General features: G+C 75.5%; 10 protein-coding genes. 6 read left to right on the top strand and 4 right to left on the bottom strand.

Annotated features, from left to right (window positions below; genetic code table 11):
• On the bottom strand, positions 1-357 hold a 357-nt coding region (locus AB0G14_RS27160; protein ID WP_357702081.1), incomplete at its 3' end, for a hypothetical protein.
• 1,167 nt (positions 358-1,524) lie between these two features.
• On the opposite strand from AB0G14_RS27160, the gene AB0G14_RS27155 reads away from it, so the two are divergent.
• Positions 1,525-2,781: an ATP-grasp domain-containing protein gene (locus AB0G14_RS27155; protein ID WP_357702079.1), complete on the top strand. Its 1,257-nt coding sequence runs from the start codon at positions 1,525-1,527 to the stop codon at positions 2,779-2,781.
• Positions 2,782-3,182: 401 nt separating this feature from the next.
• Here AB0G14_RS27155 and AB0G14_RS27150 read toward each other — a convergent pair whose 3' ends face one another.
• On the bottom strand, positions 3,183-4,223 hold the full coding sequence (locus AB0G14_RS27150) for a 3-dehydroquinate synthase family protein (RefSeq protein ID WP_357702077.1): 1,041 nt from the start codon (positions 4,221-4,223) through the stop codon (positions 3,183-3,185).
• The gene (locus tag AB0G14_RS27145; protein WP_357702075.1) at positions 4,204-5,043 is read right to left on the bottom strand and encodes a hypothetical protein; all 840 of its coding nucleotides are present in this window, start codon (positions 5,041-5,043) and stop codon (positions 4,204-4,206) included. The genes AB0G14_RS27150 and AB0G14_RS27145 overlap by 20 nt, the downstream gene beginning before the upstream one ends.
• A 226-nt stretch (positions 5,044-5,269) precedes the next feature.
• Here AB0G14_RS27145 and AB0G14_RS27140 point away from each other — a divergent pair, with 226 nt between their 5' ends.
• The 3 genes from AB0G14_RS27140 (at position 5,270) to AB0G14_RS27130 (ending at position 22,736) form a co-directional block, all read left to right on the top strand.
• Positions 5,270-20,167, top strand: coding sequence for an SDR family NAD(P)-dependent oxidoreductase (locus tag AB0G14_RS27140; RefSeq protein WP_357702072.1), 14,898 nt, complete (start codon positions 5,270-5,272; stop codon positions 20,165-20,167).
• Between the two features lie 79 nt (positions 20,168-20,246).
• Positions 20,247-21,818 (top strand): bifunctional 3-(3-hydroxy-phenyl)propionate/3-hydroxycinnamic acid hydroxylase, encoded by a 1,572-nt coding sequence (locus AB0G14_RS27135; protein ID WP_357702070.1) that lies wholly within the window; start codon positions 20,247-20,249, stop codon positions 21,816-21,818.
• A gap of 30 nt (positions 21,819-21,848) precedes the next feature.
• The gene (locus AB0G14_RS27130) at positions 21,849-22,736 is read left to right on the top strand and encodes a methyltransferase domain-containing protein (RefSeq protein ID WP_357702067.1); all 888 of its coding nucleotides are present in this window, start codon (positions 21,849-21,851) and stop codon (positions 22,734-22,736) included.
• A gap of 71 nt (positions 22,737-22,807) precedes the next feature.
• Here the strand turns inward: AB0G14_RS27130 and AB0G14_RS27125 are convergent, their stop codons facing one another.
• Complete coding sequence (locus AB0G14_RS27125; RefSeq protein ID WP_357702065.1) at positions 22,808-23,569, bottom strand: alpha/beta fold hydrolase; 762 nt, start codon at positions 23,567-23,569, stop codon at positions 22,808-22,810.
• Positions 23,570-23,859: 290 nt separating this feature from the next.
• On the opposite strand from AB0G14_RS27125, the gene AB0G14_RS27120 reads away from it, so the two are divergent.
• Both AB0G14_RS27120 and AB0G14_RS27115 read left to right on the top strand, forming a co-directional pair.
• Positions 23,860-29,433: a type I polyketide synthase gene (locus AB0G14_RS27120; protein ID WP_357702063.1), complete on the top strand. Its 5,574-nt coding sequence runs from the start codon at positions 23,860-23,862 to the stop codon at positions 29,431-29,433.
• 44 nt (positions 29,434-29,477) lie between these two features.
• Positions 29,478-42,747 (top strand): type I polyketide synthase (locus AB0G14_RS27115; RefSeq protein ID WP_357702061.1); only part of this gene is annotated, 13,270 nt, incomplete at its 3' end.

Raw genomic sequence — 42,747 nt, 5'->3', positions numbered from 1 at the left:
CACCGGACCCACCAGGCCGGCGTCGACCGCGACCGGCCCGGCCGCCAACGCCGCACCCACCCGCGACACCAACACCCCGAAACCCGGATCACCCGTAACGTCCACCCGCAACACACCACCCGACGGCAGCCCCACCGCCACCTCGCCCTGGGCCGTCCACCGCGCCAGAACCGCCACAAGCCCCGCCACCACCACCTCACCGGCCGCCCCGACAGGCAACGACGAGGACAGCGCCCGAAACACCGACGCCGCCCGAGCCGGCCACACCGCCGGCCGACGCAGATCACCCACCAGCTCCAGGGCCTCGGCGTCCACCGCACCGGCCACGGCGTGAGCACGCTCGAACCCGACAGACATGAGCTTGAACCTCCGATTGAAAGGGGTGACCGGAACACACCTGGCCGGAGCGGCCGGTCAGCCGATGTGCCGTACGCCGGACGGCATGGTGTGACATGCAGGTGCGGGGCGGCGTGGGATGCCGGTACCGGTCACGGGGACGCCCCAGCCGCGTTCCCGTCGGCGCGCATCCCGCCGTACCACAGTTGATTCGCGGCTCGTGGGGACGGTTCGGCGGCCGTACTGGCTTTGCCGGCCCGTCGTGGCCCCGGTGCCGCCCGTCGGGCGGATCCCGACCGGCACGGCATCCGGGCCGGTCCGCGTGCCGGACGGCCGGAGGTGTGGCCGTCGCGTGGGAACAGCCGTGCGATCAGCGCGTGGCCACTGCCCGGATCCCGGACCGTGACCACGTCGCCGTTCGGCGGGAGCACGTCGGTGTCCGATCCGGTCACCCGCGCCTCCCGTCCATCAGGGCGCCGCGCACCCACGATCGTCCCCCATTCGTTGCGGTGAAAGGGGACGACGAACCAATGGGGCCCGACCCTACGAAGCCCTGTGGAGGGGAGTACACCCCTAGAGCTACGTCCCGTCGACCCCTAGTGCCTCGGCCGGAGATCGCGGCCGGGGTTGGCCGGGGCCCGTTCCGGGTGATGGCCGGCATCGGCACGGGTGCGGTGTCGGTGCCGTCGAGTCGGCCATTTGAGCTGGTCAGTGTGCATCAGTCGTGGTTTGTCGGCGGAATTGTCCGCCGTAACGTCCGTCCACCGTGGATCGTCGATGCCGCCCGGAACGGTTGGTTTGCGATCGTCCGGTTGCGACTGCTCATGATCCCGTGGTCCTTCCGAATGCAGCTATTCGGTCAGCCCGCGGACGAGGGTCCCGCTCGGAGCATCGGCGACTCCGGCGGCGAAAAGGGCAGTCCGTGCTCGGCTGACCGGCCCATCCCGGGGCAATGAGAACTGACTATGCTTTCTCGATCATGACCCAGTCGGTGACTGGCATTTCAGACACCGCCTGATGGTGTGCACCTCGCCAACGCAGCGCTGACCACAAGCCAGTCCGCTACCTGGCCGGGGCCAGCCTGATACCCGTCCGGCCGGTGCACGCGGCACGCCCGACTCTCGTGGCCGAGCGGCCTCACCCCGACCCGGGAGCCCACAACGTCCACGTCCTCCGCTGTTCGTGGTCGTGGCGCACCCGGAATTCGTGCCACCCCGAGGCCCCGCGTGGGCCGGCATGTCAGGAGATTCCATGGATGCGCCTATCCAGGTACAGGTGTTCGCTCCGGATGGAGTGTTGCTGGCCCGGCCACCGGATCCGGTGGCGACCGCCGGCAGCCGCTATCTCGCCGGCGCGGGCTCCGCCCTGTACAACGGCCTGGACATGATCACCGGACTTCACCTGACGCTGCCGCAGCAGGCGGCGGTCATCTGCAGCAGCGGATCGAGTGCGGAGAAGTCGCTGCGCCTGCTCAGTCGGTGTGGTCTCAAGACGCCGACTGATCTGCGCGAATTCCGCTCCGGCGCGCAGGCGATGCAGCTCGCCCGGGAAGCCGCCGATCGGGGCGAAGTGCTGGAGTTCCAATTCCCGCCGCACGATCCACAGCTCCGGGAGGCACGAGCCCGGGTGTCGCCGGATCTGCTGGCCCGCCTCAACAACAAGACCGTGCTGGAAACACTGATCGCACCGGAATACCTGCCCCGTCGCCAGGTCGCCACCCCCGCCGAGGTGCGACGGATCGTGCAGCAGGACCGCCGACCGGCCGTCGTGAAACCGGCCGGTGTCGAGGTGTACAGCGGAATCGCCATCTTCACCAGGCGGTTGCAGGACCGGTTGAACCGGTCACTGTTCAACCAGCTGGAACAGGTGAGCGATCGGTGGATCGTCGAGGAGGAGGTGCCCTTCCGGACGATCTGGGGACTCCAGTTCGGCGTGACGGAAAGCGGATCGGTGCATTACTTCGGTGCGTCCGTACACCTGCCGCAGCCCACCTCGACATGGGTCGGTTGTGTGATGGACGACGACGACCAGCCGCCGGCGGAACTCGTCGAAGCGCTGACGGTAGGGGTCCGGAAGGCCAGCGCGCTCGGATACCGGGGATACTGCGCGTTCGACGCCGGCATCAGCCGGGACGGCCAACTGCGGGTCATCGACCCGAACTTCCGGGTCAGCGGAGCCACCGCATCCGTGCTGCACCGCAGCTCGCTGCTGGGTCAGCACCCGTGCGCCATGACCACGTTCTTCTCGCTCGCGCCCGGTGTCGACGCCGAGCCGATTCTCGCCCCGTTCATCGATCGCGGGCAACTGGTCGTGTTCATGCACCACGACCCGGCGGAGACGGACAACGGCCCGCAGCCGGCGACCATCGTCGGCATGGTCGGCGCCTCGGACCGGTACGCCTGCGGAGTGCTGGTCGCGCAGATCCAGCGGGCGCTGGGCAGTTGACGCGTCACCCCCGGGCTGTGCAGGCGGCCCGGGGGCACCGTCACCCACCCTGTGACCCGGTACGACCGGCCGTTCTGGGCTTGGCGCGCCATGCTGCTCTCCCAGGGCGCCGCAGCCGGCGGCTGGCCGAGTGATGTCCGGGGCACGGATGCAAGAGCCACCTGTACGACCTGGAATCCGCAACCGGGTCACCCTGACGGCCCGGATGGAGGAATGGGTGCCGGCTCGCCGCCCTCGACGATGCTTCTCGGCGCCGCGCCAGGGCCGTTGGTTCGACTGGCCTTCGTGCCAGGGCCGAACCCGTGCTGTTCGCCTCAGGGCGCGACGCAGATGTGTACGCCATCGGCGATCTGCTGGTCTTGCGCCGCTATCGGCACCGTGGGGCTGCGGTCGGTAGGCCGTCACATGCCGGTGAAGGCGGCGCGGACGGCGGGCTCGGGGACGTCGGCGACCAGCTCGGGGCCGGCCGACCCGTCCAGCACGAACGACAGGCCGGACGTGGCCTTCTTGTCCCGCCGCATCAGCGCGAGCAACTCGTCGTGGTCGACGCCGGCGGGCAGGGTCGTGTCCAGGCCGTAGTCCGCCACCACGTCCCGGTGCTCGGCCACCCGGGCGGGTGGGATGCGGCCGAGGACGCCGGCCAACCGGCCCGCGAAGACCGTGCCGACGCCGACCGCCTCGCCGTGTCGCAGCCGGAAGTCGGTGGCCCGCTCCAGCGCGTGCCCCAGCGTGTGTCCGTAGTTGAGGATGTGCCGCAGCCCGGAGTCGCGTTCGTCGGCGGCCACCACCGACGCCTTGAGCGCGACGCAGGCGGCGATCTGCTCCGCCACGGGCCGGTCGCGCAGCTCGCCGGCGCCGATGAAGTGCGCCCGGGCGATCTCCCCGTACCCGTTGCGCCACTCCCGCTCCGGCAGCGTGCCCAGGTGCTCGGTGTCGCAGAGCACCGCCCGGGGCTGCCAGTACACCCCGACGAGGTTCTTGCCCTCCGGCAGGTTGACCGCCGTCTTCCCGCCGACGCTGGCGTCCACCTGGGCGAGCAGCGAGGTCGGCAGGTGGATCACCGCGACACCCCGGTGGTAGAGCCCGGCGGCCAGCCCGACCACGTCCGTGGTGGTGCCGCCGCCGCAGGAGACCACCGCGTCGGCGCGAGTCAGCCCGAAGTCGGCGAACGCCCGGCAGAGCTGCTCCACCGTGGCCAGATTCTTGTCGTGCTCGCCGTCGCGGGCCGGCACCACCCGGTGCGGCACCCCCGGGTCGGGGGTCCACTCCGGCGGTCGGGCCGAGACCACCACGACCCGCCGCGCGCCGATCCGCGCCACCTCCGCCGGCAGCCGGTGACGCACGCCGGGGCCGATCAGTATCGGGTACGCGCGCTCGCCGAGCGCCACCTCGATCCGGGCCGGGTCGGCGGGGGCGGGACGGTCAGGCGCGGACGCGTGCATGCGGTTGCTGTCTCCTCTGCTGCGGGACGGGGGCCGGTGCGGGGGCGGCGGGGCGGTCGCGGACCATCGACAGGCGCAGCGCCAACGCTGCCAGCGAGTCGACGTCCGGCCCGATGCCCCAGCGTTCGTGGGTGAGTTGCGCGTGGTGCGCCAGCAGGAAGCCGCGCGGCGCTGCCGGGTGCTCCCGGCCGACGACGTGGGCCACCCGGTCCAGGTAGAGCTGCCACGCGACGGCGATCTCCCCGCCCAGCGGCAGGTCCCCGGCCGCCAGGACGATCTTCTCCGCCTCGGCGTCCGCCTGCGCGGCCAGGTCCCGCCGTTGCGCCCCGGTGAGCCGCTGGCTGCGGTCCTGCCAGTGCAGGAAGAGGAACGCCAGCCGGTCGGCCGCCGGCACCAGCCCGGTCAGGTGTCGCAGGTGCGCCACGGCCAGCGGCAGTTCGACACCGGCCAGCCAGGGGGCGTCCCCGCCGAGCAGGGTCAGGGCCAGGTCGCTGCCGGCGGACGCGAGCGGGCCGCCCCGGGCGGCGTCCCGCACCGTGTCCGGGGCCGGGGCGAAGGACACCCGCGGGTCGTACGCGAGCAGCCGCGCCCGGGCCGCGTCGAGCGCGGCCGGGGCGGCGTGGAAGCCGAGGCTGAGCCACCGCCCGGTGGACGTGTCAAGCAGGTCGAAGAACCAGTCCGTGCCCGGGTCGGCGCGGCGGGCGGCGGTGACGAGGTCGGTGAGGACCGTGCCGACCAGCTCGGGCACCCGCGCGTCCGGGCGTCCGTCGGCCGGCACGGCCAGGCGGGCGAACAACCAGCAGCGTTCCAACGACGGCACCTCGGCTGACGGGGCGGGTGGAGCACGGGGCTCGACGGCCTGCGGGGATCGCCCCATCATCGGCCTGCGGCGCGTCCCGCCATCGGATCGGCGGCCGGATCTGGGGACGACTTAGGGGGTGACAGGGGTAGGTTGCCGGCCGGGCGCTGGGAAGACTTGGGCCGTTACGGCGAGCGAGTCCAGGCCGCGGACGAGGGAGTCTCGCCGACGGACGGAATGTGGTGACATGCTGCGGAGCGACCTGATCCAGCCGTTGCCCGACCTGCTCGCGGCCCACGCCGCCAGGTTCGGCGACAAGGTCGCGTTCCGCGACGACCGCAGGGCGGTCGGGTACGCCGACCTCTACGTGCGGACCCGCCGACTGGCCGGGCACCTCGCGGCGTCGGGCGTCGGGCGGGGCGACCGGGTGGCCTTCTGCCTCGGCAACCGGGTGGAGACGGTGGAGACCTGGCTGGCCGTCACGCGGGCGGCGGCAGTCGGCGTACCGCTGAACCCGCGCAGCACGGACGCGGAGCTGGCCCACCTGCTGGACGACTCCGGCGCGGTGCTGGTGGTCACCGACCCGGAACACCTCGACCAGGTGCTGCGGCTGCGCGCCGAGCGGCCGGGTCTGCGGGTGGTGGTCACCGGCGACGGCCCGGTGCCCGCCGGGGTCACCGCCTGGAACGCGCTGGTCGACACCGAGCCCGGTGTGGCCGCCCGCGACGACCTGGGCCTCGACGAGGTCGCCTGGATGCTCTACACCTCCGGCACCACCGGCCGGCCCAAGGGCGTGCTCTCCACCCAGCGCACCTGCCTCTGGTCGGTCGCCTCCTGCTACGTGCCGATCCCCGGGCTCACCGCCGCCGACCGGGTGGTCTGGCCGCTCCCGCTGTTCCACAGCCTCTCCCACATCGGGTGCGTGCTCAGCGTGACCGCGGTCGGCGCCACGGCCCGGCTCGTCGACGGCTTCTCCGCCGACGACGTGCTGCGCGCGGTCGACGAGGACGAGGCCACGGTGCTGGCCGGCGTGCCGGCCATGTACCACCACCTGGTCACCGCCGCCCGGGAGACCGGCTTCCGCGCCCCGGCCCTGCGGGTCTGCCTGGTCGGCGGGGCGATCACCACCGGCGCGCTGCGGCGGGCGTTCGAGGAGGTCTTCGACGCGCCGCTGCTCGACGCGTACGGCAGCACGGAGACCTGCGGGTCGATCGCCGTCACCCGGCCGGACCGGCCCCGCGTCGAGGGCTCCTGCGGGCTCGCGGTGCCGGGCGTCGACGTGCGCCTGGTCAGCCCGCAGACCGGCCTGGACGTGCCGACCGGCGCCGAGGGCGAGGTCTGGGTGCGCGGGCCGAGCCTCATGCTCGGCTACCACGGCCTGCCGGAACTCACCGCCGCCGCGCTGCGCGACGGCTGGTACCGCACCGGCGACCTGGCCCGGCGCGACGCCGACGGCAACATCTTCGTCACCGGGCGGCACCAGGAGCTGATCATCCGGGGCGGCGAGAAGATCCATCCCGCCGAGGTGGAGGAGGCGCTGCGCGCGGTGCCCGGCGTCGCCGACGTGGCGGTGACCGGCCGGCCGCACGACCTGCTCGGTGAGGTGCCGGTGGCGTTCGTGGTGCCCGGGCCGGAGGGGTTCGACCCGCGGGCCGGGTACGCGGCCTGCCGGGAGAGGCTCTCCTACCACAAGGTCCCCGAGGAGCTGTACGAGATCGCGCGGGTGCCCCGCACCGCCTCCGGCAAGGTCACCCGCCGGCTGCTGCTCGACCGGCCGGCCCGGCTGCGCGCCGTCAACGGCAGCCACCACGAGACGCTGAGCCGGCTCGCCTGGCAACCGCTGGACCTGACCGCCGTACCGCCGGTCGAGGCGCCCGTGCCGACGGCGGCCCTGGCCGCCGCCGCCCCGGCCCGCCGCTGGGCGGTCGTCGGGCCCGCCGGCGCGGCACTGGTGGAGGCGCTGCGCGCGGCGTCGACGGGGGACAGGTTCCGGTCCCACCCGGACCTCGCCGCCCTGCGCGGGGCCCCGGACGTACCCGACGTGACGGTGCTGGCGGTCGACCCGGCCGACGCCGTTCCGGCGGACCTCGCCGACCGGCTGCGCGGCTGGCTCGACGACGACCGCTTCGCCGGCACCCGGCTGGTGCTGCTGACCGCCGGGCCTGGCGACGCCACCTCGGCGTCCGCCGAGACCGGCGAATCCGTCGACGCGGCCAGCACGACCGCCGGGACCGACCCGGCGGCGGGCGCGGTACAGGCCCTCGGGCGCTGCCTCCAGGCCGCGCACCCGGACCGGATCGTGCTGGTCGACCACGACGCCGACGCGGCCTCGATCGCCCTGCTGCCCGCCGCGGTGGACGCCGGCGCCGCGCAGGTCGCCCTCCGCGCCGGGACCGCCCGGCACGCGGTCCTCGCGCCCGCCCCCGCGACCATGCCGGCGCGGCCGACCGCGGTGGTCGACCCGGCCCACCCGGCCGTGGTCACCGGTGCCGACGGGCCGACCGGCGCGGCGCTGGCCCGACACCTCGTCGCCGCGTACGGCGTCCGTCGGCTGCGGCTGCCGCACACGGGTGCCACCGCTGCGCCCGCGCTGGCCGACCTGGCCGCCGAGCTCACCGCCGCCGGCGCCGAGGCTGTCGCGCTGCCCGCCGACCGGGCGGGCGACGAGCCGGCCGGGGCGGTCTTCCTCTGCCCGTCCGAGGGCGACCTGGCTGACGACGACGCCGTCGACCGGCTGCTCGGCCTCGCCGGGACGCTGGACGCCGCCGCCCGGCACCCGGCCGCCGCGTTCACCGTCCTGGCCCCGTCCGCGCTGCTGTTGGGCGCCGCCGACCGGGAGCGGGCGGCGTCGGCCGTCGGCGCCCTGCACGCCCTGGCCGCCCGCCGCCGGGCCGCCGGCCTTCCGGCCCGGCTCGTCGGCACGACCGCGCGCGCCGACCGGGAGCCGCCCACGCCGGCCACGGCCGGGGAGGCGACCGGCGACCTGCCGGCGGAGGTGCGCGCCGACCTCGCCGCGTTCGACGTGGCCCACGACGGCGACGAGCTGGTGCTGCTCGCCCGCCCGGCGGGCCACGCCGACGCCGCGCACCCCGCCTGGCGTACGCCCGTCGGGGCCGACCGCGACGCCGCCGACGACCGGGAGGCGGCCGAGCTGCGTCGCCGGCTGGCCGGGCTGACCACCGCCGAGGGCGACCGGATCCTGCTCGACCTGGTCCGCGCCGCCACCGCCGAGGTGGCCAACCTGCCCGGGCCGGCCGCGGTCCGCCCGGGCCGGGCCTTCAAGGAACTCGGCTTCACGTCGGTCAGCGCGGTCGCCCTGCGCGACCGGCTGGCCCGGGCCACCGGGGTACGGCTCTCCGCTACGGCCGCGTTCGACCAGCCCAGCCCGGACGCCCTCGCCCGGCACCTCGCCGCCCGGCTGCGCGGCGCCACCCCGGAGCCCGGCGCGGTGCCCGACCGGCCCGCGCCGGCGTCCACCGTGGACGACCTGGTGGTCGTCGTCGCCATGGCCTGCCGGCTCCCCGGCGGCGTCAGCTCCCCCGAGGAGCTGTGGGAGCTGGTCGACCAGGGCCGGGAGGGGCTCACGGAGTTCCCCGCCGACCGGGGCTGGGATCTGGCGCACCTGTTCTCCGACGACCCCGACCGCCCGGGCACCTCGTACGTCCGGGTGGGCGGTTTCCTCACCGACGCCGCCGACTTCGACGCCACCCTCTTCGCGATCAGCCCCCGCGAGGCGCTGGCCATGGACCCGCAGCAGCGGCTGCTGCTGGAGACGTCCTGGGAGCTGTTCGAGCGGGCCGGCATCGACCCGACCTCGCTGCGCGGCAGCGCCACCGGCGTCTTCACCGGCGTGATGCACCACGACTACGCCGCGAACCTGCGCCAGGCGCCGCCCGGCACCGAGGGCTACCTCGGCGTCGGCACTGCCGGCAGCGTCGTCTCCGGCCGGGTCGCGTACGCGCTGGGGCTGGAGGGGCCGGCGGTCACCGTCGACACGGCGTGCTCGTCGTCGCTGGTGGCGCTGCACCTGGCCGCCCAGGCGCTGCGCGCCGGGGACTGCTCCCTCGCGGTGGCCGGCGGCGTGGCCGTGATGGGCACCCCGCAGGCGTTCGTCGAGTTCAGCCGGCAGCGTGGGCTCGCCCCGGACGGCCGGTGCAAGGCGTTCGCCGAGGGCGCCGACGGTACCGGCTGGTCCGAGGGCGTCGCCGTGCTGCTGCTGGAACGGCTCTCCGACGCCCGCCGGCGCGGGCACCCCGTCCTCGCCGTGCTGCGCGGCTCGGCCGTCAACCAGGACGGCGCGTCCAACGGGCTCACCGCCCCCAACGGCCCCGCCCAGGAGCGGGTCATCCGCCGGGCGCTGGCCGTCGCCGGCCTCGCCGCCGCCGACGTGGACGTCGTCGAGGCGCACGGCACGGGCACCCGGCTCGGCGACCCGATCGAGGCGCAGGCGCTGCTCGCCACGTACGGCGCGGGCCGCGGCGACGCCGAGCCGCTGCGGCTGGGCTCGCTGAAGTCCAACCTCGGTCACACCCAGGCCGCCGCCGGCGCCGCCGGGGTGATCAAGATGGTGCTCGCCATGCGGCACGGGACGATGCCCCGCACCCTGCACGTGGACGCCCCGACGTCCGAGGTGGACTGGTCCGCCGGCGCGGTCGAGGTGCTCACCGAGGCCCGCCCGTGGCCCGACGTGCGGCGGCCCCGCCGGGCCGGCGTCTCGTCGTTCGGGATCAGCGGCACCAACGCCCACGTCATCGTCGAGGCCCCCACCGCCGACCCGGCGACCGACGGGCCGCAGCCGCGGACCGAGCCCACCGACGGCCGGCGGACGCCCGTGCCGTGGCTGCTCGCCGCCGCCTCCGGCGAGGCGCTGCGGGACCAGGCGGCCCGCCTGCTGACCTGGCTCGACGGGCCCGGGGCGGACGCCGACCCGGCCGATGTCGGGCACGCGCTCGCCACCACCCGTGCCGCCCTGGAGCACCGGGCGGTCGTGCTGGCCGGTGATCCAGCCGCCGTCCGCGCCGGGCTGACCGCGTTGACCCGGGGCGAGCCGGACCCGGACGTCCCGGCGCTGCTGACCGGCCGGGTCGTCGACGGCCAGCTCGGCCTGCTCTTCGGCGGGCAGGGCGGCCAGCGTCCCGGCATGGGCCGCGAGCTGCACGCGGCGTACCCCGTCTTCGCCGACGCGTTCGACGCCGCCTGCGCCGAACTCGACCGCTGCCTCGCCGGCCACGCCCCGCACCCCGTCGCGGACGTGGTGTTCGCCCCCGAGGGCAGCGACCTGGCCGGGCAGCTCGACCAGACCCTCTACACCCAGCCGGGGCTGTTCGCCTTCGAGGTGGCCCTCTACCGGCTGCTGGAGTCCTGGGGCGTACGCCCCGACGCGGTGCTCGGGCACTCCGTCGGCGAGCTGGCCGCCGCGCACGTGGCCGGGGTGTTCCCGCTCGCCGACGCGGCGGCGCTCGTCGCCGCCCGGGCCCGGCTCATGCAGCAGTTGCCCGCCGGGGGCGCGATGGTCGCCATCGAGGCCGACGAGGCCGAGGTCGCCGCCCACCTGACCGACCGGGTCGGTCTCGCCGCCGTCAACGGCCCGACCAGCGTGGTCGTCTCCGGCGACACCGACGCCGTACTGGCCGTCGCGGCCACCCTGCGCGCCGCCGGGCGGCGGACCAGCCGGCTGCGGGTGTCGCACGCGTTCCACTCGCCGCGCATGGAGCCGATGCTCGACGCGTTCCGCGAGGTGGCGGCCGGCCTCACGTACCGCACCCCGCACCTGCCGGTGGTGTCCAACCTGACCGGCCATCCCGTCGACCCGGCCCGGCTCTGTTCGCCCGACTACTGGGTGGCGCACGTGCGGGGCACCGTCCGCTTCCACGACGGCGTGCGGGCCCTGCACCGGCAGGGGGTCACCACCTTCCTGGAACTCGGCCCGGCCGGCGTGCTCACCGCGATGGCCCAGGACTGTCTCGCCGCCGAGTCCGACGAGCTGGCCTTCGTGCCCGCCGTGCGGGGCGGCGCCGACGAGCCGGCGGCGCTGCTCGCCGCCGTGGCGCGGCTGCACGTGCGGGGCGTCGCCGTGGACCGCGCCGCTCTCGCCGGCCCCGGCCCGCACCGCCCGGTCGACCTGCCCACGTACGCCTTCCAGCGCCGGCACTACTGGCTGCCCGCCGGGGCCGCGGCCGGCGGCCCGGCCGGCATCGGGCTGGCCGACGCCGGGCACCCGCTGCTCGGCGCGGTGCTGCCGGTCGCCGGCACCGGGCAGGTGGTCTGCACCGGCCAGGTCTCCGCGGCCACCCAGCCGTGGCTGGCCGCCCCCGGCGACGGCGCACCGGCGCTGCTGCCCGCCACCGCGCTGCTGGACATGCTCACCCACCTCGGCGAGCAGCTCGGGGCCCCGGCCGTGGAGCGGCTGCGCGTCCCCGAGCCGGTGCCGCTGCCCGCCGAGCTGACCGTCGAGGTGCAGGTCGTCGTCTCCGCGCCCGACGAGCACGGGCGTCGGACGGCGCGCTGTCACGTCCGGCCCGGCGACGGGCAGCCGTGGCGGGAGGTCGCCGAGGCGGTGCTCGCCCCGGTCGACTCCGAGAGCGGGCACAGCGTCCACGCCCCGGCCTGGCCGCCCGTCGGGGCCCGGCCGGTGGACCTGACCACCCCGCAGCGCCGGGCGGTCGCCGGGGAGCTGGCCCGGGCCGCGTGGGTCGCCGGCGACCGGCTCTTCGTCGACGTACGCCTGCCCGAGGACGCGCGGGATCCGGACGCCGAGCGGTACGGCGTGCACCCGCTGGTGCTGGACGCGGCCCTGCGCCTGCTCCCGCTCGCCGACTTCGCGCCGGGCGCCGACGCCGCGCCAACCGATGACGCCGCGCCCACCGCCGCCCTCGGCGCCGCGCCCACCGTCCGGCTGGTGCCCACCGACTGGACGGGCGTGCGCGTCCACGCCACCGGCGCGCACGCGCTGCGCGTCAGCCTGGCCCCCGCCGGGGCGGACGCGGTGACGCTGAGCGCCGTCGACGACGCGGGCGCGCCCGTGCTCGACGCGGACCGGGTCGTGCTGCGGTCCGTGGCGCTGCCGCCCGCCGACGCGCCGGCGCCCGCCCCCGCCGGGCTGTACGCCGTCGACTGGCTGCCGGCGGCGTTCCCGGCGACGCCAGCGCCCTCCTGGACGCTCGCCGACGACACGCCCCCGGCCGGGCCGCTGCCGCCGCTGCTGGTGCTGCGCGTCGGCGCCGGCGAGCCGGGCGGCCCGGTGCCCGACCGGGCGCACGCCGTCGGCCTCGCCGTTCTCGACGTGCTCCAGCGCTGGCTGGCCGACCCCCGCGCGGAGACCACCCGGCTGGCCGTGGCCGTCCGCGACGGCGACCCGGTGCACGCCCCGGTGGCCGGGCTGGTCCGGGTCGCCCAGGCCGAGCACCCGGACCGGTTCCTGCTGCTCAGCCTCGACGCCACCGACGACGCCACCGTCCGGGCGGCGCTGGCCGTCGCCGCCGACGAGCCCGAGGTCGCGGTCCGCGACGGCCGGGCGTTGCTGCCCCGGCTCCGCCCGGTCGAGCACCCGCCGGCCGGCACGCCGGCCCCGGCGCTGGCCGGCGGCACCGTGCTGGTGACCGGCGGCACGGGCGGGATCGGCCGGCACGTCGCCGCCCACCTCGCCACCGTGCACGGCGTCGCCGAGCTGGTCCTGCTCAGCCGCACGGGCCGGGCCGCCGACTGGACCACCGACCTGGCCGACGCCGGCGTCACCGTCCGGGTGGTCGCGGTCGACGTGGCGGACCGGACGGCCCTCGCCGAGGTCGTCGCAACGCTGGCCGACCGACTGGTCGCCGTGGTGCACGCCGCCGGGGCCACAGACGACGCGCTGCTCACCGACCTCGACCCGGCCCGCTGGGAGCGGGCCCTGCGATCCAAGGTGCACGGGGCGTGGCACCTGCACGAGCTGACCGCCGAGCTGGACCTGGCCGCGTTCGTGCTGTTCTCCTCGGCCGCGGCCGTCTTCGGCAGCCCCGGCCAGGGCAACTACGCGGCCGGCAACGCGTTCCTCGACGCGCTCGCCGCGCACCGCCGCGCGCACGGCCTGCCGGCGACCGCCCTCGCATGGGGCCTGTGGGCCACCGAGGACGGGATGGCCGGCCGGCTCACCCCGGCCGACCTGGCCCGGCTCGCCCGGGGCGGCACCCGCCCCCTGGACACGGCCGCCGGCCTGGCGCTGCTCGACGCCGCGCTGCACGCCGACCGGCCGGCGCTGGTGCCGATCGGGCTGGACCTGGCCGCCGTCCGGGCCTCCGGCGAGGTGCCCGCCCTGCTGCGGGCGCTGCTGCCCCCGCCGCCCCGCCGGGCCGTCAACGCCGCCGCCGCGCCGGCCGCCACCGGTGGCTTCGCCGACCGGCTGGCCGAGCTGGCCGAGCCCGACCGCGCCGCCCTGCTGCTGGACCTGGTGCGCACCCGCTGCGCCACCGTGGTCGGGCACACCGGCCCGGAACAGGTCGAACCGCGCCGCCCCTTCAAGGAACTCGGCTTCGACTCGCTGATGGCGGTGGAACTGAGCAACCGGCTCACCGCCGTCACCGGCGTCCGGCTCGCCCCGCACGCCGTGTTCAACCATCCCACCCCGGAGCTGCTCGCCGCGCACCTGCACGCCCGGCTGCTCGGCACCGCCGCCGCCGAGGTCACCGACGCCACCACCGTCGCCCTGGACGAGCCGGTCGCCGTCGTCGCCATGGCCTGCCGGTTCCCCGGCGGCATCGGCTCCCCCGAGGAGCTGTGGCGGCTGCTCGACGCCGGCGCGGACGTCATCGGCGACCTGCCCGGCGACCGGGGCTGGCCGCTGGCCGACCTCTACGACCCGGTGCCCGGCACGCCCGGCCGGACGTACGTGCGGGCCGGCGGGTTCCTCACCGGCATCGCCGACTTCGACGCCGAGTTCTTCGGCATCAGCCCCCGCGAGGCCCTCGCCATGGACCCGCAGCACCGGCTGCTGCTGGAGACCTCGTGGGAGGCGCTGGAACGCGCCGGCATCGACCCGGTCACCCTGCGCGGCAGCCGCACCGGCGTCTTCGCCGGCACGCACGGCCAGGACTACGCCGACCAGGTCGCCCCGGGCGTCGCCTCCGACGACGGGGAACTCACCGCCGACGAGGGGCACCTGCTCACCGGCACGGCCGGCAGCGTCCTGTCCGGGCGGGTCGCGTACGCGCTCGGGCTGGAGGGGCCGGCGGTCACCGTGGACACCGCCTGCTCGGCGTCGCTGGTCGCGCTGCACCTGGCGGTCCAGGCGCTGCGCCAGGGCGACTGCGACCTGGCCCTGGCCGGCGGCGTGTCCGTGATGTCCACCCCGGCCGGGCTGACCGGGTTCAGCCGGCAGCGTGGCCTCGCCGTCGACGGGCGGTGCAAGGCGTTCGCCGAGGACGCCGACGGCTTCGGCATGTCCGAGGGCGTCGGGATGCTGGTGGTGGAACGCCTCTCCGAGGCCCGCCGCCGCGGCCACCCCGTGCTCGCCGTGGTCCGCGGCTCGGCCGTCAACCAGGACGGCGCGTCCAACGGGCTGACCGCCCCGAACGGGCCGTCCCAGGAGCGGGTCATCCGGGCCGCGCTGGGCGCCGCCGGGCTGACCCCCGCCGACGTGGACGTGGTGGAGGCGCACGGCACCGGCACGTCGCTGGGCGACCCCATCGAGGCGGAGGCGATCCTCGCCACGTACGGGCAGCGCCCGGCCGACGCCGCGCCGGTGCTGCTCGGCTCGGTCAAGTCGAACCTCGGGCACACCCAGGCCGCGGCGGGCGTGGCCGGCGTGCTGAAGATGATCCTCGCCATGCGGCACGGCCGGCTGCCCCGCACCCTGCACGCCGAGCGCCGCAGCTCGCGGGTCGACTGGGACGCCGGGTCGGTGGAGCTGCTCACCGAGCCCCGCCCGTGGCCCCGGGCGGACCGGCCGGCCCGCGCCGGCGTCTCGTCGTTCGGCATCAGCGGCACCAACGCCCACGTGATCGTCGAGGCCGTCGCCGAGCCGGCACCGGCCCCGGAGGCCACCGGGCTGGCCCCGGAGGCGGTGGCCGCGACGACGCCGGAGACCGCCGCCGGGACGACTGGCGCGCTGCCGTGGCTGCTCTCGGCGCGCACCCCGGAGGCGCTGGCCGGGCAGGCCCGCCGGCTGCGGGCCCACCTCGCCGAGCGACCCGACCAGCGCCCCCTCGACGTGGCCTGGTCGCTGGCCACCGGCCGGAGCGCCTTCGACATCCGCGCGGTGCTCGTCGGCGCCGACCCGGACCGGATCGCCGCCGCCCTCGACGCGCTCGCCGAGGGCCGCCCCGACCCCGCCGTGGTACGCGGCGACGCCGGGCCCGCCGGCAGGTGTGTCTTCGTCTTCCCCGGCCAGGGCTCCCAGTGGCTCGGCATGGGGCTGGACCTGCTCGACCAGTCCCCGGTGTTCGCCGAGCGGATGGCGGCCTGCGACGCAGCCCTGCGGCCGTACCTGGACTGGTCGCTGCTGGACGTGCTGCGTCGGGCGCCCGGCGCGCCCGGCCTCGACGAGGTCGACGTGGTGCAGCCCGCCCTGTTCGCGATGATGGTGTCGCTCGCCGAGCTGTGGCGCTCGTACGGCGTCCAGCCGGCCGCCGTGGTCGGCCACTCGCAGGGCGAGATCGCCGCCGCCTGCGTCGCCGGGGTGCTCTCCCTGCCCGACGCCGCCCGGGTCGTGGCGCTGCGCAGCCGCGCCATCCGGGCGCTGGCCGGGCACGGGGCGATGGCCTCCGTCGCGCTGCCCGCCGACACGGTCCGGGACCGGATCGCCCGGTTCGGCGACCGGATCGCGGTGGCGGCCGTGAACGGCCCGGCCGCCGTGGTGGTCTCCGGCGAGCCAGCGGCGGTGGAGGAACTCCTCGCCGAACTGGCCGCCGAGCAGGCCCGGGTGCGGCGGATCGCGGTGGACTACGCCTCCCACTCGGCGCACGTGGAACGCATCAGCGACGAGCTGGCCGAGGTGCTGGCGGGCATCGCCCCCGGCCCGGCGGCCGTGCCGCTGTTCTCCACCACCGACCTGCGCTGGCTCGACGGCGAGGAGATGGGCCCCGACTACTGGTACCGCAACCTGCGGCAGCCGGTCGAGCTGGAGCGGGCCGTCCGGTCGCTGGCCGACCAGGGCCACGACACGTACGTCGAGTGCAGCCCCCACCCGGTGCTCACCGTCGGCATCGAGGAGACCCTCGCCGATCACGACGGCGGGACCGTGGTGGTCGGCTCGGTGCAACGCGACCAGGGCGGCCACGACCGGTTCCTGCTCTCCCTGGCCCAGCTGCACGTGGCCGGGGTCCCCGTCGACTGGCGGCCCGCGCTGGCCGGCGGCCGGCGGGTCGACCTGCCCACGTACGCATTCGCCCACCGCCGCTACTGGCCCCGGCCCGTCGCCGGCCCCGGCGACGTCGGCGCGGCCGGCCTGGACGCGGCCGGGCACCCGCTGCTCGGGGCGTCGGTGCCGCTGGCCGAGGCAAGGGGACACCTGTTCACCGGGCGGCTGTCGACCGACGCCCAGCCGTGGCTCGCCGACCACCGGGTCACCGACAGCGTGCTGGTGCCCGGCACCGGCCTGGTGGAAGTCTGCCTGCGCGTCGGCGACGAGATCGGCCACCCCATCCTCGACGAGCTGGTCATCGAGGCCCCGCTTGCCCTGCCCGCCAACGGCGCCACCCAGGTGCAGGTGGCGGTCGGCGCGGCCGGCGACGACGGGCGCCGCCCGGTGACCCTGCACTCCCGGCCCGCCGACGGCCCGGCCGGGAGCCCCTGGACCCGGCACGCCAGCGCGACCCTCTCCGCCGCCCAGCCCACCCCGCCACCGCAGCTCACCGACTGGCCGCCGCGCGACGCCCGCCCCGTCGACCTGACCGGGTTCTACGCCGGCCTCGCCGCCGACGGTTACGCGTACGGGCCGGCGTTCCAGGGGCTGCGGGCGGTGTGGACCAGCGGCGACGAGGTCTACGCCGAGGTGGAGCTGCCGGCGGCCCAGCGGGTCGACGCCGACCGCTACGGCCTGCACCCGGCCCTGCTCGACGCCGCCCTGCACGCCGCCCACTTCGGCGGCCTCGCCGAGGCGGGGGCCGGCCGGCTGCTGCTGCCGTTCGCCTGGAACGGCGTCACCCTGCACGCCACCGGCGCGACCGCGCTGCGGGTCCGGCTGACCCAGGTCGGGCCGCACGCCATCGCGGTGACCGCCGCCGACCCGACCGGCGCCCCGGTCGCCGACGTGACCGCCCTGACGATGCGGCCGATCTCGGCCACGGAGCTGGCCGTCACCGACGACCGGGCCACCCGCGACGCCCTGTTCCGCCTCGACTGGACGCCCCTGCCGCCGGCCGACGGGGTCGCGCCGGTCGCGGTCGTGGCGGTCGCCCCCGGCCTCGACGGGTTTCCGCTCCACGCGGGGCTGGACGGGCTCGCCGCCGCCGTCGACGCGGGACTGGACCTGCCCGGGGCCGTGCTCGTGCCGCTCGACGCGGAGCCGGCGCAGCCGGCCCCCCAGGCGGCCCGCCGGGCCGCCGTCGCAGCCCTCGACATGGTCCGGCGCTGGCTCACCGAACCCCGCTGGGCGGCCTCGCGGCTGCTGCTGGTGACCCGCGGCGCGGTGGCCGTGCATGGCGCCGGCGAGGTCACCGACCCGGCCGCTGCGGCGGCGTGGGGACTGGTCCGCTCCGCCCAGTCGGAGAACCCGGACCAGGTGGTCGTCGTCGACGTCGACGCCGACGGGATCGACCCCGACCAGGTCGCCGCGCTGCTGGCCGCCGCCGAGCCACAGGCAGCCGTCCGAGGCGGCGTCGCGTACGTGCCGCGGCTGGCGCGGGCCGGCTCGGCGGGCGAACTCGCCGCGCCGCCCGCCACCGCCTGGCGGCTGGACGCGCCGGTGCGCGGCAGCCTGGAGAACCTCACGCTCAGCCCGACCGACGCCGCCGACGCCGTGCTCGGCCCCCGCGAGGTCCGCGTCCGCGTCCACGCCGCCGGCCTGAACTTCCGCGACGTGCTCAACGCGCTCGGCCTCTACCCCGGCGACGCGGGGCCGCTCGGCGGCGAGGGCGCCGGGGAGGTCGTCGAGGTGGGCGCCGAGGTGACCGACCTGCGCCCCGGCGACCGGGTGTTCGGGGTGTTCGTGGGCTGCTTCGGGCCCGTCGCGGTCACCGACCGCCGGCTGCTGGCCCCGATGCCGGCCGGCTGGTCGTACGTGGCGGCCGCGTCCGTGCCGGTGGTCTTCCTGACCGCGTACCACGGCCTGGTCAACCTGGCCGGGCTCGGCCGGGGCGAGTCGGTGCTGGTGCACGCGGCGGCCGGCGGCGTCGGCATGGCCGCCGTGCAGCTCGCCCGGCACCTGGGCGCCGAGGTGTACGCCACCGCCAGCCCCGCCAAGTGGGACGCCCTGCGGGCGATGGGCATCGACGAGGACCACCTGGCCTCGTCCCGGACCCTGGACTTCGAGACCCGGTTCGCCGACGCCACCGGCGGCCGGGGCGTCGACGTGGTGCTGGACTCCCTGGCCCGCGAGTTCGTCGACGCCTCGCTGCGGCTGCTGCCGCGCGGCGGACGGTTCGTCGAGATGGGCAAGACGGACATCCGGGACGCCGCCCGGGTCGCCGCCGACCACCCGGGCGTCGACTACACCGCCTTCGACCTGACCCTCGAGGACCCCGACGAGGTGCAGCGCATGCTCGTCGTGCTGCTGGGGCTCTTCGAACGCGGCGCGCTCACCCCGCTGCCCACCCAGGTGTGGGACGTGCGCCAGGCGCCGGAGGCGTTCCGCTACGTCAGCCAGGCCCGGCACGTCGGCAAGGTGGTGCTCACCATGCCCCGGGCGTGGGACCCCGACGGCACCGTGCTGCTCACCGGCGGCACCGGGACCCTGGGCCAACTGGTCGCCCGGCGACTGGTCGAGACCCACGGCGTACGACGGCTGCTGCTGGTCAGCCGCCGGGGCGAGCAGGCCCCGGGCGCGGCCGAGGCGGTCGCCGAGCTGCGGGCCCTGGGCGCCGAGGCCAGCGTGGTGGCGGCCGACGTCTCCGACCGGGACAGCCTGGCCGGGGTGCTGGACGCGGTGCCGGCGCGGCACCCGCTGACCGCGGTCGTGCACCTCGCCGGGGTGCTCGACGACGGGGTGGTCACCGCCCTGACGCCGCAGCGCCTCGACACGGTCTTCGCGCCGAAGCTCGACGCCGCGTGGCACCTGCACGAGCTGACCCGGCACCTCGACCTGGCCGGCTTCGTGCTGTTCTCCTCCGGCGCCGGCGTCTTCGGCGTGCCCGGCCAGGCGAACTACGCGGCGGCCAACGCGTTCCTCGACGCGCTCGCGCTGGCGCGCCGCGCCGAGGGGCTGCCGGGCCGGTCGCTGGCCTGGGGCCTGTGGGAGCAGGCCAGCGAGATGACCGCCAAGCTGGACCGCACCGACCCCCGGATCACCGCCCGGGACGGGCAGCTCGCGATCCCGTCCGACCTGGGCATGGCCCTGTTCGACGCGGGCCTGCGGACGGCCGAGCCGGTGCTGGTGCCGACCAGGATCGACGTCGCTGCGCTCGGCGCGGTCGACCGGCCCCCGGCCCTACTGCGCGGGCTGACCCGGCGGGAACGGCCCAGCGCCCGGTCGGCCGCCCCGGCCGCCGGCGGCCGCACCCTCGCCGACGAACTGGCGGCCCTGGCCGGTCCCGACCGGCACACCCTGCTGGTCGACCTGGTCCGCGAGCAGGCGGCGAGCGTGCTCGGGCACGGCAGCCGCGCGGCGGTCGCCCCCGGCCGGGCGTTCAGCCAGATCGGCTTCGACTCGCTGACCGCCGTCGAGCTGCGCAACCGGCTCACCACGGCGACCGGAATGCGCCTGCCGGCCACGCTGATCTTCGACTACCCGGACCCGAACGCGCTGGCCGAGTTCCTGCTCGCCCAGCTCGCGCCGGACACCGGCCCGGACGTTCCGCCGGTCCTCGCGGACCTGGAGAACCTGGAACGCTCGCTGACCGAAGCCAGCGTCGAGCCGGAGCTGCACGCCCAGATCGGCTCCCGGCTGGAGGTGCTCATCGCCAAGTGGCGGACGATGCGCGCCGGCTCGGGCGGCGGCCCCGACCTCGACATCGACCTCGACCGGGCCAGCGACGACGAGATCTTCGACCTCATCGACGCCGAACTCGGCCTCTGACCGCCGTCCGGCCGCCCCGGACGGCGCAAACCGTCCCCACGACACCGTGTCCGACCGACTCCGCGAGGAACCGATACCGATGCTGATGACCGACGTGCTGATCGTGGGCTACGGCCCGGTCGGTGAGATGCTCACGATCCTGCTGGCGCAGCGAGGGCTCACCGTCACGGCGGTCGAGCGGTGGGCCACCCCGTACAACTTCCCCCGCGCCGTGTCGTACGACGGCGAGGCGAGTCGCATCCTGGCCGCCGCCGGGGTCGCCGACCGGCTCGGCCCGGTGGTGGAGTCGTCGGGCGAGTACACCTTCAAGAACGGCTTCGGGCGGACCCTGCTGCACGTCAAGGTGACCGGCGACGGCCCGATGGGCTGGCCCGACTCGGTCTCCTTCTACCAGCCCGGCCTGGAGGCGCTGCTCGCCGAGCGGGGCGCGGAACTGCCGGGCGTCACGGTGCTGCGCCCGTACCAGGTGACCGGCCTGGTCGAGCACGACGACCGGGTCGAGGTCACCATCGCCGGGCCGGACGGCGAGGAGGTCCGGGCGGCCCGGTGGGTGATCGGGTGCGACGGGGCCAACAGCTTCGTCCGGGAGCACCTGGGCAGCGGCGTCACCGACCTCGGCTTCACGTACGACTGGCTGGTCTGCGACGTGGTGCCGCACGAGGCCCGCGAGTTCAAGCCGAACAACCTCCAGGTCTGCGACCCGGCGCGTCCCCGCACGGCCGTGTCGGCCGGCCCGGGGCACCGGCGCTGGGAGTTCATGCGGGTGCCGGGGGAGAGCCGGGAGGAGTTCGAGACCGTCGAGAGCGTGTGGCGGCTGCTCGGCCTCTTCGACATCACCCCCGACAACGCGACCCTGGAGCGGTACGGCGTCTACACCACCCAGGCGTGCTCGGCCGACCGCTGGCGCTCCGGCCGGATCCTGATCGCGGGCGACGCGGCGCACGTGATGCCGCCGTTCATGGGGCAGGGAATGAGTTCCGGTTTCCGGGACGCCATCAACCTCACCTGGAAGCTCGACCTGGTGCACCGCGGGCTCGCCGACGAGACCCTGCTGGACACCTACCAGGAGGAGCGCTGCGCCCACGTGCAGCACGCCATCCGGATGTCCATGGACTCGGGCACGGTGATCTGCGAGACCGACCGGACCGCGGCGGCCGGCCGGGACTCCGTCATGCTCGCCGAACTGCGCCGGCGCACCGCCCGCCCGCGCACCCGTTCCCTGCTGGAGCCGCTGGCCGGCGGCGTCCTGCACGGCCGGGGCGACGACGCCGCCGGCGCCGGCGTGCCGATGCCGCAGGGGCGCGTCGAGGTCGACGGCCGGGCCGGGCTCTTCGACGAGGTGGTCGGCACCGGCTTCGCCCTGCTCTGCGCCGAGGACCCCGACGGCCTGCTCGACGCGGACGCCCGGGCCGTCCTGGACTCCTTCGACGGTCGGGTCGTCCGGATGCTCCCCGCCGGTGCCCCCGCCCCGGAACCGGGCACCGGGCCGACCGCGTACGACCTCGACGACGTGTACCTGCCTCTCCTCAAGCGGTACGACGCCGTGGCGGTGCTCGTCCGGCCCGACTTCTACGTCTTCGGCACGGCCGCCGACCCGGCCGGTGTGCCCGCGCTCGTCGAGGACCTGCGTCAGCAGGTCCGGCGCGGCTGATCAAGAGACCACCCACGGAAGGAACACCACATGTTCGAGAACCTGAAGATCGCCGGTCGGGCGATCCGCACGGTCTTCACGGCCGACCCCATCACCCGGGTCCGGCGCTTCTACGAGATCCAGTCGCCCGACGTGGAGTTCGCGGCGCGCCGCACCCACTACATGAACGTCGGCTACTGGTCCGACGGGGTCACCGACCTCGACACGGCGGCCGAGGCGCTGGCCGACAAGCTGGCCGACGCCGCCGGGATCAAGCCCGACGACACCATCCTCGACGTCGGCTTCGGCTACGCCGACCAGGACTTCAAGTGGCTGCGCGAGCGCCAGGTCGCCAAGATCTACGGCCTCAACATCACCCCGCACCACGTCGAGGCCGCGCAGCGCCGGGCACAGGAGGAGGGCTTTGCGGACCGGACAGACTTCCGCCTCGGCAGCGCCACCGAACTGCCCTTCGAGGACAACACCTTCGACCGCGTCGTGGCCCTCGAATCCGCCTTCCACTTCTACCCGCGCAGCGCGTTCTTCGCCGAGGCGCTGCGGGTGCTGCGCCCGGGTGGTGTGCTGGCCACGGCCGACATCATCCCGGTCAGCGCCGACGTCGTCCGCGCGGCCATCCAGTCGGGCCCGCTGAGCTTCGTCAAGTTCAGCATTCCGAAGGAGAACTGGCACGACCGGGACACGTACCGGCAGGAGCTCGTCGAGGCCGGCTTCGCCAACCCGGAGGTGACTTCGATCAAGGACCAGACCTGGGAGGGCTGGCGGGCGTACATGGCCGACCGGACCAACGACCCCGAGTTCCGCGCCGTCGTCAAGCCGGCCGTGCGCAAGAGCATGGCCGCGCACTGGAAGAACCAGGACCTGATGAAGCGGGAGCTGGCGCAGCTCGACTACGTGATCGCGGTGGGCCACAAGCGGTGACACCCCGCACGGACGAGGGGCCCGCCGACCGGTCGTGACAACCGGTGGACGGGCCCCTCGTCCGATGAGGATCAGATGGCCGGCGCCACGGTCAGGGCGGTCGAGATGGCCTGCAGGACCGCCGCCTGGTGCTCGGCCAGGAAGAAGTGCCCGCCCGGGTAGACCTTCAGGTCGAACTGCCCCGTGGTGTGGGTCGACCAGGCGCGGGCCTCCTCGACCGTCGTCTTCGGGTCGTCGTCGCCCGTGAAGACGGTGACCGGGCAGCTCAGCGGCGGACCCGGCCGGTAGGTGTAGGTCTCCGCGGCCCGGTAGTCGCTGCGGATCGCCGGCAGGGCGGCCCGCAGCATCTCCTGGTCGCCGAGGACGGCCGGGTTGGTGCCGCTCAGCTTCCGGACGTCGGCCAGCAGGCCCTCGTCGTCGAGCAGGTGCACGGTCTCGTGCCGCGCCTGCGACGGCGCGCGGCGGCCGGAGGCGAACAGGTGCGCGGCCGCGCCGCCGTCCTGCTCGATCAGCCGGGCCAGCTCGAAGCCGACGCTGGCACCCATGCTGTGCCCGAAGATGGCCACCGGCTCGTCCAGCCAGGGCCGCAGCACGGTGAAGACCTCCCGCGCGAGCTGGTGGATGTCGCCGATGCACGGCTCGTGGCGCCGGTCCTGCCGGCCCGGGTACTGGATCGCCAGCACCTCGACGGCGGGGGAGAGGCTGCGGGAGACGGGGAAGTAGAAGCTGGCGGAGCCGCCGGCGTGGGGCAGGCACACCAGCCGCCTGGCGCGGCCCGGCGCCGGGTGGAAACGTCGCACCCACAGGCCGTTGTCGGTATCTGGCGTGGTCATCCTCGGCGGTCCTTCCCGGCGGCTGGCGTTCCCGACCGGGCCGAACGCAGACCCGGTCGAGGCGACGCTAGTGCGACCGGTCGGCACCCGGACACCCCTAGCTGGCCGGACGCCTGGTTAGGGGTTGTCCGCGCTCGCGCACACCCAATAACTTCTCCCCGCAGATGGGGATCCTCGTGGCTCTCGGCCGAGCGAGCCGAACGACAGATACAGGTGTCGCCTGAGACTTCTGCGCATTCGTACCGTCGCTTACGTCGAGTCTCCGCCGTGCATCGCGATGGGCTGGGTTGATGGACACCGAAGACAAGCTCCGGGAGTACCTGAAGAGAGTCACCGCCGACCTGCGGCGGACCCGGCAACGGCTCCGCGACGTCGAGGCCGACGCGCAGCGGCCGATCGCGATCGTCGGCGTCGGCTGCCGCTTCCCCGGCGGGGTGCGGACGGCCGAGGAGCTGTGGGACCTCGTCGCGGCCGGCGGGGACGCCATCTCCTCCTTCCCCACCGACCGTGGCTGGGACCTGGACACGCTCTACGACCCCGGGCGGTCCCGGCCGGGCACCTCCTCCGTGCGGGAGGGCGGCTTCCTGCCCGACGCCGCCGACTTCGACCCCCGGTTGTTCGGCGTCTCGCCCCGTGAGGCCCTCGCCATGGACCCGCAGCAGCGGCTGCTGCTGGAGACGTCCTGGGAGGCGGTTGAGTCCGCGGGCATCGACCCCACCAGCCTGAAGGGCGCCCGCGTCGGCGTCTTCGCCGGCATGACCCACAACGGGTACGCCCACCCGCCGGAGACCCCGCCGGCGGGGGTGGAGGACTACCTGGGCCTCGGGAACGCGGGCAGTATCGCCTCCGGTCGGGTGGCGTACTCGTTCGGTTTCGAGGGGCCGGCGGTGACGGTGGACACGGCGTGTTCGTCGTCGTTGGTGGCGCTGCACCTGGCTGTGCAGGCGCTGCGGTCGGGCGAGTGCGACCTGGCCCTCGCGGGCGGGGTGACGGTGATGCCCACCCCGGCGGTGTTCGTCGACTTCACCCGCCAGGGCAACCTCTCGCCGGTGGCCCGGTGCCGGGCGTTCGCCGACGCGGCGGACGGCACGGCGCTCGCCGAGGGCGTGGGCGTGCTGCTGGTGCAGCGGTTGTCGGACGCGCGGCGGGACGGCCGCCGCATCCTGGCCGTGGTGCGGGGCACGGCGGTCAACCAGGACGGCGCGTCGAACGGCCTGACCGCGCCGAACGGCCCGTCGCAGCAGCGGGTGATCCGGCAGGCCCTCGCCTCGGCGGGGTTGTCGCCCGGTGACGTGGACGTGGTCGAGGCGCACGGCACGGGCACCACGTTGGGCGACCCGATCGAGGCGCAGGCCCTGTTGGCGACGTACGGGCAGGGCCGGGACGAGCCGCTGCTGCTCGGATCGGTGAAGTCGAACATCGGCCACACCCAGGCCGCCGCCGGAGTCGCGGGAGTGATCAAGATGATCTCCGCGATGCGGGCGGGCGTGGTCCCGGCGACCCTGCACGTCGACGCGCCGTCGTCCCACGTGGACTGGGCGTCGGGTGCGGTCGAGCTGGTGACCGAGTCCCGGGCGTGGCCCAATGTGGAACGTCCACGGCGCGCGGGCGTGTCCTCGTTCGGCATCTCCGGCACGAACGCGCACGTGATCCTCGAACAGCCGGAGCCCGACGCCGATCCCGAGGTCGCAGCGGAGCCGGGGCCCGTCCCGGCAGATGCCGGGCACGTGCTCGCGGGGTTGCCGGTGCCGTGGGTGGTGTCGGCGCGCTCGGAGCGGGGTCTGTCGGGTCAGGCGGCGCGGTTGGCGTCGTTCGCGCGCGATCGTTCGGGTCTGTCGGTGGCGGACGTCTCCTGGTCGTTGGCGACGTCGCGGGCGGCGTTGGAGCACCGGGCGGTGGTGTGGGGCTCGGACGCCGACGAGCTGGTCGCGGGCCTGTCGGCTGTTGCGGAGGGCCGGCCGGCGGTGTCGGGTGTGGTGTCGGCGGGTCGTCGGGCGGTGCTGTTCACCGGCCAGGGCTCGCAGCGCGCCGGCATGGGCCGTGAGCTGTACGAGGCGTTTCCGGTCTTCGCGTCGGCCTTCGACGCGGTGTGCGGAGAGATCGATCCGCATCTGCCGCGTCCGCTGCGTGAGGTGGTGTTCGCGGAGGCGGGTACCCCTGACGCCGGTCTGTTGGATCAGACGGTGTTTGCGCAGGCGGGTTTGTTTGCGGTCGAGGTGGCGTTGTGGGAGTTGCTTGCGTCGTGGGGTGTGCGGGCGGATTTCCTGGCGGGTCATTCGATCGGTGAGGTGACGGCCGCGTATGTGGCGGGGATGTTGTCGTTGTCGGATGCGTGTGTGTTGGTGGCGGCGCGGGGCAGGTTGATGCAGGCGCTGCCGGCCGGGGGCGTGATGGCCGCGGTCGGCGCGTCGGAGGAGCTTGTCGCCGAGCTGATCGAGCTCACGGGTGCGGCGGTGGACGTCGCGGCGGTGAACGGTCCGGCGTCGGTGGTCGTCTCGGGGGCCGCCGACGAGGTGGCCTCGGTGGTGGCGACCTCTCGTGGGCGGGGTTGGCGGACGAAGGAGTTGGCGGTCAGTCACGCGTTCCACTCACGCCTGATGGATCCGATGCTGGACGAGTTCGCGTCTGTCGTGGCGGGGCTGAACTGGCAGCCGCCCCGGATCCCGATCGTGTCGAACGTGACCGGGGCCGTAGCGGACCCGGCGGAGATCACCGACCCGGGTTACTGGGTGCGGCACGTACGGCAGCCGGTGCGGTTCGCCGACGCGGTGCGGACCCTTCACCAGCAGGACGTGACACAGTTCCTGGAGGTGGGCCCCGACGCCGTACTGACCGCGATGGCGCAGGACTGCGTCGAGGCGACCGACGACGTCCGGTTCACCCCCACGCTGCGCGCCGGCCACTCCGAGGCCGGCACGCTGCGCGCCGCCCTGGCCGAGCGGTACGTCACCGGCGGCCACGTCGACTGGGCCGGGTACCTCGCCGGCACCGGGGCCCGGCCCCGCGCGGTCGACCTGCCCACGTACGCCTTCGACCACCAGCGCTACTGGCTCAACGCCACCACCACCAGCGACGTGGGGGCGCCCGGCCTCGGCGTCCGCGCCGTCGACCACGCGCTGCTCGACGCCGCCGTCCGCGTGGCCGACGACGACGTACGGGTCTTCGGCGCCGAGCTGTCCGCGCGGACCCACCCGTGGCTCGCCGAACACGTCGTCTGGGACTCGGTGGTGGTGCCGGGCGCAGCCCTGGTCGAGATGGTCCTGCACGCGGGCGCGCAGGTCGGCTGCGACGCGTTGGACGAGCTGACCCTGGAGGCGCCGCTGGCGCTCGCCGAGCAGGGCGCCCGGGCGGTGCAGGTGAAGCTGGGGACGGCGGACGACGAGGGACGCCGGCCGGTCACCATCCACTCCCGACCCGCGGCCGACCCCGACGGGGAGTGGGACCGCCACGCGACGGGCGTCCTCGCACCCGCCGCGCCACAGCCCGCCGCGTCCGATCCGTCGCCCTGGCCGCCCACGGCCGCGGTCGGCGTCGCGGTCGACGCCATCTACACCGAGCTGTCCCGCCTCGGCGTCGAGTACGGCCCGCTCTTCCGCGGCCTGCGCGCGGCGTGGCGTACCGACGACGAGGTGTGCGCCGAGGTGGCGGTGCCCGACGGCACCGAGGTCACCGGCTTCGGCATCCACCCCGCCCTGCTCGACGCGGCGCTGCACGTCGTCGGCCTGCTCGACGAGGACAGGGAGGCGTCCGGCGTACGCCTGCCCTTCGCCTGGACCGGCGTCACCCTCGCGGCGGTCGGCGCGACCGCGCTGCGGGTGCGCGCCCGGCGCAGCGGCGGCGGGGTCACCCTGACCCTGACCGACCCGGCCGGCGCTTTCGTCGCCCGGATCGGCTCCCTGGTCTCCCGCCCGGTGACCGCCGACCAGGTAAGCGGCGCCGGTGCCGGCGTCGACTCGCTGTTCGACGTCGCCTGGCAGGCGGTGCCGCTCGGCGGCCCGGCGGCCGCCCGCGCGGTGCTCCTCGGCGACGGTCCGTCCGGCCCGGCCGGCCTCACCACGGTCGGCCTCGCCGAGCTGGCCGAGGCGGTCGACTCCGGCCGGCTCGACCCGGACCTGGTGCTGCTTCCGGCGTACGCCGACGACGAGCGCGACCCCGTCCCCGCCGCTACCCGGACCCGGCTCGCCGCCGTGCTGAGCACCGTGCAGGGCTGGCTCGCCGACGACCGGCTGGCGGAGCGGCGACTGGTCGTGCTGACCCGGGGAGCCGTCCCCGCCGGCGACACCGGTCGGGCGACAGACCTGCCCGGCGCCGCGGTCTGGGGCCTGCTGCGCTCGGCCCAGGCGGAGCACCCCGATCGCTTCGTGCTCGTCGACCTCGACGAGGCGCAGCCAACCGAGCCCGGCGCGGTCGAGCTGGTGGCCCGCGCGGTCGCCACCGGCGAACCCCAGCTCGCGGTCCGGGGCGACCGGGTGCTGGCACCCCGGCTCACGCCCGCCGTCCTCGACCCGGCGCTGGGCGCCGAACCCGACCCCGACGGGACGGTCCTGATCACCGGTGCCACCGGCGCCCTCGGCGGCCTGCTGGCGCGACACCTGGTCGCCGCACACAAGGTGCGCCACCTGCTGCTGGTCAGCCGCCGGGGGCCGGACGCCCCTGGCGCGGCCGAGCTGCTGGCCGGGCTGGCCGCCCTGGGCGCGCAGGCCCGGCTGGTGGCCGGCGACGTGGCCGACCGGGACACCGTTGCCGCCCTGCTGGCCGACATCCCCGCCGAGCATCCGCTCACCGGGGTGGTCCACGCCGCCGGCGTCCTCGACGACGCGGTGGTGTCGGCGCTGACCCCGGATCGGGTGTCCGCCGTGCTGGCCGCGAAGGCCGACGCCGCCTGGCACCTGCACGAGCTGACCCGGGGGCGGAACCTGCCGATGTTCGTCCTCTTCTCGTCGGTCGCCGGCGTTCTCGGCGGCCCCGGGCAGGGCAACTACGCCGCCGCGAACGCGTTCCTGGACGGCCTCGCCCACCACCGGCGCGCCGCGGGCCTCGCCGCCAACGCCCTGGCCTGGGGCCTCTGGGCCGCGGACAGCGGGATGACCGGCGCCCTCGACGCCGCCCAGCGGCAACGGATGAGCCGCAACGGCCTCAGCCCGCTCGACACCGAGCAGGGGCTGCACCTGTTCGACGCCGCCCTGCGCGGCGGCCGTCCCCACCTGGTGCCCGCGCTGCTCGACCTCGCCGCGCTGCGCCGCCAGTCCGACACCGGCCAGCTCCCAGCGCCGCTGCGCGGTCTGGTCCGGGCCCGGCGGCGCGTCGTCGACGGCGGCGGCGACGGCGGGCCGTCCTTCGTGCAACGCCTCGCCGGCACGCCCGAGGCCGAGCGTGGCCGGCTGGTGGAGGAACTGGTCAAGGCGCAGGTCATCGAGGTGCTCGGCTACCCGCCGGCCACCGTCATCCCGTCCGGCCAGACGTTCACCGGCCTCGGCTTCGACTCGCTGACCGCGGTGGAGCTGCGCAACCGGCTGACCGCCGTCACCGGGATCCGGCTGCCGGCGAGCCTGATCTTCGACTGCCCCACGCCCGCCGCGCTCGCCGACTTCCTGCTGGCCGACGCCGCGCCGCCCGCGCCCGCGTCGAGCCTGCTGACCGAGCTGGACCGGCTGGAGGCCGCGTTCGCCGCGACCGGGCCGGACGAGCTGGAACGACTGGCCGGCGACGACGAGACGCGGACCGCCGTCGCGGTTCGCCTCCGGGCGCTGGTCACCCGGTGGAGCGACGCCACCGACCGGCCCGCCGACGTCAGCCAGGCCATCGACGATGCCTCGGACGACGAGCTGTTCGACTTCATCGACCAGAAGTTCGGCCGATCCTGACCACGAGTCCGCCGCTTGCCCCTTAGCGACAGGTGATCACCCCGATGGCGAACGAAGCCAAGCTCCGCGAGTACCTCAAGCGCGTCACCGCTGACCTGCACGAGACCAGCGAACGCCTGAGGGCCGTCGACGAGCAGAACCACGAGCCCATCGCGATCGTGGGGATGAGCTGCCGCTACCCGGGCGGGGTGCAGACCCCCGAGGCGCTGTGGCGGCTGGTCGAGTCCGGCACCGACGCCGTCACGGAGTTCCCGGCCGACCGGGGCTGGGACGTGGCGAACCTCTACGACCCCGACCCGGACGCGCACGGCAAGTCGTACACCCGGGAGGGTGGCTTCCTGCACGACGCCGGCGAGTTCGACGGCGGCTTCTTCGGCATCTCGCCCCGCGAGGCCCTGGCGATGGACCCGCAGCAGCGCCTGCTGCTGGAGGTCGCCTGGGAGGCGGTCGAACGGGCCGGCATCGCCGCCGACTCGCTCAAGGGCAGCCGCACCGGCGTCTTCACCGGCGTCATGTACCACGACTATGTCTCCCGTCTGAACGGCGTGCCGGAGGAGGTCGAGGCCTTCGTCGGCACCGGCAACCACGGCAGCGTCGTCTCCGGCCGGATCGCCTACACGTTCGGGTTCGAAGGCCCGGCGGTGACCGTCGACACCGCCTGCTCGTCCTCCCTGGTGGCGCTGCACCTCGCCGTGCAGGCGCTGCGCTCCGGCGAGTGCACGCTCGCGCTGGCCGGCGGCGTCACCGTCATGTCCAGCCCCGACACGTTCATCGGCTTCAGCCGCCAGCGCGGCCTGTCCCCGGACGGGCGGTGCAAGTCCTTCGCCGCCGCCGCCGACGGCACCGGCTGGAGCGAGGGCGCCGGGCTGCTGCTGCTGGAACGGCTCTCCGACGCCCAGCGCAACGGGCACCCGGTGCTCGCCGTGGTGCGCGGCACCGCGGTCAACCAGGACGGCGCCTCGAACGGCCTCACCGCGCCCCACGGCCCGTCCCAGCAGCGGGTGATCCGCCAGGCCCTGGCCAACGCGCGGCTCTCCCCGGCCGACGTGGACGCGGTGGAGGCCCACGGCACCGGCACCCGCCTCGGCGACCCCATCGAGGCGCAGGCGCTGCTCGCCACCTACGGCCGGGACCGGGCCGACGACCAGCCGCTGTGGCTCGGCTCGATCAAGTCCAACCTCGGGCACACCCAGGCCGCGGCCGGCGTCGCCGGCGTGATCAAGATGGTCATGGCGATGCGGCACGGGGTGCTGCCGAGGACCCTGCACGTCGACGAGCCGTCCCCGCACGTCGACTGGTCGGCCGGCGCGGTGAGCCTGCTCCGCGAGCCGCGCCCGTGGCCGCGCGGGTCCCGTCCGATGCGGGCCGGCATCTCCTCCTTCGGCGTCAGCGGCACCAACGCCCACGTCATCGTCGAGGCCGCCCCGCCCGCGCCGCAGCCGGCCGCCGACACCGACGCCGTCGCCGGGCCCGACCCGCTGCCGTGGGTCGTCTCCGCCCGCAGCGCCGCCGCGCTCACCGCCCAGGCCGACCGGCTGCGCACCTGGCTCGCCGACCACCCCGACGCCGCGCCGGCCACGGTGGGCCGGGCCCTGGCCGTCGGACGGTCCGCCCTGGAACACCGGGCCGTGGTGCTCGGGGCCGACCGGGACGAGCTGGTCGCCGGGCTCGCCGCGCTGGCCGACGGCGTCCCGGCCGCGTCCGTGCGGCGGGGCGTCGCCAGCCCCACCCGCGTCGCGGTGCTCTGCACCGGGCAGGGCGCCCAGCGGGTCGGCATGGGCCGTCAGCTGTCCGCCGCCTTCCCGGTCTTCGCCGCGGCCTTCGACGCCGCCTGCGCGGAACTGGACCGGCACCTCGACCGGCCCCTGAACGAGGTGCTCGACGGTCCCGCCGACGTGCTCGACCGCACCGGTTACGCCCAGGCGGCGCTGTTCGCCGTCGAGGTGGCCGCCTACCGGCTCGTCGAGTCCTGGGGCGTCGTGCCCGACTTCGTGGCCGGGCACTCGGTCGGCGAGGTGGCCGCCGCGCACGTCGCCGGCGTGCTGTCGCTGCCGGACGCCGCCCGTCTGGTCGCCGCCCGGGGCACCCTGATGCAGGCGCTGCCCACCGGCGGCGCGATGGTGTCGGTCCGCGCCACCGAGGCCGAGGTGCGCCAGCACCTGGACACCACCGTCGAGGCGGCCGGCGCGGGGCTGGCCGCCGTCAACGGCCCGGAGTCCGTCGTCGTCTCCGGCGACGAGGACGCGGTGCTGGCGGTTGCCGAACACTTCGCGGCCCTCGGCCGGCAGACCAAGCGGCTGCGGGTCAGCCACGCGTTCCACTCCGCCCGAATGGACCCGATGCTCGACGCGTTCGCCGACGTGCTCGGGCAGTTGACCTTCGCCGCCCCCCGGATTCCCGTCGTCTCCACCGTGACCGGCGCCGTGCTCACCCCCGACGAGGTGCGCTCGCCGGCGTACTGGCTGCGCAACGTCCGGGAGACGGTCCGCTTCGACGCGGCCGTGACCGCCCTGCGCGAGCTGGGCGTGGGCGCGTACGTCGAGGTGGGCCCCGGCGGGGTCCTCTCCGCCCTGACCCAGGAGATTGTCGGGGACCAGGCGGTCTGCGCCCCGGTGCTGCGCGCCGACTCCGACGAGGCGGCCACCGCGCTGGCCGCTGCCGCCACCGTCTGGGCCCGGGGCGTGCCGGTGGACTGGGCCGCCCTGTTCGACGGCCCGCCCGCGCCGGTCGACCTGCCGACGTACGCGTTCCAGCGCCAGCGCTACTGGCTGCTGCCCCTGCCACAGGCCGCCGACGTGACCGCCGCCGGGCTGACCCCGACCGGGCACCCGCTGCTCGGCGCGGTGTTCCGCTCCGCCGACGGCGACGAGGTGACGCTCACCGGCCGGCTGTCGGTGGAGAGCCAGCCCTGGCTGGCCGACCACGCCGTCCGCGGCGTGGTGCTCCTCCCCGGCACCGGGTTCGTGGAGTTGGCGTTGCGGGCCGGTGCGGAGGTCGGCGCGGACCGGCTCGCCGAGCTGACCCTGGAGGCGCCGCTGGTGCTGCCGGAGACCGGCGGCGTCGACGTGCAGGTCGCCGCCGAACGGGGCGGCGCCGACACGTGGCAGCTCACGGTCCACGCCCGCCGGTCCGGCACCGACGACCTGTGGGTCCGGCACGCCACCGGCCTGCTCACCCCGGAACCGGGGGAGGACCGGACCCCGCTGACGGCCTGGCCGCCGGCCGGCGCCACCGCCCTCGACGTGTCCGAGCTGACCGGGCGGGCGGCGGAGGCCGGATTCGCGTACGGCCCGACCTTCTCCGGGCTGCGCGCCGCCTGGCGGCTCGGCGCCGACGTCTACGCCGAGGCCGTGCTGTCCGAGCCGGCGGCCGGCGAGGCCGGCGGGTACGGGCTGCACCCGGCGCTGCTCGACGCCGCCGTGCAGGCCGTCGGGCTGGGCATCGTCGACCCCGGCCAGGCCCGGATGCCGTTCTCCTGGTCGGCCGTCACGCTGTCCGCCCACGGCGCCGACACGCTGCGGGTACGGCTCACCCCCACCGGCCCGGACACGGTGACCATGCTCGTCGCGGACGCCGCCGGCGAGCCCGTCGCCCGGATCGGGTCCCTGGTGCTGCGGCCCCTGCCGGCCGGGGAGCTGGCGTCCGGCGGGTCCTCCTGGCGTCGTTCGCTGTTCCGCCTCGACTGGCCCCGCCACGCCGGCAGGTCCGGCGCGCCCGCCGACACGACCTGGGCCGTGCTCGGCGACCGCCCCGCGCCGCTGCCGTCCGGCGTGGCCGCCGCCCGGCACGCCGACCTCGACGCGCTGGTCGACGCCGGGGTGCCCGACGTCGTCCTGTTCCCGGTGGCCGGTGCCGCCGCGACCGGCCCCGGACCGGTCCACGGCCTGCTCGCCGAGGTCCTCGGCGTGCTCCAGGGCTGGCTCGCCGCCGAGCGGCACACCGGCGGATCCCGGCTGGTGGTGCTCACCCGCGGCGCCGTCGCCGTGGACGACGATGCCGAGGTGGCAGACCTGGCCGGCGCGGCCGTCTGGGGTCTGCTCCGCTCCGCGCAGGCCGAGCACCCCGGCCGGTTCCTGCTCGTCGACGTCGACGAGACGGACCGCTCCGCCGCCGCCCTCGCCGGCCTGCTGTCCGTCGACGAGCCGCAGGCGGCGGTGCGCGACGGCGTGGTCCGGGTGCCCCGGCTCGTCGCCGCCACCGAATCCGACGCCCCGGCCCCGTCGCTGGACCCGGAAGGCACGGTGCTGGTCACCGGCGGCACCGGCGCCCTGGGCGCACTGACCGCCCGCCACCTGGTCACCCGGCACGGGGTCCGCCACCTGGTGCTGACCAGCCGACGCGGGGCCGACGCGGCCGGCGTCGCCGACCTGCTCGCCGAGTTGGCCGACCTGGGCGCGACCGCGACCGTCGAGGCGTGCGACGCCGCCGACCGGGACGCCCTGGCCGCGCTGCTGGACCGGATCGATCCCGCCCACCCGCTGACCGGCGTGGTGCACACCGCCGGCGTGCTCGCCGACCGCACGCTGACCTCGCTCACCGCCGAATCCCTCGCCGAGGTGCTGCGGCCCAAGGTGGACGCCGCCGCGCACCTGCACGAGCTGACCGCCGGCCTGGACCTCGGCCTCTTCGTCACGTACTCCTCGGCGGCGGGCGTGGCGGGCAGCCCCGGCCAGGCCAACTACGCCGCCGCCAACGCCTTCCTCGACGCGCTCGCCCACCGACGGCGGGCCGCGGGCCGTCCGGCGCTCTCCCTGGCCTGGGGGCCGTGGGCCGAATCGGGCGGCGGCATGACCGCCGCCCTCGACCGGGCCGACACCGACCGGCTGGCCCGCGCGGGTGTCCGGCCCCTCCCGCAGGCGGACGGCCTCGCCCTCCTCGACGCCGCCCTGCTGACCGGCCGGTCGGTGGCGGTGCCGATGACGCTGGACGGCCCGGCGTTGCGCGCCCAGGCCGAGGCGGGCACCCTGCCGCCCGTGCTGCGCGGGCTGGTCCGGGCGCCCCGCCGCCGCGCCGCACGGACCGGCCCGGCCGGGACCGCCGCCCTCACCGAGCAGCTGGCCGGGCTCGACCGCGAGGAGCGCGCCGCGGCCCTGCTGCGGCTCGTCCTCGACCAGGTCGCGGCGGTTCTGGGGTACGCCGACGCCGCCGCCGTCGAGGCCGCGCGTCCGTTCACCGACCTGGGCTTCGACTCGCTGACCGCCGTCGAGCTGCGTAACCGGCTGGGTGCGGTCACCGGCCTGCGGCTGCCGGCGACCCTGGTGTTCGACCACCCGACGCCGCTCGCCCTGGCCGACCACCTGGACGCCGAGACCGGCACGGACGCCGGCCCGCTGCCGGCGCCGGCCGCCAGCGCCGCGGCGCTCGACGAACCGATCGCGATCGTCGGAATGAGCTGCCGCTACCCCGGCGGCGTACGCTCCCCGGAGCAGCTGTGGGACCTCCTCGTCGCCGGCGGCGACGGCATCACGGACTTCCCCGCCGACCGCGGGTGGGACCTCGAGGAGTTGTACGACCCGTCCGGCACGCGCCGGGGCACCAGCTACGCCCGCGAGGGCGGCTTCCTGGCCGACGCCGGTGACTTCGACGCCGACCTGTTCAAGATCTCGCCGCACGAGGCCCTCGCCATGGACCCGCAGCAGCGGCTGCTGCTGGAGACCTCGTGGGAGGCGATCGAGGACGCCCGGATCGACCCGCTCGCACTCCGGGGCCGCCCGGTCGGCGTGTTCGCCGGCATGATGTACCACAACCACGCCGCCGGGCTGGCCGACGTGCCGGAGACCCTCGACGGCTACCTCGGCGTCGGCACGGCGAGCAGCGTGCTGTCGGGTCGGGTGGCGTACTCGTTCGGTTTCGAGGGGCCGGCGGTGACGGTGGACACGGCGTGTTCGTCGTCGTTGGTGGCGCTGCACCTGGCCGTGCAGGCGCTGCGGTCGGGCGAGTGCGACCTGGCCCTCGCGGGCGGCGTCACCGTCATGGCGACCCCCGAGACGTTCATCGACTTCTCCCGCCAGCGGGGCATGTCCCCAGACGGCCGGTGCAAGTCGTTCTCGGAGGCTGCGGACGGCACCGGCTGGTCCGAGGGCGTGGGCGTGCTGCTGGTGCAGCGGTTGTCGGACGCGCGGCGGGACGGTCGGCGGGTCCTGGCGGTGGTGCGCGGCAGCGCGGTGAACCAGGACGGCGCGTCGAACGGGTTGACGGCGCCGAACGGTCCGTCGCAGCAGCGGGTGATCCGCCAGGCCCTCGCGAACGCCCGGCTGGGCGTCGGGGACGTCGACGTCGTCGAGGCGCACGGCACGGGCACGACGCTCGGCGACCCGATCGAGGCACAGGCGCTGCTCGCCACGTACGGGCAGGACCGGGACGATCACGACGCATTGCTGCTGGGATCGGTGAAGTCGAACATCGGTCACACGCAGGCGGCTGCCGGGGTGGCCGGCGTGATCAAGGTGATCTTGGCGATGCGGGCCGGGGTGGTGCCGGCGTCGTTGCACGTGGGCGAGCCGTCGTCGCATGTGGACTGGTCGTCGGGTGCGGTCGAGTTGGTGACGCGGGCGCGGGAGTGGCCCGTGGTGGGGCGTCCGCGTCGGGCGGGGGTGTCGTCGTTCGGCATCTCCGGCACGAACGCGCACGTGATCATCGAGCAGGGGGAGCCGGAGTCTGCTCCGGCGCCCGTCGCGCCGGTCGGGGTGCCGGTGCCGTGGGTGGTGTCGGCGCGGTCGGAGCGTGGTCTGTCGGGTCAGGCGGCGCGGTTGGCGGCGTTCGCGCGGTCCCGCACGGACGTCGCGGTGTCGGACGTGGCGTGGTCGTTGGCGACGTCGCGGGCGGCGTTGGAGTACCGGGCGGTGGTGTGGGGCTCGGACGCCGACGAGCTGGTCGCGGGCCTGTCGGCTGTCGCGGAGGGCCGGCCGGCGGTGTCGGGTGTGGTGTCGGCGGGTCGTCGGGCGGTGTTGTTCACGGGTCAAGGTTCGCAGCGCGCCGGCATGGGCCGGGAACTGTCGCAGACGTTCCCGGTCTTCGCCTCGGCTTTCGACGAGGTGTGTGCGCATCTCGATCCGTTGTTGCCGCGTTCCCTGCGTGAGGTGGTGTTCGCCGAGGCGGGTACCCCCGATGCCGGCTTGTTGGATCAGACGGTGTTCGCGCAGGCGGGTTTGTTCGCGGTCGAGGTGGCGTTGTGGGAGTTGCTCGCCTCGTGGGGTGTGCGGGCGGATTTCCTGGCGGGTCATTCGATCGGTGAGGTGACGGCTGCGTACGTGGCGGGGATGCTGTCCCTGTCGGACGCGTGTGTGTTGGTGTCAGCGCGGGGCAGGCTGATGCAGGCGTTGCCGGCCGGTGGCGTAATGGCGGCGGTCGGTGCGTCCGAGGCTGCGGTGCGGGAGGTCATCGAGGCGTCGGGTGTGGCGGTGGACGTCGCGGCGGTGAATGGTCCGGCGTCGGTGGTGGTGTCGGGTGCCGCCGACGAGGTGGCCTCGGTGGTGGCGACCTCTCGTGAGCGGGGGTGGCGGACGAAGGAGTTGTCGGTCAGTCACGCGTTCCATTCGCGGTTGATGGATCCGATGTTGGGCGAGTTCGCGTCGGTGGTGGCGGGGTTGGGCTGGCAGCCGCCGAGGATCCCGATCGTGTCGAACGTGACCGGCGCGGTCGCGGAGGTCGGGGAGGTCACCAACCCGGACTACTGGGTGCGGCACGTACGGCAGGCGGTGCGGTTCGCCGACGGTCTGGCGGCGCTGCGGGAGCAGGGGGTCGACACGTTCCTGGAAGTCGGCCCGGACGCGACGTTGACGGTGATGGTGGCGGAGATCGTCGGCGACGGTGGCGTGCGGCGGATCCCGACGTCGCGGCGGGACCAGGCGGAGGTCGACGCGCTGACCTCGGCCGTCGGGCAGCTCTGGGTCGCGGGTGTCCCGGTCGACTGGGCGGCGTACCACGGCCAGACCGGCGTTCGGCCGCGCGTGGTCGACCTGCCCACGTACGCCTTCGACCATCGACGTTACTGGATCAATGCGGCGACGCGGTCCTACCGGCCCCCGGTCGCCGGGCGTACCGCGGCCGACGAGGACTTCTGGCGGGCCATCGAGGCGGAGGACGTGGCGAGCCTCGCCGAGAGCCTGGCCGTCGACGCCGACGCCCCGCTCGCGGACGTGCTGCCGGCGCTGTCCACCTGGCGGCGCCGCCGGGACGCCGAGGCAACCCTCGACTCGTGGCGCTACCGGGTGGCGTGGCAGCCGCTCGCGGACGAGCCCGCCCGTGCCGAGGCTGCCGAATTCCTACTCGTCGTACCGGCCGACGCGGGTGCGGCCGTGAGGGACTGGGTGGCCGCCCTCGGCGCCGACGGGGCGCGGGTCGTCGAGGTCCACGCCGCCTGCGACCGCAAGCGCATCGCCCACGACCTGGTCGAGGCGTCGGCCGGCCGCGACGGCGACCCGCTGCCCGTGCTCTCCCTCCTCGCGTTCGACGACCGGCCGTACGCCGGGGCTGCTTCCGTTCCGGCCGGTCTCGCCGGCACGGTCGCGCTCGCCCAGGCGCTCGGCGACGCCGGGGTCGCCGCCCGACTCTGGATCGCCACCCACGGCGCCGTCTCCGTCGGCTCCCGCGACCGGCACGTCGACCCCGTGCAGGCGATGACGTGGGGCTTCGGCAGCGTGCTGCGGGCCGAGCACCCGCACCGCTGGGGTGGGCTCGTCGACCTGCCCGAGCAGCCGGACCAGGGTGTCGTGCGCAGGCTCCGTACGCTGATCGGCAGCACCGGCCGGGAGGACGAGGTCGCCCTGCGCCAGGCCGGTGCCCACGTCCGCAGGCTGGTTCGCGCGACGGACCGCGACGCCGGCCCGCGCCGTTCCCGGACGCCGCGCGGCACGGTGCTGGTCACCGGCGGCACCGGCGCCCTCGGCGGTCACGTCGCCCGGGCATTGGCCGGCGACGGCGCCGAACACCTCCTGCTGGTCAGCCGGCGCGGTGCCGAGGCGCCGGGCGCCGCCGCCCTCGCCGACGAACTCACCGGGCTCGGCAGCCGGGTCACCGTGGCGTCCTGCGACGTCGCCGACCGGGCCGCGCTCGCGGCGCTGCTCGACTCGATCCCCGACGAGCTTCCGCTGGCCGCGGTCGTGCACACCGCCGCCGCCCTCGACGACAACGTGGTCGACGCGGTGAGTGTCGACCAACTCGCCACTGCGCTGCGGGCGAAGGTCGACGCCGCGCGCAACCTGGACGAGTTGACCCGGGGCCGCGACCTCTCCGCGTTCGTCCTCTTCTCCTCGCTCGCCGGTCTTCTGGGCGCCGCCGGCCAGGCCACCTACGCCCCCGGCAACGCCTTCCTCGACGCTCTCGCGCAGCGGCGTCGCGCGGAGGGGCTGCCGGGGACCTCGCTAGCCTGGGGCCTGTGGGCCGACGGCGGGGTGAGCGCCGGCGAGTTCGAGCAGCGGCTGAGCCGCACCGGGTTCGGCGCGATGGCACCGGAGACGGCCGTGCGGGCCCTCACCCGGGCGCTGGACCGCGACGAGACGTACGTCGTGGTGGCCGACATCGACTGGGCCCGGGTGGCCGCCGCCGGCGGTCGGCGGCACGCCCCGTTGGTTCGGGACCTGCTGGCCGACGCCGGCCCGGCGGCTGCCGCCGACGCCCCCGCCCCGGCGGCCGACCTGCGCCTTCGCCTGTCCGGAATGTCTGGCACGGAGCAGTTGCACGCGCTCCGCGAGCTCGTCCGTGCCGAGGTCGCCGCCGTGCTGGGCCACGAGTCCGCCGAGCGGGTGGCGCCGGATCGGGCGTTCCAGGACCTGGGCTTCACCTCGCTGGCGGCGATCGAGCTGCGCAACCGGCTCGACGCGGCCACCGGCCTCACGTTGCCGAGCACGCTCGCGTTCGACTACCCGAACTCGACCGTCCTCGCCGGGCACATCCACGCCGAGCTGCTCGGCGGGCAGGCCCTCCCCGTCGCCGCCGCGCCCACCGGCCCCGTCGTGGGCGACGACCCGATCGTCATCGTCGGCATGGGCTGCCGTTTCCCCGCCGGAGCCGAGTCGCCGGAAGGGCTCTGGGGCCTGCTGACGGCCGGCGTCGACGCGATGTCGGACTTCCCGACGAACCGGCACTGGGACCTGGAGTCGCTGGCCGACCCCGGCGCCGAGGGCGACGATCACTCCTACGTCACCCGAGGGGCCTTCCTGGCCGACGCGGGCGGCTTCGACGCGGAGTTCTTCGGTATTTCGCCCCGCGAGGCCCTCGCCATGGACCCGCAGCAGCGGCTGCTGCTGGAGGTCACCTGGGAGGCGTTCGAGGACGCCCGGATCGAACCCCTCGCGTTGCGCGGCAGCCGCGTCGGGGTGTTCGCCGGCACCAACGGACAGGACTACGAGACCGTCGTGCGTCAGGCCGGCGAGTCCCTTGCGGGGTTCGGTGCGACCGGCGCCTCGGCGAGCGTGCTGTCGGGTCGGGTGGCGTACTCGTTCGGTTTCGAGGGGCCGGCGGTGACGGTGGACACGGCGTGTTCGTCGTCGTTGGTGGCGCTGCACCTGGCTGTGCAGGCGCTGCGGTCGGGCGAGTGCGACCTGGCCCTCGCGGGCGGGGTGACGGTGATGGCGACTCCGGGAGCCTTCATCGAGTTCTCCCGCCAGGGCGGGCTGTCGGCGGACGGCCGCTGCAAGGCGTTCGCCGAATCGGCCGACGGCACCGCGTGGGGCGAGGGCGTGGGCGTCCTGGTCGTGCAGCGGTTGTCGGACGCGCGGCGGGACGGTCGGCGGGTGCTGGCGGTGGTGCGCGGCACGGCGGTGAACCAGGACGGTGCGTCGAACGGGTTGACGGCGCCGAACGGTCCGTCGCAGCAGCGGGTGATCCGGCAGGCCCTGGCGTCGGCGGGGTTGACCACGGCCGACGTGGACGTGGTGGAGGCGCACGGCACCGGTACGACGCTCGGTGACCCGATCGAGGCGCAGGCGCTGCTGGCCACGTACGGGCAGGGCCGGGACGAGCCGCTGCTGCTGGGTTCGGTGAAGTCGAACATCGGCCACACGCAGGCGGCTGCCGGTGTTGCGGGGATCATCAAGATGATCTTGGCGATGCGGGCCGGGGTGGTGCCGGCGTCGTTGCACGTGGATGCGCCGTCGTCGCATGTGGACTGGTCGTCGGGTGCGGTCGAGTTGGTGACGCAGGCGCGGGATTGGCCGGCGGTGGGGCGTCCGCGTCGGGCGGGGGTGTCGTCGTTCGGCATCTCCGGCACCAACGCGCACGTGATCCTCGAGCAGCCGGACGCCGTGTCGGAGCCCGAGCCGGTGTCGACGCCGGTGCAGCCGGCGGATCCGGTCGCGGGGGCGGATTTCGTCTCGGCGTCCGTCGCGCTGGTCGGGTTGCCGGTGCCGTGGGTGGTGTCGGCGCGGTCGGAGCGTGGCCTGGCGGGTCAGGCTGCCCGGTTGGCGTCGTTCGTGCGGGATCGGTCTGGCCTGTCTGTGTCGGATGTGTCGTGGTCGTTGGCTACGTCGCGGGCGGCGTTGGAGCACCGTGCGGTGGTGTGGGGCTCGGACGTGGACGACCTGGTGGCGGGTCTGTCGGCTGTGGCCGAGGGGCGGCCGTCCGTGTCGGGTGTGGTGTCGGCGGGTCGTCGGGCGGTGTTGTTCACGGGTCAGGGTTCGCAGCGGGCCGGTATGGGCCGTGAGTTGTGCGACGTGTTCCCGGTGTTCGCGGCGTCCTTCGACGAGGTGTGTGGGCAACTGGATGACCTGCTGCCGCGCCCTCTGCGTGAGGTGGTTTTCGCCGAGCCGGGCAGCCTCGACGCCGGCCTGTTGGATCAGACGGTGTTCGCGCAGGCGGGGTTGTTCGCGGTTGAGGTGGCGTTGTGGGAGTTGCTGTCGTCGTGGGGTGTGCGGGCGGATTTCCTGGCGGGTCACTCGATCGGTGAGGTGACGGCCGCCTATGTGGCGGGGATGTTGTCGCTGTCGGACGCGTGTGCCCTGGTGGCGGCGCGGGGCAGGTTGATGCAGGCGTTGCCGGCCGGTGGGGTGATGGCGGCGGTCGGCGCGTCGGAGGGCCTCGTCACCGAGCTGATCGAGGCTACGGGTGCGGCCGTGGACGTTGCGGCGGTGAATGGTCCGGCGTCGGTGGTCGTCTCGGGTGCCGCCGCCGAGGTGGCCTCGGTGGTGGCGGTCTGCCGTGAGCGGGGTTGGCGGGTCAAGGAGTTGTCGGTCAGTCACGCGTTCCATTCGCGGTTGATGGACCCGATGCTCGACGAGTTCCGGGCGGTCGTAGCGGGGTTGGACTGGCGGGTGCCGCGCGTGCCCGTGGTGTCGAATGTGACCGGTGCGGTGGCGGATCCGCTGGAGCTGGTGGATCCGGAGTACTGGGTACGGCACGTACGGCAGCCGGTGCGGTTCGCCGACGGTGTGGCGGCGCTGCGGGAGCAGGGCGTCGACACGTTCCTGGAGGTCGGTCCGGACGCGACGTTGACGGCGATGGTGGCGGAGGTCGTCGGCGACGGTGGCGTGCGGCGGATCCCGACGTCGCGGCGGGACCAGGCGGAGGTCGACGCGCTGACCTCGGCCGTCGGGCAGCTCTGGGTCGCGGGTGTCCCGGTCGACTGGGCGGCGTACCACGGCCAGACCGGCGCCCGGCCGCGGGTGGTCGACCTGCCCACGTACGCCTTCGACCACACCTGGTACTGGCCTGAGGTGGCGACCTCGACCCGTCGGGACGTCCACGTCGACGCGCTCGACGGGCGGTTCTGGGCGGCGGTGGAGTCCGGCGACCCCGACCGGATCGGCGGCGAGCTGGGCGTCCGCGCGGACGAGCCGCTCAGCGAGGTACTGCCGAAGCTCGCGCAGTGGCGGCGGTCTGCCCGGCAGCAGTCCGTCGTGGACTCCTGGCGGTACCGGGTCGAGTGGCGGCCGGCCGCCCTGGCGGGGCGTGAGGGCCTGACCGGCACGTGGTTGGTGCTGATCCGCCCCGGCCAGGAGGACCACCCGCTGCTGGCCGGGTTGTCGGCGCGCGGCGCCGAGGTGGTCCCGGTGGTGCTGGACGAGTGGGACCGTGACCGCATCGCGCGCCAGTTGACCGAGGCGCGGGAGAGCCGGGGACCGGTTGCCGGCATGGTTTCGCTCCTGTCGCTGGCCGGTGCGGGCGTGGTCGAGGCTCTGGCGGTGGCGCAGGCGCTGGACGTGGCGGCGGTCGACGCGCGCCTGTGGTGGCTCACGTCGGGCGCGGTCGCCGTGGACGACTCGGAGGCCCTGGGCGACCTCACCGCGGGTGCGGCGGTGTGGGGTTTGGGTCGGGTGGTGGGTTTGGAGTTGCCGTTGCGGTGGGGTGGGTTGGTGGATGTTTCGGGTGTGTGGGATG

It is taken from the genome of Micromonospora sp. NPDC023814, from assembly GCF_040639595.1.
Taxonomy (GTDB): Bacteria; Actinomycetota; Actinomycetes; order Mycobacteriales; family Micromonosporaceae; genus Micromonospora.
Note: the sequence above shows the minus strand (reverse complement) of the source record. Positions and strands in the feature narration are given on the sequence as shown.

What these genes read in the sequence shown, in the direction of transcription:
- AB0G14_RS27120 (WP_357702063.1), top strand. Translation starts at nt 23,860, where the DNA reads ATGGACACCGAAGACAAGCTCCGGGAGTACCTGAAGAGAGTCACCGCC.
- AB0G14_RS27150 (WP_357702077.1), bottom strand. Translation starts at nt 4,223, where the DNA reads ATGCACGCGTCCGCGCCTGACCGTCCCGCCCCCGCCGACCCGGCCCGG.
- AB0G14_RS27140 (WP_357702072.1), top strand. Translation starts at nt 5,270, where the DNA reads ATGCTGCGGAGCGACCTGATCCAGCCGTTGCCCGACCTGCTCGCGGCC.
- AB0G14_RS27135 (WP_357702070.1), top strand. Translation starts at nt 20,247, where the DNA reads ATGCTGATGACCGACGTGCTGATCGTGGGCTACGGCCCGGTCGGTGAG.
- AB0G14_RS27125 (WP_357702065.1), bottom strand. Translation starts at nt 23,569, where the DNA reads ATGACCACGCCAGATACCGACAACGGCCTGTGGGTGCGACGTTTCCAC.
- AB0G14_RS27130 (WP_357702067.1), top strand. Translation starts at nt 21,849, where the DNA reads ATGTTCGAGAACCTGAAGATCGCCGGTCGGGCGATCCGCACGGTCTTC.